This window comes from Chryseobacterium sp. 1B4 (assembly GCF_036631475.1).
Lineage (GTDB): Bacteria > Bacteroidota > Bacteroidia > Flavobacteriales > Weeksellaceae > Chryseobacterium.
This window is the reverse complement of the sequence record NZ_JAPNUF010000011.1, coordinates 115,343-173,013: the sequence shown is the minus strand read 5'-3', so window position 1 is coordinate 173,013 and position 57,671 is coordinate 115,343. Positions and strand designations below refer to the sequence as shown.

The following is a 57,671-nucleotide window of genomic DNA, read 5'->3' as shown; positions in this document are numbered from 1 at the left end:
ATTTATTCTTATTGTCATCTCTTTTGATGATGCTTTCTCCCGCAGTTGGGGGAATACACAATGTTAAGGCTTCCAGTCCGCGTACGGTTCTGTTTCCGGTAGCATAAAGATTGGTAAACATCAGAGATTTCTCTGCAAGGCTATCCAGGAAAGGAGTAATTTTCTGTGTATTTCCATAATGTTCCATAAAATCTGCAGAAAGGCTTTCGATAGAAATCAATACTACATTCTTCTTCATTTCCGGCTGTTCTGCAACAACCGCTCTGGATAGTGTATGCTGCGGATACTGGCTCAGGAAATTCTTTTCAGCCTGCTGCTGGTTAATCTGTGAATAAAACTGGAAGTAATCCAGCTCATTATGAGTGAAGGCCCAATAGAACTTAGGAAGTCCGTTCGCTTCAATTTCGTCTGCAAAAACATTGTCTGACCGGATCTGCATTAAAGAAGGTATAGCCAGTGCACTGAGGGCACAAAGCACCATGAAACTGCCGAGAAGCACCATTTTTTGTTTAAAATCAGGAAGGTCCAGAAGCTCATCTTTCGTTTTCTTATAAATAAACCATGTAATGGCAAGCGTAACGATCATAATTGCAGAAAACAATGGAATAACAGGATAGCTTTCCATGATATTTCCGATCACCTCATTCGTATAAATAAGGTAATCTACTGCAATAAAATTATAACGCACCCCAAATTCATTATAGAAGAAATATTCACTTACGCCGTTGAAAATAATCACAAGAACGTATAAGAATAACGTAATGAAATAAAGAGTATTACGGATTTTAATTCTTTGTGAAGGAAGAAAAAGCATCAATCCGAAGAAAAGAGTTTTATTCCTACGAAGGCAAGAGCGATTTCCATTACAGAACCGCCGTACTGCTTGAAAATATTGTTCGGAACAAGCCATATATAAAGGAAGAACAGAGCCAATGCTCCCAAAATAATGGAGCCGTAAGGTTTTTTATATTTCGAATTGGAAAGGAAGAGGAAATAAAGGGCGAGAATAGAGCTGGCCAATATGAAGACAAAAACGTCATTTACCAGACCTATCAGCAGAACCTTTACGACTTCGAAAAATCCAAAACCAGCTGTTGTAATAGGATGAAAAAGAATATTATTCTTATTATCAATGAAATAATAAGATAGAAAATTCCTAAATAAAGGAAGGGTTTTATTTTTTTAAAAACATGTATTGACTGTTTTTATTAGTTTTCACAAAGATAGTTTTTGTAGAGAACTTTTGACGGAAAAAAACAAAAACATCCTTTTTATTGATGAGATTTATGATTTATTAATATTCAATAAAAAAGACTATTAAAAAATAGTCCCATGATATTTTGAAAGTAAACTCCGGTTAAGAATGTCCAAAACCGATATTTCCTTTTTTATCAGATAATTTCTTTTTGAAATCAATCATTCTAAGAGCTGTTACAGCTGCTTCTACGCCTTTGTTTCCAAGATCACCACCGCTTCTTGCAATAGATTGTTCTTTGGTGTCATCTGTCAATACACAGAAAATAGTAGGAGTATCAGTCATAATATTACAATCCTTGATTCCCTGTGCTACTGCAGAACATACGTAATCAAAATGCGGCGTTTCCCCACGGATAACACATCCGATAGAGATTACTGCATCATACTTCCTTTCTTTACAAAGCTGCATACTTGCATGGCTTAATTCAAAAGCGCCCGGAACCGGAAAAAGCTTGATGTTTTCGGGTTTTACCCCTTCTTTTTCAAGAATTTCCAAAGCTGCATCACGAAGATTGTACGTTACAAAATCATTCCACTCAGAAAAAACAATGCCGATAGAAAAATCTTCGGCATTAGTTATATGAAGTGGCTTGTAATCGGAAAGATTAACTGTTGCCATTTTTTAATAATATTTAGTCATTTCAATATAAGAATCAGACATTCCGTTGTCGTAGTCCTGATATTTTTCGTCAATTGTAGCGAAGTATTTTTTAGCTTCTGCATTTTTCTTTAATCCTAATGCAACGATACCTGCTTTTCTTGTGAAATAATAGGTTGTATAAGGATCATCTGATGCTGATGCTGCCTGGTCTAGTAAAGAAAGAGCCTCGTCATTTTTATTAAGGCCTGATTTTGCATCAGCCATAGCTCCATACTTCATTGCCATCAGGGTTTTGTTTTTGGAAGAGAATTTATCCAAAAGATCGTAAGCTTCCTGGAATTTTCCTTCTTTGAATTTTAATAAACCGGCATTGTAAGCAGAAAGTTTACCGATTTCAGTAGAAGAATATTCGTTAGCTGTACCTATAAAGCCAGGATTAGCCGCAGATTTTCCGCCTAAAGCATCTTTATCTTTACCTTCTGTAAGGTTTTTCTGAGCAGCAAGGAAACTTTTTACAGCTTCAGCGTTCTTTGGCGCAATTACAAATTGCTTATAAGCAAAGAATCCTAAAACCCCTAAAAGTAATGCTCCAAATATTAATCCCAAAGGTTTTGAATATTTTTCAACAAATCTTTCAGTGTTTAATGCTTCTCTGTCAAGGTCTTTAAAGAACTCAACCGTTTCTTTACCTTCTTGCTCGTTCTGAGCACTCTTTCCCAATTTTGCCATAAGTTTTTAAAAATTGAAATGCAAATTTAATTGTTTCTGAATGATTTACAAAATACTTTCTGAGTATTATTAATGAAATTTTATGAATTGTAGCCGTGAATGAGGAATTAATTAAAAAAGATGCTTCGACAGAATCAGGATGACACTTCTAATACTACCTGTTCAAATCTCACGGTAAATTATTAGGTTTGTCATGCCGAGCATGTCGAAGCTTATGTATTAAATCTTAATATTCTAAAATATGATAGACTTCTGCACCGAATTTTTCAACTTCTCATCGCCTCCCAGTCCTTTTAAACCAATCAGAAAGCTGAATTGTGAAACAGTGGCTCCTTGTTTTTCTACCAGTTTGGCAGCCGCTTCAGTGGTTCCTCCTGTTGCTAAAAGATCGTCGTGAATCAAAACTCTTTGTCCTGGCTTTAACTGTCCTTCACGGGTTTCGATAATGGCACTTCCATATTCCAGATCATATTCTTCAGAAATGACAGGAGGGAAGTTTACCTGCTTTTCTGATCAGGATAAACGGAACTTCCAATGCGACAGCAATAGCAATTCAAAAAGATAACCACGGCTTTCTATTCCGCAGACTGCATCTATTTTTCCTTTACTGAAGGCTGCAAGATCTGCAATTACCTCTTCATAAAGTTTTGGGTTTAAAAAGATTGGTGAAATATCCTTAAACTGTATTCCCTGAATCGGAAAATCGGGGATGTTTTCAATTGTTTCTTCTAATTTGTTGATCAGTTCTGCTGAAGCCATTTATTAATTGATTTTATAGCTGGAAATTTTCCAGTCTCCGTTTACATTTTTAAGCCCGAAAGTTACTTTTAGGGAAGTAGTCTTTCCGCTTTTATCCGTTACATCATAAGTAGCATTTACGCTGGCACTGTTGGCTGTAGCACCGCTTGTCGTAATATTCTTTACGCTCACGTTTTTCACAGACCCGAAACCTGAAGTAGGGTTTGAAAAAGATTCGTAGCTTCCCCAGCTAGGATTGCTGGATGTTTCATAGGCTGCTTTTAAATTCTGAGAGCTCACACTGTTCAAAAATTTGCTTACTGTATTTTTAGGATCTGTGGTCGGCTGTTTTGGTGCAGCTGGTGCTGCAAGGAGTAGCTGCTGCAGGATCTGTAGCAGTTCCGGAAGGAGCTGTTGGGTTATTTGGATCTACCACTGCGCTTGGCTGTTCAGATACAGCTGTTGAATCTGTTTTTGGAACGGCAGGTACTTTCAGGGCTGCTGCATTCACGTCAAGCCCGATTTTTGACATTTTGAAAGTCTTAGCTGTTGTCTTTACAGAAACGGTAATGTCTATTTTATTATCCACTACTTTAGAAGCAGGGATAGAGGAGAATTTCAGGTTGAAACCTTTGAAGTTGTTATCCTGCATCAGGTTTTTGGCTGTTACCAGTCTTACACCGTTACTGAAGACTTCAAGAGTAGCTTCAAGGCCGGCTCCGGTAAATGATACCGGGTTTCCTGCAGCGTCTACAAGTCTCGGAACGATCTGAATAGCGGTTGGCGCTCCGGTTCCGTCATCACCTGTAGGTCTTGTCACAAGGCTTAATGATCCGGCTTTTACATCATTCGGATCGCTTTCTTTAGCTTTATCATCCCCGAAGATATTCATTTCTCCCAGTGATGGAGGGGCAGTACTTGCCCATTCGATTCCGTTTTTCTGTGCAACTTCATCAGCCAGAGCCATGATCTCAGGAACTTTTTTCCCGTTGATCAGTTTTCCAAGGGCTTTCAGCTCATTGATATCACCATCAGCTTCTACTCCAAATGTTTTAAGGATATAAAGAGCTTCATTAAACTTAATCTGTTTAATGGTCGGTAAACTGGAAGTCATATCGTTGATACTTGACTGCAGTGTTTTAGTATTCGTAGCATCTACATGATCTTTCTTGCATGCTGTAAAAAGCAACAGGCTGAAAACAAGTAGAAAAGAAAACTTTTTCATTTTTATTTGGTTTGTTGCAAATTTAGTAAAACCTTTATTAATACTGATTTTTATTTTCACTTTATATTTTATGGACTGTTATATTCCCGTTCACAGTAGCCATAAACTTATATTTTTACTTTTTGTTAGGTTGTTCTTTCAGATCTCCTTTGAAAAAGTTACTGAAGATAGTCTGCATATTGGGGAATGACGGATCCTGCCAATAAGGGGTTTTATAACTGCTGTTGCCTTTATCAAATTTTACTTTTTCAATATCGTTGTCATTGTTGAAGCTTAATTCTGTAGGATAGAAATTATTGTAAACTGCAATCTGATTATATTCGGGTTCACTTTTATGTTTTAGTTTAACAAAAACAAGTTCATTATATTCCAGGAAATCTTTCAGGGTCTTCTCTGAATCCTTTTCGAAGGACATGTTTAAAATGGTTCTGATATCATAAAACCGGTATCCGAAAAATGAAAATTCTTTTTCCTGCAGAATACCTCCTGTCACTTCAATCTGGTCTCTGCGATCTCCCTTCAACTCTCTGATCGTATTTTTTGAGTTTTTATATTCTTCCGGGTTCCCTACGTTTTTAAGTTTGGGGAGATTCAGTGAGTTGCCATAATCCCATGATGAAGTTTCTTTCTTTTCGTTTTTAGATTCTGCCATTCTGAATACCCTGTACTGCTCTACATTGGTACTTTTCAGTTTTTTTGTCTTGTTGTCGAAAATATAAGTTACAATTCCGTCTGCATAACTGTTCAGCTTATTATTTACCGTTACGTAGGCATTAAAATTTCCTTTGATGAAAATGTACCTGGCTGGTTTGCTGTTCTTGATAACTACTGTTTCAATTTCCTTTACCTGATCATTGATTTTTATAACGGACTGATCAAAGTCCGAATAAGATAAAGTAGCCACCGGAAAATTATTATAGACAAGCTGGAACTTCTCCTGAGAAGGCGACAATGACTGTTTGTCAATCTTACCTTCAATATCCGAATAGGCTAAAATGGTTCCGTCTTTTCCAAATACTGAAACTCTGGGAAGGGGAATATTATTTTTTTCAGAAACGAAAGTGATGGTCTGAGCCTGGATAAAGCTGGCCAGAAAAAGAAAGAGCGAATAGAGGAAAAGTTTTGTTTTCATAATAAAATTTTGTTTTTAAATGTTGATGCCAGTATAGACGCATACCTTTCAGAATGGATGGCTGCTGATTGATATGCATAAAAAAAGACTGATCGTTTTAACAATCAGTCTTTTATCATTTTATTTTGTTACAAGTCCTTAGAAAGGATACTCATAAATTTCAGATTCGTGTAAGAACGGGTTTCCTGTAGGAATCAACTTCAGTTTAGATAAAGCTGAAAGTACAGTAAACATAAATAATCCAACTACGAACAGGATTGCTCCAAGGATTAAAAGGAATACTTCAGGAGTGTTCCAGTATGGTCCTACTGTTCCTGGCATTACCATGTTGAAGTAATCTAAGATGTGTCCCAGGATCACCACTACTGCCATTGTAGTAACTACTTTGTAATTTCTCTTGATGCTGCTGCTTACCAATACCAATAGCGGTAATAAGAAGTTGATGATCAACATCGGTAAGAAAGTAGGAGAGTAGTGCTGGAATCTACCGAAGAAGTAGTTAACCTCTTCCGGAACGTTGGCATACCAGTAAAGCATGAACTGAGCAAACCATGTATATGTCCAAAGCATACTTGTAGCGAAAAGGAATACTCCTAAATCGTGTAAGTGGTTGTCATTGAACTGTGGTAAGAAACCATTTTTCTTAAGGTAAACACTTAATAAAATGATTACGGCAATACCACTTGAAAGGCAGCTAACCATTGAATACCAGATATACATTGTAGAATACCAGTGAGGGTCAATAGACATCAACCAGTCCCAAGCCCAAGCTGCAGAAGCAAATCCGAAGAATGCGATGTATCCTACTGACCATCTGTAAAGCATCTGGTACTCTACTTTAGACTTCGTTTCGTCTACTTTCTTAGACTGAGCTTTTAATTTCCATGCGAAGAAAGAAGCACCAATCACATAGATTAAAGTTCTTACTGCGTAGAAAGGAATATTTAAGAATTTTTTCTTTTCGAATAAGATCACATCAAAATGCGGAGAATCCGGGTTTGTCAATTCAGGGTCCATCCAGTGGAATAAGTGACCATTATGAGTGATGTTCAAGATCATCAGGATTACTAAGATTGCACCACCGTAAGGGATATAAGAAGCAATCGCTTCCATTACTCTTGTAATGATGATCGGCCATCCTGCGTGTGCAGCGTGCTGAATAGAATAGAAGAATAATACGCAGCAGCTAACTCCAAAGAAAAATACAGCTACAAAATGTATTGCTGCTAAAGGCTGGTTGTGTACCTGCAATGTAGCGTGCTCAAGGTGAGCTGCGTGATCCTGAGGTCCAACCATTTCACTTGAGTGTGTAGGAGCAGTATGACCTGAAGCATGAACAGCTTCCATCATTTGTTCTATTTTCTCAGTAGAAATTCCTTTGTTCAAAAAGAAACCAATACCGAAAAGAACTAAACCTACAACAAGAAGTATTATAGAAGTTGATTTTAATTTTGGTGAAAAACTATACATTTCTTTTCTTATTTTTTAGTTTCGGTAGTCGTTTCAGTTGTTGCTGGTGCCGCCGCTGTAGCTGATGCCGGTGCTGCTGCTCCTTTTTGAAAGCACTCATCACATACATTGCTACTCTCCATCTGTCTCCTGCGTTCAGTTGTCCCGCATAAGATCCCATGGCATTTCTACCGTTTGTTAATACATAATGAACAGATCCTACAGTAATTTCTCTGTCAGCATAGTTCGGTACTCCGGAGAATGCTCCACTTTGTACGATAGGTCCTTGTCCATCACCTCCTGTTCCGTGGCATGCAGCACAAGTGTGATCAAACAATATTTTACCTCTTTCAAGGTCCTTCGCTGCGTTAGCAGGATTCAAAGGAGATACGGTAAGTTTTTTAGAGGCTTCATACCCTGCGTTGTACTCGTCAACATTTTTAGGTAATAAGCTTTCTTCAAAAACGCCGTCTTTATTCTGAGGAACGGATCCTTCTACCGGAGAAAGGCCTGTAGCACCATTATTTTTAACAAAAGCAGGAATTTCATTTTCATGATCTGAATACGCATCCTGGGCTTTCATCAATGGATCATAAGCTACCGGAAAATACATGTCCGGGAAATATACCAATGGAGTATTCTCCTTTGGTCCGCAAGAGTTAAGTAAAACTGTTGTTAAACCTAAAACTGCTGTAATCTTTAATACATTCTTTTTCATTTTAAGCATCTTTAACAGTTATTTCTTCAACTCCAGTTTCAATAAGCAACTGCTTTACAGATTCTACATCTTCAGTTACAAATTCCATCATGAATTTATCGTCAGTAGTCCTAGGGTCTGGGTTCTGAGCCGGAGCTCCCGGATACATTTTGTTTCTAACCAGGAAAGTTAAAGACATCATGTGAGCCGCACAGAATACCATTAATTCGAACATTGGAACTACGAATGCAGGCATGTTGTGTCCCCAGTCAAAAGCTGGCTTACCACCGATATTCTGAGGCCAGTCGTGATTCATCACATACCAGGTAAGAGTAGCACCGATAGTTACACCATAACAAGCATAGATAAAAGCAGCATCAGAAATTCTGGTTTTCTTTAAACCTAAAGCTTTATCTAGTCCGTGAACCGGAAACGGAGTATAAACTTCGTTGATTGCGATTCCTTTATCGTTGAATGCTTTAACGCCGTTCATCAAATCGTCGTCGTCAGCATAAAGTCCGTATACAATTTTAGTGGTGCTCATCTCCTTCTTTTGCTTTATAAGTTTCACCTGAGATTTTCAAAATCGATTTTAATTCAGCCTGTGCAATTACAGGGAATGTTCTTGCATATAATAAGAATAATACAGAGAAGAATCCGATTGTTCCTAAGTATACACCCACATCAATGATCGTTGGCTTAAACATTGTCCATGATCCTGGTAAGTAGTCTCTGGAAAGGTTGATAACGATGATATCAAAACGCTCAAACCACATACCGATGTTGATGATCAATGCAACAATGAATGTCCAGATAATGTTCGTTCTTAGTCTCTTGAACCAGAAAGAAGCAGGAATAACAAGGTTACAGATGATCAATGACCAGAATGCCCACCAGTAAGGTCCTACAGCAGCACCCGGAGAAAGATATGTGAAATCTTCGAATCTTGAACCTGAGTACCATCCGATGAAATATTCAGTGGCGTAAGCTACAGTTACCATACCACCAGTTAAGATGATTACGATGTTCATAATTTCGATATGATACATTGTAATATACTCTTCTAAGTGACACACTTTTCTAGCTACCAACAATAGTGTTTGTACCATTGCAAATCCTGAGAAGATCGCACCGGCAACGAAGTAAGGAGGATAGATTGTTGAGTGCCATCCTTTAATTACTGAAGTCGCGAAGTCGAAGGATACGGTAGTGTGTACTGAGAATACAAGCGGAGTTGCCAAACCTGCAAGAACCAAAGAAAGTTCTTCGAATCTTTGCCAGTGTTTTGCTTTACCACCCCAACCGAATGCAAGGAATGTATAAATTTTCTTAGTCCAAGGAGTTTTAGCTCTATCTCTGATCATTGCAAAGTCAGGGATTAGACCCATGAACCAGAATACCGTTGATACTGAGAAATACGTGGAGATCGCAAATACGTCCCAAAGTAGAGGAGAGTTGAAGTTCCCCCAAAGAGAACCGAATTGGTTTGGTAAAGGGAATACCCAGTATCCAACCCAAACTCTACCCATGTGGATTACAGGGAAGATTGCCGCCTGTACAACCGCAAAGATCGTCATCGCCTCTGCAGATCTGTTTACAGACATTCTCCATCTCTGTCTAAATAATAATAATACTGCGGAGATTAGGGTCCCGGCGTGACCGATACCTACCCACCATACGAAGTTGGTAATATCCCAACCCCAGTTAATAGTTCTGTTAAGCCCCCATGCTCCAATACCTGTCCCGATAGTGTAAGCGATACAGCCGAATCCATAGAGGAATAGAACTAGCGCAGCATATAATGAGATCCACCATAATTTACCTGCTCTTTCTTCGATAGGTCGTGCGATATCTTCTGTAATATCGTGATAAGTTTTGTGACCAATAATTAGAGGTTCCCTTATCGGAGCTTCGTAATGTCCTGACATTTTTTACCTATTTATTATTTAAACTTTATTTTTCTACTCTGTTTCTTACTTTAGTGTGATAGAACACGTTTGGTTTTGTTCCGATCTCCTCTAGTAAATAATATCTTCTGTTAGAGGCATATACCTTTCTAATTTCAGAATCTTTATCGTTCATATCTCCAAATGTCATTGCTCCAGTAGAACAAGCTTTAGAACAGGCCGTCTGGAATTCTCCATCCTTCACTCTTCTTCCTTCTTTCTTAGCCTCAAGAATTGTATTCTGAGTCATTTGGATACACATTGAACATTTCTCCATTACCCCTCTAGTTCTTACAACTACATCAGGGTTAAGTACCATTCTTCCTAAATCATTGTTCATGTTGAAATCGAACTTGTCATTTAGGTTATAAGTAAACCAGTTGAAACGTCTTACTTTGTAAGGACAGTTGTTTGCACAATATCTTGTACCGATACATCTGTTGTAAGCCATATGGTTTTGACCTTGCTTACCGTGTGAAGTAGCCGCTACCGGACATACCGTTTCACATGGAGCGTGGTTACAGTGCTGACACATTACCGGCTGGAAGATTACATCCGGATTATCAGCAGGATGGTTCAGTGCACCTCCTTCTTTGTTGAATGCAGTACCGTATAATTCAGGTACAGCCATTCCATCTTTTAATCCTTCGTATACTTCTACCGTTTGTCTTGAAGAATAGTAACGGTCAATTCTTAACCAGTACATATCTCTTGACATTCTTACTTCTTCTTTACCTACTACAGGAACGTTGTTTTCTGCCTGACAAGCAATGATACATGCTCCACAACCCGTACAAGAGTTCAGGTCGATAGATAAGTTGAAGTGAGGTCCGTCTGTATCATCGAAAGCATCCCAAAGGTCAATTTTTCTTGCTGGAAGAGCTCCGCTGATGGTGTGGTACTCCAAAGGCTTGTTCCATCCTTTGTGCTCGTCATCGAAAGCTACGTTGATGAAATCTGCCAAAGGAACTTCTTTCGCGATCTCATAACGGCCCATCAATGTATTTTGAAGCTGGATCCCTGCAAATTCGTGGTCTTCTCCTGTTTTTTCGATTTTAACACCTGAAAGAACAAGGTTAGAACCGTCAAATAAAGGATAAGCATTTACCCCGGTATCAGCAGTTGCTCCTGAGTTTTTCTTACCATAACCAAGCGCAAGACCTACAGATCCTTCAGCTTGTCCCGGTTGTACGAATACAGGAACGTCTTTTATTGTTACTCCGTTTACAGTAAGGTTTACGATAGAACCATCCAACTGCATTCTTGCATTAAGGTCGTTATCGATTCCGAACTTTTCTGCGTCTTTTGGAGAAATTGTCAAATAGTTATCCCAAGACATTCTTGTGATTGGGTCAGGTAATTCTTGTAACCAAGGGTTGTTTGCCTGAGTACCGTCTCCCATAGAAGTCTTAGTGTATAATACTAATTCTAATTCAGAAGGTTTAAAGTTTCCTAGTTCAGCAACAGCCTGAGCAGCGTTTCCACCTGCGTAAGATAGAGTTGTTGCATTGGTAGAAGCGTTGATACCGTTATACAATGCCTTGTTGAAAGAAGTACCACCTAAAAGAGAAGCAGAGCTCGCTTTTAAATAATCGTAGTAGTTGTTTGCGGCATTGTTTTTTCCGTTCTTCCAAACCAATAGAGATTCTTCAATCTGTCTTGATTTGTAGATTTTCTGGATGGTAGGCTGCATTAATGAATATACTCCTGTCTGTGGTTCGATATCTCCCCAGGACTCTAACCAGTTAGCAACCGGAATTACAGCTTTCGTTGCTTTGTACATTTCATTCTTCTTATCTGCTACAGCAATTACGTAAGGAACTTTAGATAAAGATTTTTTGAAATCTTCTCCTTTTGGATGAGAGTAGATAGGATCCACATTGTTGGTAACTAAAACACCAACCTGTCCACCGTTTACCCATCCAAGGAATTCCTGGTATCTTGCACCGTCGAATTCTTTCAGTAAGTTGGCCTTACCTGTGAAAGCTACTGAACCTAATTTCTGGTTGATTAAGTGTGCTAAAACCTGTGCTCCTTTAGAACCGTCAGCAAAAACAACAGCTTTGCTTCCTTTTGCTTTCAATTCGTTAGCAATTTCAGTTGCAGTCTTATCAGAAGTACCACCACCTACGATTGCATTGTAAACTTCAACTAAAGTCTTGTTTACAGCACTTGGTTTTAATCTGTATCTGGAGTCAGCATTAGCACCGGTTAATGACATGTTAGACTCCACCTGGATGTGTCTTAACATGTTTGGTCCTGGCTTTCTTGCTGCTGCATAAGAAGTTTCTAAGCTTGAAGCGTTATAATCTCCTAAGAAATCAGCCTGGAAAGAAACTACCAGTTCAGAACCTCTAAGGTCATAAACAGGTAATGCTCTTTGTCCGAATACTTCCTGTGCTGCATCTAATTGTGCAGAATAAGGGAAGGCATCATAAGTTACTAATTCTGCTGTAGGATATTTAGCTTTGAATTCAGCGAATAACTTTTTGAAAGTTGGTGAAGCAAAAGAGTGTGATAAAACCACAATCTTTTTGCCTGACGCTTTAGCTTCTTCCAACCCTTTCATCACAAAACTGTCTACTTTATCGAAAGTTTCGTCTTTTCCGTCCAGTTTAGGCTGTTTTACTTTATCGTTATCATAAAGAGAAAGTACACTTGCCTGAGCTCTTGCATTAGTTTTACCTAAATCACCACCAGCCGGGTTGGGTTCAATTTTGATAGGTCTTCCTTCACGGGTTTTTACTAAAACACTAGCAAAGTCGAAACCGTCAAAATAAGTTGAAGCGTAATAGTTAGGGATTCCCGGAATAATATCATGCGGCTTTACCACATAAGGAATCGTTTTGATTACCGGAGCTTCGCAGGCAGCCAATGTAACTGCTGCTGTAGAGAATCCTAGTAATTTAAGGAAATCTCTTCTTGAAGTACTTGATCCGTTTTTCTCAGCATCTCCAAGGAAATCTTCTACCGGAATTTCTTCCTGAAACTCTTTCTGAGCCAGCTTTATTATTCAAAGCCGGATCTTTAAGTTCATGAATACTTCTGAATTGTATTTTGTTTGAAGCCATTTATACTTCTAATTTTTTAGTTATTAATAATGACATTTACCACACTCAAGACCTCCAATTGCATCTACAGTGATTTTACCTCCATCTTGTGGATATTGTTTTTTCAACTTGTCATGTAGATTCTTGAAGTACTCTTTATTATAACCGTTGTTCATATCAACTTCAGTAGTTCTGTGGCACTCGATACACCATCCCATCGTAAAGTCGTTAGCCATCTGAACAACATTCATTGTATCAATTTTACCGTGACAAGCTTTACATACAACATCAATTTTGTTGTTAGGATTCTTTTTGTTGAAAGAATTGATGATTGCCTGTTCTCCAGCAATTACGTGCTGAGAGTGGTTGAAGTAAACGAAGTCTGGCATATTGTGGATTCTTGTCCATTCAACCGGCTGTGTTTTTCCTGTGTACTGTTGTTTTGCAGGATCCCAACCTGTTGCAGCGTAGATCTTCTGGATTTCACCGTCATAGAATGCCTTGTCTTTTCCTGGTTCCATGTAGTGTTCTGCGTTGTATTCAGAAATTGTTCTGTGACAGTTCATACAAACGTTCATAGAAGGGATTTCAGATACTTTTCCGTATTTAGCACTGGAGTGACATAACTGACAGTCAATTTTCTGTTCCCCAGCGTGGATTTTGTGAGAGAAGTAGATAGGCTGTTCAGGCTTGTACCCTTTGTAAACACCGATCCACATCAGCCAGTTCCATACTCCGTAAGCAGCCAGAATAGCAAGAATTGCCAGTAAACCTTTACCAATGTAGTGGAACTTCTCGTACATTTCACCGAAAGAACGAACTCTTGTTTCGTTAAGTCCGGCTAAATCTTCAGACTGACCCAATTTTACCAGTTGTCTTAGTTTTACCAGGATCCAAACCAGTAAAGCTGCGATCGCTAAAAGTGAAATGATTACAACGTTTGTAGTAGTTTTGTCTGCAGGAGCTGCCGCAGTAGCGTCAGTTGCAGGGTTGCTTCCGGTTTTTCTCCTCCGGAGCAGGAGGGTTAGTTGTGAAAGCTAAAATGTCGTCAATATCCTTGTCTGTAAGATTCGGAAAGACCTGCATTTCAGTCTTATTAAACTTTTCAAAAATCTCATTGGCGTATTTGTCCCCAGAAGCTCTAAGAGCTTTGTTGTCTTTGATCCACTTGTGAAGCCAGTCTTTGTCTACACCACCTTCTGTCTTCACACGTTCTACAACCCCTTTTAATGGTGGTCCTACAACCTGTTTGTCCAGCGCGTGACATGCAGTACAATTCGCTTTGAAAAGTTTCTCTCCGTTTTTAGGATCGCCGTCTTGCCCGTAAAATGAAGCACTGGTTGATAGCAATAAGCCTATCGCGATCAACGTTTTTTTATAATGCTTTCTCCAACTAATCATTTAAATTATCTTATGTTAGTAAATTATTGAACATTCAATCAATTCGGCAAAAATAATATTTTTAACAGAAATTTAACGGCATATAAAAAGGGGAAAATGTCATTTAAGGTTAATTTGTATTGATTCTAAATAACCTGTTTGGTATAGTTTTTTAATTTGTATAAATTTGCGGAAACAAGTTTAAATGAGAAATCTAATCAAAATATTTTCGATATTATCATTATTTGGATTTTATAATATTGAGGCACAGCAGGTTGTTAAAAAAGATACCCTGTCAGGAACGGAGCTTGTCATGACGATGGATTCCAAAATAAATGCTGCTCTGGAGGGAGTTGAAGGGAAATGTGCTAAAGCTGTCCCAACAAATTCTACTAAAGATTTCAGCAATAATGACAGTGGAATTTCTACCGGAATAAACACAAAACCTCCTAAAATCTTTGTGCCAAGCAGAGAGCTTACCAATGCTGAAATTTGCAGGAAAAATCCTAGGATTTTAGGGTTCAAAATCCAGATTACAACAGTAAAAAGTAATGAGGAAGCTAATGAGGTAAAATCTTATTTCAGAAAAAGATTTCCTAACCTGAAAGTGGAAACGGATGCTTCTTTAAGACCTAATTATAAAATTTTAGCAGGAAGTTATTTCACAAAACAAAGTGCTGCAAGTGACCTTTCCAGAATCAGAGAATATTTTAAATCTGCAGTAGCAGTACAATATAGAATTTTCTGTGCTGAAGCAAAATAAGATTAATTTATTTTAACATAAAAAACAAAAAGCTGAGAAATTTTCTCAGCTTTTTTTATTGATAATAATTTTCCATAAACCAGAAAAATTCTGTCATTCTGAAGATATTATTGGCCAACAGATAGGTGAATAATATCACCAGCGTCCATGTTAAAAATGACATGATTTTAGGGGATGATCTGTAAGCATAAAACAGCCATCCTAAAAGTATCGGATAGACAAAAACGAAATGTCCCCCATAGATGTAGGAAGTATGAAGTCCGAACCTCATCACACAATGGATGATGATATCAACTGCAAATGAAATAGTGATGATCTGGACCCATTTATTCCTGAAATTTTTAAAATAACTCCAACTTATCAGGATCAGTAATATTGTTATAAAAAAGTAAGGCACAGCTGACGAATAAAGATCCATATAAAGCCCTTTGAAGTTGAATCCTTTCATATTGTGTTTATCAGACATAATAAATCCCGGGAAAAGAATATTCCCTCCGAAAAAGAAGGACAAAATCATATCCCACGCCGGCATTGATTCTACATTTGAGAACTTTTCATATTGCTGATTGGTTTTGAAAAGATATTCTGGTATTTAAAATCAATTCTGTTCAGGTAAAGGAGTACAAAACAGATCACAGCAACAGTTACTCTAAGTGCAGCATTCCCGAATTTTTTCCAGCTTCTGAAAGATCTTTTTCAAAAAAGAGAGGTATAAAAACCTTTACAAAATTAGTAATGGTAAGTCCTCCGATGGTAATACCTGCCAGTGATAATGCGGGTGCAGGTGTTTTTTCTTCTTTTCTTAATTTTATGGCCGCGTAATGATTGTATAGGGAAAGTAAAAATAAAGTGTATGTGAAGTTCTCCGGAGTAAAAGAGAGAACAATGTTGGTTGAAAAAACTCCAAAGAAGAGAATAATTAAGACGCTTAACCACAAAGGAAGGCGGATGATATTCTTTAAATATTTGAAAACCTGAATGATATTCAATGAGATGATCATATTGCTGAGCCATGCCAGAGTGAGCCTGAAGCTGGCATCCATTTTTCCTCCTGAAATGAATAATGAGAATTCTCTTACCCAGTTGAAAAAATAATAGGACAGGGGGTGTCTTTCAAAGCTTCCTCCGGTCATCAGGATCGATTTATTATCAAAACTGAAGTATGCGTCCCAGGAATTCTGCTGTCGAAAATGATCCTGTAATGAAGAGCAATATAAGATCCCAGAATTCCATAACAGGTAAGGAAGAACAGAAATACCGCCGCTTCTGTATAAGTGGAAGGAAAAACCAATTTAAAAAAACTGATGATTTTTGTTTTGATAAAAGACACTGTCAAATTTTTTGCAAAAGTAAATAAAAAAACCACCAAAGCTGGTGGTTGTAAAAGTTTATATAAATGGTGTTATTGTTTGATTACCTTTTCCGTTTTGGAAGTTCCGTCTGAGAAGTCTACTTTTAGTAAGTAAGTTCCTTTTGGAAGTGAAGAAATATCTAATCTCTCAGAAGTATCGGTAAGCAGAGATTTTCCGCTTGCATCAAATATTGTGGAAGATTTGATTTTCTTATCTGCTTTGATGTTTATTTCTCCTTTTGTCGGGTTAGGATAGATATTGGTAACGTCTTTTACTTTGGCATTCGTTTCCTGAGTAGATAATGTGCCATTTGCCCAAACCTCAACATCATCTATTGAAAGGCTGTCTGCATCGTTAGCTACGTAATGGAATCTGAATTTTACATTAGCTTGTCCTGCGTATTGAGCTAAACTGACTGTAATAGCCAATGTTTCGTAATCTGTATACACCCCATAGTTTTCTTCAACCCATACCTGGTTCCATGTAGTTCCCCCATCTGTGGATACTTCTACTTTTAAGTCTCCGTTAGGATTAGGGTCAACCATGTATTCATATCCTATTTTGGCCTTAAACTTTAACACCGGATTTGTTGTTCCTGCCAAACTGAAGGAAGGGCTTGTTAAATGAGCATCCTGTGCCTGGGCAATCCACCCGATACCTGCGGATTTTCCACCTGTGATATTAAAAGTAAGCTGTCCGGATGCATTGAAAATCGTTGTTGTAAAACCCCAAGGTCTTGATGCTACATTTGTTCCTGTTGTCCATCCTGTCGGAGGAAATGTCGTACCCTGAAAAGTCTCTGAGAGAATCTGCGCATTCCCCAATATAGAAGAGACTAAGAAAATGAATAGTAATTTTGTTTTCATTTGGTTTAGGTTTAAAGTTATTAGTAAATGTAATGAAAAAATGAAAATAATTACTTGTTTTTTAATATTTTATGAATATTATTAATTATGAACTACACGAAAGTGTAGAACATCCCGCAATATCATCATATCCGGATGGCCTTTTGACAGAAAATTCAGGATATAATTCCAGGTACGGATTTTCAAGGGCTTTGGTAAGTTTTTCCAGCATATCTTTTTTACCATTGCTGATCTCTTCAATGCATTCATAAAGAAGATAATTCCGCAGAATAAATTTCGGATTTGATTTTTCCATCATTGCCAAAGAGGCTTCTCTTGAAATGGAGTTCAGTGCTATTCTGGTTTCATAATTACTGATAAAATGTTCGAGTTTCGCTACCTTTTCTTCATCCAGAATAGTATAAGAGATATCTTTAAAATGTTCTGTTATATTAGTGATTTGGTTTATTTTTTCCAGTTGATTGAAAAATAAGGTGTAATCCAGCTGGAGTTCCTGCATTAATCCCTGCCAGTTGGTGAAAAACTCCTCATCATCTTTCTGAAGCTGATCAAAACCGAATTTTTTACAGAGCATCCTGTCATGAGCATTCCAGAAATAGGTGCCGAAATTATTTAAAGTATCTTCTAAAAATTTTTCATCTTTAATCAAAGGATGAAGGGCGTTGGCCAGCTGCCAAAGATTCCATTGAGCGATCTGTCCCTGTTTTCCGAATGCATATCTTCTTCCTGGAAGGTCAGTTGTATTAGGTGTGAAATTCAAATCATATTCATCCATCATGGAATAGGGTCCGTAATCAATAGTTAATCCCAGCGCTGACATATTGTCTGTATTCATAACCCCATGCACGAAACCTACCCTGAACCATTCAACCATTAAATCAGCAGTCCGGGTGCAGATCCTTTCAAAAAAGTCTTTGTATTTCTTACTGTCAGCGGATGTAATTTCCGGGTAATAATTTTCAATGGTAAAGTCAGCAAGCTCCTGAAGGCTATTGTATTCTCTTTGGGCAGACATCAGTTCAAAATGACCGAAACGTAAAAAGCTTTCAGAGGTTCTGATCACTACTGCACCTTTTTCTAATTTCGGATTTCCGTTATACATAATGTCACGCATTACATCTTCTCCGGTAAAGGCGAGACTGAGTGCTCTTGTAGTAGGAACACCAAGATGATACATGGCCTCACTCATCAGGTATTCACGAACAGAAGATCGTAATACGGCTCTTCCATCGGCATGTCTGGAGTAGGGTGTGGCTCCTGCCCCTTTCCATTGGATTTCTGTCTTTTTCCCTTTTTCATTAGTTATCTCCCCTGCCAGAATAGCTCTTCCATCACCAAGCTGCCCTGCCCAGTTTCCGAACTGATGGCCGGCATAAGCGGTAGCATAGGTTTGAACGTTTTCCGGAAGGTTATTTCCAACCAGAAAGTCCAGGTCTTTATCTTCATATTTTCCCAAACCGATTTCTTCTGATAAGGCTTCATTAAAAGCGATCAGTTCAGGCTTGTTAAAGCCGGCAGGACGAATGGTGGCAAACAAAACCTTTGGGGTATTTCTTTGCATAGGGTTGTTGGAGAAATCCCCGGGAAAACTCTCAATAAATGGCTGTCTGATACGTTCGATATTCATCTTTCAAAGGTATTAATTATAAAAGAAAAGACCTTCCAAATTATTGAAAGGTCTTATATATTTCTAAAAGAGAATTTATTTATTGAAATCTACTTCATCATTCGTATGAAGATTTTCATTGATGTTATCCTCTTTCTTCTCTGCTGGTTTTTTAGGTGTAGGATCTACCGGTCTTGGATTTTTAATCTCGTCGATAGTCTGAAGACTTCCATCGTCTCCATATCCTCCTCCAAGGCCTTTAAGGTTTGAACAGCCGTCTTTCCAGTCTGAAGGTTTAACAAACTTATCATCAGGAGTAACGCCTAAGCTCTTGTCTGCCCATACTTTCTTCATGAAAATTGCCCAGATCGGTAATGCCATCCTCGCACCCTGACCTTCTCCTGTTCCAAAGAAGTGAGTTGCTCTGTCTTCCCATCCAACCCATGCTCCGGTTGCCAGTTTTGGTGTGATCCCCATAAACCATCCATCGGAGTTGTTCTGGGTGGTTCCTGTTTTGGCAGCAATTTCCACGGCTTTTGAGATTCCTCTTCTTCCAAGCTCTCCGGAAGCGGTTCCGTATTGCGCAACACCTTTCATCAGTTCAATCATGGTGTAGGCATACATTGGGTTCATTACTTCCTTAGGTTCTACGTTTACTTCCTTGATAACTCTACCGTTGGCATCTTCAATTCTCCAGATCATTTCCGGTTTGTTGTAGTTACCATAGTTGGCAAAAGTACTGTAAGCACCTAACATTTCGTAAATCGTAATGTCTGATGAACCTAAAGCGATTGTATTGTTTCTTGGAATATCTTCCGTTACTCCCAGATCTCTTGCAGTCTGGATTACGGCGTCTACTCCTGTCATTTCAATAAGTCTTGCTGCAACAGGGTTTTGAGAGTGTGCCAATGCATCTTTTAATGTAAGCATTCCTCCTCTTCCCGGTACATGCCATCCGTTATGATCATATGTTCCGTTAGAAACAGCCGAACAAGGTGTCATTCCCAGTTTCATAATAGCAGTAGCGTATACGAAAGGTTTAAAGGTAGATCCTACCTGTCTCTTACCTTGCTTGATGTGGTCATATTGGAAGTGCTGCCAGTCTATACCCCCTACCCAGGCTTTGATCTCTCCGGTTCCCGGAACCATAGACATCAGACCTGCCTGTGCAATTTGCTTGTGATATCTGATAGAATCCCATGGAGACATTTCAACTTCTTCTTCTCCGTTCCAGGTGAATCGTGAAGTTTTAATAGGCTTCTTGAATTCCATCATGATAGAATCTTCAGGCATTCCGTCAGCTTTCAAAAGCTTATAACGGCCGGTTCTTTTCATTGCCTGAACCATTACATCATTAATCTGCTTGTCAGTAAGGTAGTAGAAAGGTCTGTTTTCTTCCTCTTTGTTCTGCGTCAAATCTCTTTTGAAGATCTGTTAAATGTTCCTTGATGGCTTCCTCAGCATACTTCTGCATTTTAGAATCAAGGGTCACATATATTTTTAAACCGTCTTTGTAAAGATTCAGTTTCTTTCCGGTTTCTTTTTCGTGAGTTTCAAGATATTTATCAATCTCTTTTCTCAGGTAAAATTTATAATAAGCAGAGTATCCGTCAGTGATGCTTTTGATCAGGTGAAAATCCACCTCAATCGGTGTATTGGCTGCCTTTTCGTAAGTTGCAGCATCAATATATCCGGTTTTCTGCATCTGGTCCAACACTACATTTCTTCTTTCTTTTGCCTTTTCAGGGTATCTGTAAGGATTGTTTTTTCTTGGGTTTTCAAGCATGGCTACAAATGTTGCCGCTTCAGGTAATGTAAGTTCAGAGGTTTTCTTGTTAAAGTAAACTCTGGAAGCCATTTCAATACCATTGGCATTGAAAAGGAAATCAAACTTATTGAAATAAAGAGTGATAATCTCTTCTTTGGTATACCTTTTTTCAAGACTTACCGCTACAACCCATTCTTTCAGTTTCTGGAATGCTCTCTGAATTTTATTCTGGGAAGCATTTCCTGTAAAAAGAAGTTTGGCAAGCTGCTGCGTAATGGTAGAACCTCCACCACGTCCACCACCATAAGCCACGGCTCTGGCAACAGAATATAAGTCGATTCCTGAATGTTCTTTGAAACGCTCATCTTCTTTAGCCTGAAGGGCATAAATAAGATAAGGAGGAAGGTCCTTATAAACAATCGGCTGGGTTTTTCCTTTTCGAATTTACCCAGGGTTACTCCGTCTGAAGAAATGATCTCAGAAGCAACAAAGATATCGGGGTTTTCAAGTTCTTTTACATCAGGCATTTCCCCAAGGAATCCTTGAGAAACTGAAAAGAAAAGCCCTGAAATTCCCAGAACTACTGCAATGAGTCCGATCCAGATAAATGAAACCCATTTTCTCCAGGAGGTATCTTTCTTTTTCTTGGGAGGCAGAGGAAATGTTTTCCCCTTATTTCCTGCATTTTTTTTGTTCTCTTCCATTTATGGTTACGGTTTAGCCGTTTCTATTTTTACACCAATGTCCTCAATTCCAGGAAGGTTGTCGTTTCTCATCGCCTGAATTAAACCGATTTCGTATTTTCCTTTTCCCGGAAATTTATAATTTAATTTATACTGAAACAAAGTTTCCTTCGTATCACCAAACCCTGTACCAAGCCATTCTCCGTTTGGTTTTGCCAGTACATAATTCAGGGTGTCTGTCTCCTTTTTTTGTTCTGAAGATTGGTGAAATTCACTATAAATCTTATATTACTGTAAGGATAACTGTTGTTATTTCTTACAACAAATATAATATTTTTAGGATTCTGCGGATCTGAAATTTCAAGATTAAATTTTTGCTCACTTTTCTTATTCCACTTGTTATCAACGGAGTTCATCATAACATCTCCTCCAGAGGAAGAGTTACAGCTAAAGAAAAGGATAAATGAAAGTAATCCTAAAATTTTACGCATTATTATCTTTTTTGGAGGGTATTTCTTTTTGAATTTCTTTTTGGGGTTATTGCTCTGCGGCTTTTTATCAGTATCAGCATTACCATTACTCACTGCTTTTTCCACAGGGGCTTTTTGCTGTGGTTGCTGCTTCTGAGGCTTAGGCTGATGGGCTGAATGAGCATTTGGGTTTTCGGTTTTTTGAGTCCTTTCCGGTCTTTCCTGTTTCTCCGGTCTGTTTCTTTTTTGTCCCTGACCCTGTTGATTGTTATTCTGCTTATTCTGGTTGTTTCTGTTCCTGTTTCCTCTGTTCTTCTTTTCAAAACGATCCACATTGTTTTCCTGGATTAGATCAATGGTATGGATAGAAGTTTCCGGCTGTTTCAGATCTTCAAGAGGAAGTGTTTTCTCTCCTCTTTTGTTTTTTGAAATCAGCTTTTTAACAAGATCAATATCGAAATCATACCATGCGATAGAGCTGTCTACATAAGCAAACCACATTTTCTTTTTGAAAACATCGATTTTAATACAGAATGCTTTTCCTTTTTCAGTTTCCAACGTTGTTGAAGAAGAAGGGAAGTTGCTGAGTGCATCCAGATAGCTGTCCAGTTCATAGTTCAGGCAGCATTTAAGCTTACCACACTGTCCTGCCAGTTTCTGGGGATTGATACTTAATTGCTGATACCTTGCCACATTGGTGTTTACAGATCTGAAATCTGTAAGCCATGTAGACAGCAAAGTTCACGCCCGCAAGATCCGATTCCGCCCACTTTGGCAGCCTCCTGTCTGAAACCGATTTGTTTCATGTCGATTTTAGTACGGAAAGCCCCGGCGTAATCTTTAATTAACTGTCTGAAATCCACCCGGTTATCTGCGGTGTAATAAAAGGTGATTTTTGAAGCATCACCCTGATATTCCACATCAGTAACTTTCATTTCAGGCCTAATCTCTGGGCAATTTTTCTTGCTTCAAGCTTTACGCCGTCTTCTTTTTCTTGCTTCCTGCCATACCTCAAGATCTTTTTGGTTGGCCTGTCTGTATATTTTAAGTGCCGATTCTTCAGAAAACTTTTTCTTTTTCATCTGAATCTTTACTAATTCTCCCGTAAGGCTTACTACGCCTACATCGTGTCCCGGACTTGATTCTACTGTAACTACACTACCGATATGTAAAGGAATATTATTTACATTCTTATAAAACGATTTTCTGTCATTTTTAAATCTAACTTCTACAAAATCACACCTGTTTGGTGCCGGATTGTTGATGTTAGAAAGCCAGTCAAAAACACTTAATTTATAACTATTCCCGCAGGTATTTACATTTTCACAGCCATTTGCGGTTTTTTTAGGGCCGCAAGAATGTGCAGAATCGCCGGATGTTTTACATCCACAACTCATATTACTATTATTTATAATCTGCAAATTTATGTATTTTTATCTTTATGCGATTCTAAAATACTCAAATAACCTGAATTCAGGTTAAAACATTTCTGTATTTTAAGTAAGAATGAATGCTGGAGGCCGAGAAAGGCTGTTATTACAGAAATAAGATACAGATGTTAAATTCATTATTTTTTTCAATTGCTGTTTAATTTAACATTTATTATCATTTTGTTCTTCCGTTCAGGTTTTTAAAGCACTGCAGTGTTAGTGTTAAACATTTGTTTAAAATTAAACAATTAAATCAAAATAGAGTTTGTATTGTATTAATGCTTTAATAATGACTGTTTTATCTTTTATTTATTTGAAGATATTATTTTAAACATAGTTTTCTTTTAGGATATTGTTTAAAATATTGGCAAATATTAACAGACGTATTCAAAATAATTTTATATTTGGATTATATAATAATAGTCTATGAAAAAAATATTAGTATCAACTGCTTTATTGGCGGGAGTTCTATCTTACGCAGGAGGCTTCAGAGTTTCCCTGCAGGGGGTAAAACAATTGGCAATGGCGCATACTAGTGCTCATGCCGAAGACGCGAGTGTGACATTCTTTAACCCGGCGGGTATGTCATTTATCCCTTCCAGACTGAGTGTAGTGGCAGGAGGGTTCGGTGCAAGTAATAAAGTTACTTTTCAAAACTTCAATACTTTGCAAAGTGCAGAAACAGACAATCCTATAGGAACTCCTATATATGCAGCGATTACTTATAAACCAATAGAGAATCTATCCGTAGGTTTCAGTTTTACAACGCCTTTTGGAAGTACAATCAAATGGCCTGAAAACTGGGAAGGTAAAGAATTGGTTCAGAAGATGGAGCTGAAGAGTTACTACTTCCAACCCATGGTTTCCGTGAAATTAGCTCCGTGGGTATCTTTTGGTGCCAGCTATATCTACGCAAGAGGAAAAGTAGATTGGGACAAAGCGGTAACCCAATTTGACGGAAAGGTTAATATTAATGATGATAACGCAACAGGTCACGGATATGGATTCGGTTTTTATTTCAGACCAGATCCGAAATTAGATGTGAGTATTGCTTACCGTTCTGCAGTAGATATGAAAGCTAAAAAGGGAACAGCTACATTCCAGTTCCCGTCACAATCTGTTTATAATCAGTTAAGGCTGAATGCAGCCGGACAAGATGGCTTCTCCGCAACACTTCCGTTGGTTGAAGAATATACCATTGGTTTAACCTATAAAGTGACACCGAAATGGCAGGTTTCTGCAGACTTTAACTATCATGGATGGGAGAGATACAGCAAGCTGATATTGGATTTTGATAATGCACCTATCGGAAATAATCCGTCAGACCCGACGATTCTTACCAATCCTAAGAATTTCAAAAACTCCAAAACATTCAGACTGGGAACTCAATATGCGTTCACAAATATGATCTACGGCCGTTTGGGAGCTTATTATGATGAAGCGCCTTATACTACGGATAACTTTATTCCGGAGACCCCTTCATATGATACTTATGTGGTTACAGGTGGGGTAGGTTTCAAACTGAAACAATTCGGAATTGATGTTGCGGGAGGATATGCAATGCCTCAGTACAGAAAGGTAAACAATGCTAATATTGGACTTAACGGGCAATCTAAAGCAACAGCTTTCTACTTTGGTCTAGGTTTATCGTATAATCCATTTTAATTTTAGAAGACTATGAAAAAAATTATAATATCGACAATTGCAGTTTCTGCACTTCTTTTTACGGTAACAAGCTGTAATACGGATTTCGATACGGATGTGAGAGATATCCCGGTAACAAAAGGAGATGCTGATTTTACAAAATACATATCACTGGGAAATTCCCTTACTTCCGGATATCGTGATGGTGCCCTTTACAGCAGCGGCCAGAATGAATCTTATCCAAGTATGATTGCTGCACAGATGAAGCTTGCGGGTGGAGGAGACTTTAAACAACCGTTGATGCCTAATGACGTAGGGGCTTCAACAATCTTCCGGGATTTGCCGGAAAACTAACCCTTCAGGTTGTTAACGGCTCCTTATCTCCGGTTCCAAGCGCTCCTGCGGCGGCATTAGATATCTTATCCGGTGGTGGTTCCTATAATAATATGGGAGTACCTGGTGCAAAGTCATTCCACTTAGTGGCTCCGGGCTATGGTAGCCAGGCAGGTCTTGCAACAGGAACAGCTAATCCTTATTTTGTGAGATTTGCTTCTTCCGCTACAACCAGTGTACTCGCTGATGCTATGGCTCAGAAAGCGACGTTCTTCTCTTTGGATAGGCAATAATGATGTACTGTCTTATGCTACCAATGGAGGTACAAATTCCCAGACCGTAGGAGGGGTTACAACTTATACCGCTGCTACAGTTCAGACAGGAAATACAAATCCTACAACGTATAAATCAAATGATATTTCTGATCCTGCACTTGTTGCCGGGTCTATTAAAGCAATCTTAGACGGTCTGAAAAGTGTGGGAACAACGAAAGGTGTTATTGCTAACATTCCTTCAGTTACTTCCGTCCCTTTTTTCACGACGGTTCCATATAACCCTTTGACGCCTGCTGCTTTAGGATCAAATCTGACAACTCTTAATACCAATCTGTACGGACCTTTGAAGCAGGCACTTACCGCTTTTGGTGCAGGGGATAGAATTAATTTACTTTCTGCAACAGGTCCGAATCCGGTTCTGATTAAAGATGTTGCGCTTACAGATTTATCGGCACAGCTTACAGTTGCGCTTACTCCTTCCTTAGGACTGCCTACAGCTACGGTTTTCGGTCAGATCTTCGGTCAGGCAAGACAAGCAACGGCGGATGATTATATTTTGCTTACAACAAGTTCTGTAATTGGAAGTACTGCGACGGGAGTTCCTGCTCCGGTAAATGTTTATGGAATTTCTTACCCGCTACAGAACCAGCATGTATTAACAAAAACAGAAGCAGGTTATGTGAAAACAGCGACAAATGCATATAATGCTTCCATAAAATCACTTGCAGATTCTTATGGACTTGCATTTGTAGATGCGAATTCCAAGATGGTGGAATTGAATGCCCAGTCAGGAATTTTATTTGACGGGGTAAGGTATACTGCGAAATTTGTAACAGGAGGAGCTTTCTCTTTAGATGGAGTTCACCTGACAGGACGTGGATACGGTATTGTTGCTAATGAATTTATTAAGTCTATCAATGCGAAATACAACTCTACACTTCCGCAGGTAGATCCAAACAAATATTCAGGAGTTAAATTCCCTTAATAATTGATAAAATAAAAACTTAGAAACCACAAGAGTAAATCTTGTGGTTTTTTTTTAAATTTGCAAAATCTTTTAAAAAGTAAAAATGGCCGATCAGTTAAGTTATCTATTTTGTACAAGAACCAGCAGGGACTTGGCAGAGAAAATTGCCCAGAATTATGGGAAAGAATTAGGAAAAATCAACTTTCAGGAGTTCAGCGACGGGGAATTTGAGCCTGTTCTGGACGAATCTGTAAGAGGAGGAAGAGTTTTCCTGATTGGATCTACATTCCCTCCTGCAGACAATCTTTTGGAGCTTCTTCTAATGATTGATGCAGCAAAAAGAGCTTCTGCAAAGAGCATTACCGTAGTAATTCCTTACTTCGGACTTGCCAGACAGGACAGAAAAGACAAACCAAGAGCGCCGATCGGTGCAAAGTTAGTTGCGAACCTTCTTACTGCAGCAGGTGCAACAAGAATCATGACAATGGATCTTCATGCAGATCAGATTCAGGGATTCTTCGAAATTCCGGTAGATCATCTGTATGCTTCCACTATTTTCGTAGATTATATCAAATCTCTGAACCTTGATAATCTTACCATTGCTTCTCCGGATATGGGAGGTGCAAAAAGAGCTAAAAACTACGCCGGTCACTTAGGTGCTGAAGTGGTAATTGCTTATAAAGAAAGAAAAAAGCAAATGTTGTAGAAGAAATGTTCCTTATCGGTGATGTTACAGGTAAAAACGTTATCCTTATTGATGACATGATTGATACTGCAGGTACACTTTGTAAGGCTGCAGATATCTTAATTGAAAAAGGAGCAAGAACGGTAAGAGCTATGGCAACACATGGTGTGCTTTCAGGAAAAGCTTATGATAATATTGAGAATTCAAAAATCCTGGAAGTTATTGTAACTGACTCAATTCCTGTTAAAGATAATATGTCATCTAAAATTAAAGTGCTATCGTGCGCTCCGTTATTTGCAGATGTGATGAAGAGCGTTCATGAGCATCAGTCAATCAGTGATAAATTTATTATTTAGATAAAAAATACTGATCGTTGGGGTTTTTATAAAATATATTTGAATTTTTTCTTTACTTGAATTAAAAGCCAGGATAGGATTAAAGATAGGATAAACACAAAAATAATACGTGGTGTGCCCTGTAAATTAAAAATATTTAAAACAGGCGATTTAAGAACATACCAATGAACTAAATAAACACCTGTAGAATATAATGCTAATGTTTTCTTGTTTGAGTAGGTATTTATATTTAAAGCTATTAAGAATAACAGCGGACAAATGAAATAAAGACTCACAAGTATATCAAAGCTTCCTTTTCCATATACATAATTCAGGGAAACCTCAACGATTAGTATAATAATACTTAATAAAAACAATATATTCCATTTCATTTTTTTCTTGAAATGAAAACCTATTAAGACTATAGCCTATAAAAATAAAAGGAAAGCAAAAGAAAAGGGAATTTCGGTACGCTGTCATGGTTATTTTTTTAAGCTATAAATATCCATATATTGAAGACAGATGCCTGAAAGGGTACATATAATGAATATTGAAAATACTATTTTATAATTCAGTCTTCTTATAGCCCAAAGCATGATAAATGCAAATAAGGATTCTATAAGGTACCATAAATGAAGAGGCCCGATTAATAACTGTTTTACAATTTTCAAAATATTGGACCCAGGTGAATGCCATAAGGGATAATATAGAAAAACCCAAATTAAGTATAGAAAAAGAAGTCTTTTTATCAAATTGAAAAATTGTTTTTTTGATTGGATTTCGAAAAAATAAAAACCATTGATCAATAAAAACATTGGAACGGCGGTACGGCCTATTCCTTCCCGGAAAAAATAAGCCAAAAGCGGATTGACATCCGCTAAAAAATTATTGCCATGCAGCCCGACAACTAAAAAAGCCATAACTATTTTCAATATATCTATTGAAACTTTTCTTTGGCCGGCTGGTTTTTCCTTTATTCCTTCTTGCATAAATTTCTATTCATAATTGTGTATAAAGCACTGAAGGCTAAAGGTAACAAAAAATAAAAACCCATTCTGATTTTTTTAAAATATTGCTTTATTTAAATAATAATACATATCTTTGCACTCTTAAATTTTTTATAAATGAAATCTATTACAATTCAAGGTACAAAAAGAGAAAGCGTGGGCAAAAAGTCTACAAAAGCTTTACGTGATGCTGAATTAGTTCCTTGTGTTGTTTATGGAGGTGGAGCTCCTTTGAACTTCTCTGCTGAAGAGAAAGCTTTCAAAGGTCTAGTATACACTCCTGAAGCACACACGGTATCTATTGAAGTTGACGGAAAAACAATTCCGGCTGTTCTTCAGGACATCCAGTTTCACCCTATTACAGACAAAATTCTTCACGCTGATTTCTATCAGTTATCTGACGATAAGCCAGTTATCATGGAAGTTCCGGTAAGAATTACAGGACGTTCTAAAGGTGTTGTTGCTGGGGGTGTTTTACGTCAGTCTTTCAGAAAACTAAAAGTAAAAGCTATCCCTGCTAACCTACCTGACGAAATCGTTGTAGATGTTACTCCATTAAGAATCGGTAACAAACTTTACATCGGTGGTATCAAAACAGAAGGATATTCTTTCATGCACCCGGACAACGCAGTAGTAGTTGCTGTTAAGATGTCTAGAAATGCAATGAAAGGAGGTGCAGCTGCAATGGATGATGAAGATGAAGAAGAAGTTGCAACTGAAGAAGGAGCAGCTCCTGAAGCAGCAGAAGCGGCAGCAGAATAAGAATTGCTTATTTAAACAATATAGAACCCGTCAGTTGTTGACGGGTTTTTTGTTTTTTGGAATCACCTTATAAAGTTCAGATTTATTACTCTTCACTATTTTCTTTAATATACTTTCTTCATTATAACTCATCGAATATTTCTATCAACTGATAACGATCAGCTGCCAACCTCATGCTTCCTTTCGGAAAAAAAGCCGTAAATTTGAAGAGTTCTAAATAAGAACGTTTTAATTTAAAAAATAAATAAATGTTTGACATTCAGGAAATAAGAAGCCAGTTTTCTATACTGGACAGAGAAGTGAACGGTAAACCGCTGGTTTATCTGGATAATGCAGCTACATCTCAAAAGCCAAATTCAGTTTTGGAAGTCTGTCACGCATATTATACAGAACTTAATGCTAATGTTCACCGGGGAATTCATACCCTGAGCCAGCTGGCTACAGAAGAAATGGAGCTTTCAAGAAGAAAAATCCAGAAATTCATCAATGCTGAACATGATTTTGAAGTAATCTTTACAAAAGGAACTACGGAAGGATTAAACCTCATCGCTTATATTTTAACACAGAAACTGCAGAAAGATGACGAGATCATCATTTCATATCTGGAGCACCATTCCAATATTGTCCCATGGCAGATGCTTTGTGAAAGGACAGGAGCAAAACTCCGGGTGATTCCTATTGATGAAAATGGAATTCTTCAGATGAATTATTTTGATCAGTTTCTAAGTGAAAAAACTAAGGTTGTTTCTGTAAATCAGGTTTCCAATGCGTTGGGAATTGTAAACCCTGTTGAGGAGATTATTGTAAAGACAAGAAAAAATACTGATGCCTATATTGTTATTGACGGGGCACAGTCTGCTCCGCATTTCAATATCGATGTCCAGAAGCTGGATTGTGATTTCTTTGTATTCTCGGGTCATAAAATGTATGCTCCTATGGGTACAGGTGCTTTATATGGAAAGCGTGAAATCCTGGAAGCTTTACCCCCATTCCATGGAGGAGGAGAGATGATTGCGACATGTTCTTTCGAAGGAACTACTTATGCCGGGCTTCCATTTAAATATGAAGCGGGAACACCTAATGTAGGTGGAAATATTGCTTTAGGAGCCGCTGTTGACTTTATAAACAGGGTGGGTCATACCAATATCCAGAATCATGAGAATGCTTTATTGGAATATGCCCAGAGACAGCTTTTGGAATTAGAGGGTATTAAGATCTATGGTGAAAAAGCAAAAAGAACCGGGGTTGTTTCCTTTAATCTTGAAGGAGTGGGGATTGCCTCTGATGTAGGGATGATCCTTGATAAAATGGGGATTGCTGTAAGAACAGGGCATCACTGTACACAGCCTATTATGGATTTCTTTAATATTGCGGGGACGGTAAGGGCCAGTTTCGCTGTTTATAATACTTTTGAAGAAATTGATATTTTAGTAGAAGGAGTTAAAAAAGCTCAGAGAATGTTGAGTTAACCAATGATTATACAAGTATAAATAAAAGCAGCTGTTACGCTGCTTTTTTTATTAGTCTATCGGCATGCAGTAACAATGCCCGTCAATAATAACCTGGTAATATCCGATGGCACACTCAAGGCAGATTTCTCCTCCTGCCATAATGCTTTTCATTTTGTCTTTGTTTAGTTTTTTCATAGGATGTGATTTAAAGTGTTAATAATCAAAGATAAATAAAATTAATTACAATAAAAAAGCCCTGTTAACGGATAACAAGGCTATTATATTTTTTAAGAGAATAATCTTATAAAGTCGGTTTCCAGTCTACTACAGCTCTGATGAATGCTTCAGCATTTTCTACAGGAACATTAGGAAGAATTCCATGACCTAAGTTCGCTATGTATCTGTCTTTTCCGAAACGGTTGATCATTTCATTCACCATCTTTTTAATGGTCTCAGGAGTCGAATGAAGTCTTGCAGGATCAAAATTCCCCTGTAAAGTCATTGTATGATTGGTCAGCGTTCTTGCGAATTCCGGTTTAATAGTCCAGTCTACACCCAGTGCAGAAGCTTTAGACATTGTCATATCTTCCAAAGCAAACCAGCATCCTTTCCCAAATACTACCACATGGGTAAGCGGGCTTAATGCTTCAACAATCTGGTTGATATACTGCCATGAAAATTCCTGATAATCCGCAGGAGAAAGCATCCCTCCCCAGGAATCGAAAACCTGTACTGCAGAAACTCCTTTTTCTACTTTTCTTTTTAAATAAGCAATCGTAGTATCGGTAATTTTTTGCAGTAATAAATGAGCTGCTTCAGGCTGCTGGAAACAGAAAGATTTTGCAATATCAAACGCTTTACTTCCTTTTCCTTCTACACAGTAGCAAAGAATGGTCCACGGAGAACCCGCAAAACCGATCAGTGGAATCTCATTGTCCAGTTTCTGAAGAGTAAGCTCAATAGCATCAAAAACGTAACCTAAAGTATCATTCACATCCGGAGTTTCAATATTCTGAACCTGTTCCATCGTTCTGATAGGAGTATCTAACCATGGTCCAACGGATTCTTTCATTTTGAAATCAATTCCCATTGCCTGTGGAACTACCAGGATATCAGAAAACAGAATCGCGGCATCCAGAGGAAATCTGCGGATAGGCTGTAAAGTGATCTCAGCTGCAAGCTCAGGGGTCTGGCATCTTGTAAAGAAATCATACTGATCTCTTAAAGCAATGAATTCCGGCAGATATCTTCCAGCCTGCCTCATCATCCAGACAGGAGGTCTTTCAACGGTTTCTCCGCGAAGTGCTTTTAAATATAGGTCGTTTTTAATCATAATCTATTTTAACTAATATTACCGGTAATATCCGGTAACGGATATTCTAAATTATACTTCCGATTTCTTTTCTGATCAATGCAAAGATGGATGTCAATGTATTTTCTTCAGAAGTAAAAATTTTTTCCTGCGTATAATTTCTCAGCTCACCGGAAGTGGTTTCTCCAATTGAAAAAGCTTCATGCCTTCCAGCGAATTTCGCTTTGCAAAACTACGAACTCCGCTCGGACTAAAAAATACCGCAGCATGATATTTTTCAGTTATTACAGGATTGATTTCCTCAGTATTGTAAATCGTAACTTTTCTGTATTTAATATTTTGTAACGGAAGCTCTTTATCCAGAACATTGATGGCAAGATTGCCGCAGAAATGAAGAAACTGTTCATGCTGGCATTTTCCGATAATAAACCTGGAAAGCGTTTCAGCATTTTTCAATACCTTAAATGTTCCAAAGCCATGTTTTCTTAACTCTCTTTTGGTCTTTTCGCCTACACAATAGATTTTGTTGTAGTTTTTTGCAGTAAAATCCTCATTAGGTCTAAACCTGTTTTTAAAAAAAGATATAACCCCATTGACGCTGGTGAAAATCAGGGAGTAATTTTTCAGATCAAAAGGACTGATCATGATAGGATTGGTCTTAATCACCTCAACACAGTCAACCAAAATATCCTCTCCTAATTCTTTGGATATAATAGATGGGTCTATATTTTTGGTAAATAAGATTTTCATGTCTGTAAAATTAAGAAGATGAAAGGAACAGGTAAGAATCTACAATCTGAAATATCAGATCTGGCTTTTGATTTCGGCCATTAATTCTTTTCCTCCGTTTTCAAGAACTACTTTTGCATACTTTTCCCCGAAATTCTCGGTTGGAGTATATACAAAGTTTTCATCTACAGCAATGCAGTTTTTCCCGTCCAGGGAGCAAAGTGCAGCTTTGAAGCGGATCTGATCGCCAATGATTTCTGCAAATGCTCCGATAGGTGCAGTGCAGCCTCCTTCTAAAGTGCTTAGGAAGTTTCTTTCAATTTCTACACAGATCTGAGTCTGCTGGTGATTGATCTGGCGTACAATTTCATTGATCTCCGGTTTGTCAGTATGTCCGGCTACGGAAATAACCCCTTGTGAAGGAGCAGAAATCATTAATGGAAGCATCTCATAATCGATCTCCATTTTCATTCTTTTAATTCCTGCAAGAGACAGAATCGTTGCGTCGAAATCTTCTTCCTCCAGTTTTTGAAGCCTGGTCTGAATATTTCCACGGATATCCGAAAATTCAGCAGTAGGATAATTTCTCAGCCAGAAAGCTCTTCTTCTCAAACTGCTGGTGGCCAGTTTAAGCTCATGGAATTCTTTATTCCTCGCAGATTCTTTTCTGATCAGAATGTCCTGAGGATAATCTCTTTCGAGGTAAGCGATCATCTCGATATTCTGAGGCAATTGGGTTGGAACGTCTTTTAAGGAATGTACGGCAATGTCAATTTCGTCATTCAGTAAGGCAATATCAAGGTCTCTTGTAAAAACCCCGGTAATTCCCAAAGAATAGAGCGGTTGATTAAGATTCTTATCGCCGGAAGAAACGATAGGAACAATTTCCGTTAAATAATTATTGTTCTGAAGGTGCCTCGCAACCTCTCTAGCCTGCCAAAGTGCAAGTGCGGAATTTCTCGTTCCGATTCTAATGCTTTTCATTGAATTCGTTGTTTGGTTGTTCAACTAATATTTCGTGCATTAATTTACTAATTTCTTCGGCTTTTAAAGGGTTATCGATGATATATTTTGCAAAACGGTTGGTGATTTTCTGGATCATTTTATCAGAAAGTTCCATATCCGTGATGTTTATGTATTTATTCTTTTTATAAAAATTATGCATTTCATTGCGTTCCATGTTCTTTAGAACGGCTTTGAAATGATGAATATTGGGTGCCAGCTTTCTCTTTTTCTCCCATTCAATGAAATCTTTCATCAGCTCCTTTATGATTTTTCAGCTTTCGGGATTTCTTTTTCACGCTGCTGAATGGTTTCCTGGATCTGTTTTGAAAGTTCATCTACATCAATCAGTGTTACGTTTTTATTTTCCGTAACATTCTTTTCAACGTTATGAGGGATGGAAAGATCTATAACAAGTGTTTCTTTTCCGTTCGGAAAATGTGACTGGTTGACAATAGGATGCTTGGCCCCTGTTGCCACAATAAGGATATCAGTATTCTTTAATTCCTGATCAAAATCAGAATAATCAACATGAGGAATATTATATTTCTGGGAAATCTTTTCAGCTTTCTCCTGAGTTCTGTTGGCAATTTTAATTTTCGGCTGATAAACATGCTTTACCAGATTCTCAACCGTATTCTGTCCTATTTCGCCTACCCCTAAAAGAAGAATGTTTTTTTCAGCTATTCTTTTCTGGCTGTTCAGAATATAATGAACTGCCGCATAAGAAACCGATGCCGCTCCATTGGAAATGCCGGTTTCGTTTTTTATTCTTTTCGAAATCTGAATAGCCGCATTGATGGCTCTCTCCAGATAAGGATTTGAATTCTGTCTCTCTTTTTTGAAACGGTTGTATGCTTTTTTAATCTGCCCGATGATTTCAAAATCTCCGATAATCTGGCTTTCAAGCCCGGCTGCTACCCTGAAAAGATGAATCAGTGCTTCCTCTTTCGTAAGAATATTGGCAAACTGAAGAAAATCTGTAAGCTGTACCCCGATGGTTTTGCAGTATTCTTCAGCAACTAAAAGATAATTGGGAGAAGTGGTATAGATTTCAGTCCTGTTACAGGTGGAAACCACAAATGCATCCCCAAGATCTTCCTGGTGGACCCTGGAAACAAAGTTTTTGATGTTCTCATCAAAGAATGCAAACTTTCCTCTTGTTTCTACATCGGCTTTCTCGTAGCTTATTGAAAGCACGGCGAAATTTGATGTTTGATGAATGTTGGAATACTGTAACATAAGCAGTGGCAAATTTACAATTTTTTTAATTAATCATTCTCTGATAGTGTATATGATAATTATCGTAAAAAACTATAAAAGGGAATGCCGCAAAAGACAAAACTGTAAAATGGCAAAATCGCATATTGTATCAAAACGGTTCCTGTTTTTAAGTTTTATTTCTGCCCGCATGATTGTGCTTTCTTAGTCTTTTTCCCCTTTTGCTATTTCGCTTTTCAGCCCTTTTAACACGCCATGAATTTTAGTTGAACTCAAACTCTGTAAACCTCTAAACTGAAAGTTAATAAAGAATTATAAATTTTAATAAAATTTTAACCAAATTAAGTTGGTGGGAAATTTCTTTAGTAGTGTTAAATTTATATCTTTGTAAACTTAAAATCAGAAGAAAAATATGAGTTTATTTGATATGTTTACGCAAGAAATTGCGATAGACCTTGGAACTGCTAATACCCTAATCATCCATAATAATAAAATTGTTATAGATCAACCTTCAATTGTTGCAATTGAACGTTCATCGGGTAAGCCGATTGCCGTCGGAGAGCAGGCTAAACATATGCAGGGTAAAACTCACGAGGATATCAAAACGATCCGTCCTTTGAAAGATGGGGTGATTGCTGATTTCCATGCTTCTGAACACATGATTAAGGAGTTTATCAAAAATTCCTGGCATCAAAGGTAAATTCATTCAACCGGCATTACGAATTGTAATCTGTATCCCTTCTGGTATTACTGAAGTTGAAAAAAGAGCGGTAAGAGACTCTGCTCAGAAAGTAAATGCAAAAGAAGTAAGGCTTATTTATGAGCCAATGGCAGCGGCAATTGGAGTAGGGATCGACGTACAAAAGCCTGAAGGAAATATGATCATCGATATAGGCGGAGGTACTACGGAAATTGCTGTAGTCGCTTTAGGAGGTATCGTATGTGATAAATCTGTGAAAATTGCAGGAGACGTATTTACCAATGATATTGCTTATTACTTAAGAACTCACCATAACCTTTATATCGGGGAAAGAACAGCTGAGAGAATCAAAATTGAAGTAGGTTCTGCAGTAGAAGATCTTGATGTAGATATCGAGGACATCCCGGTACAAGGTAGAGACCTTATCACAGGGAAGCCTAAAGAAATTATGGTTGGATACAAAGAGATTGCGCGTGCATTAGACAAATCGATCATCAGAATCGAGGATGCCGTAATGGAAACCCTTTCTCTTACACCACCGGAACTGGCAGCTGATATTTACAAAACAGGTATTTATCTTGCCGGAGGAGGAGCGTTATTAAGAGGTCTTGCGGACAGAATCCACAAAAAGACAGGTCTTCCTGTATTTGTTGCTGAAGATCCGTTGAGAGCTGTAGTTCGAGGAACAGGTATTGCGCTTAAGAATATGGATAAGTTCAATTTCTTAATTAAATAATTTTAACTTTTTACGACTTTATATCTGAATGGGATTTTTGCTGAGATTATTTTCGAAGAATACTCTTTTCGTCTTCTTTATATTCCTGCAAATTATTGCTCTGGTTTTGATATTCTCAAGAAATGCCATGCAGAGATCCTGGATTGCGGGCCAAACGGCAGCGTTCAATTCATGGGTTTCCGGATATATTGATGAAGGAGTTTCTTATCTGAAGCTAAAACAGATCAATGAAGATCTTGTGGCCCAGAATAAAGCCCTTATGACTGAACTCTACGGAAAAGACGGATCAAAGAATCCTGTTTTTAAAAGAGTTCATGATACCATTGGCGGTGGGCAGATTTATACTTTTGTTGATGGAGAAATTGTTTTCAACAGTATCAACAGAAGGAACAACTATTTTACAATCAACCGTGGCCGCAGAGACGGAGTCTTTCCTCAAATGGGGGTAATGGCGCCGAGAGGAATCGCGGGAATTGTAATCAATTCTACAGATAGCTATGCATTGGTTCAATCCGTGTTAAGTGTAAACAAGATCAGAATTAATGCCGCGCTTAAAAACTCAGGGTATTTTGGTACTTTAACATGGAACGGGGATAACTCAAGGGTAATGCACCTGGCAGATATTCCGAAATATGTTGCATTAAAGATAGGAGATACTGTTGTTACAGACGGTAAGTCTGCTATTTTCCCTAAGGGAGTAACCATTGGTACCATTGCAGGATACTCTGTGGACAACAAAACCGGCTTCTGGGACATTTCCGTGGAGCTGAGTGAAAAAATGGGAGCGTTGAATAAAGTGTATGTAGTGAAGAATCTTAAGAAAGCAGAAGTGCAGAAGATTCAGGACACTATGCAGGCTGTAATAAAAAAGAAAATGATTAGCAGAACTTTATTTACAGATATATTGATCATGATCTTTCTTGTTGCATTACAGATTTTTGTACTCAACAGGATTACACTTTTCGGGAAATATACGCCGGTGTTATATCCCGTGTTCGTTATGTTCTATCCGTTTTTCAGAAATAAATTTCAGTTCCTGGCATTGAGCTTTTTAATAGGGCTGTCTATCGACGGTTTTCTTTATTCATGGGGAATCAATGCATTTGCAACAACGTTGATTGCTTATTTCAGAACGTTGATCTTCAGGACTTCCACAGATACGTCTACAGACTTTTTCTCATTTCAGTCCCTTCAGTGGGCGCAGTTTTTGCTGTTTTTATTTTCAAGTATTTTCCTGCATCAGCTTTTAGTACAGTACATTGAATTCTTTAAGTTTAGCAGGTTTTTGAAATATTATTTAATGTGTTGGTAACAAGTGTAATTTCATTTATCTTTATAGTCATCTACGCATTAATATTTAAAATCAAACAAAAAGTTTGAACACACGTTATTTAAAAATTTTTTCCATTCTTGTTGTCATCGCCCTTATTTTTGTGGCGAGGCTTGCGTATTTGCAGCTGTTTACAGACCGTTATGCACTGAATGCTGCGAATACATCCATTAAAACAGAATATGTTATTCCACAGCGTGGCGTTATTTTTGACAGAAATGGTAAAATCATGGTAGGTAACCAGCCTGCTTATGAAATTTCGTTTACGCAGGCTTTGATGAAACCTGATTTTGATACTCTGGCATTTTGTAGTTTAATGAAAATTACAAAACAGGATTTTATCAATAAAATCAATGCTATCAAAAAGGAGAAATATTATTCTAAGCTGACGCCGATGACTTTTATTAAAGACCTCAGCAGAGAAGATATTGCAAGAGTTCAGGAAATTATTTTTAAGTATCCCGCATTTAATATCGTATCAAGACCCCAGCGTCAATATGAAGTATCCACATCCGGGAACCTTCTTGGGTATACGAGTGAGGTAAATGAAAGAGATATTAAAAAGATTCTACCTATTATTTACCGGGAGACTTCATCGGGAAAACCGGTGTTGAAAAATCCTACGAAAAAGAACTTCGTGGAGTAAAAGGAGTAAAATATATCCAGAAAGATATCAGGCTCCGGAATATTGGATCCTATAAAAATGGTGCCCTGGATAAAGATGTTATTACGGGTAAAGATATTACATTAACCATTGATTACGACCTTCAGAGAACCGCTGAAGAAATGCTGGTCAATAAGCATGGTGCAATTGTAGCCCTGGATCCTAATAACGGGGAAGTACTGGTTTCTGCAACCGGACCGGATATTGATCCGAATCTTTTTACCGGACCCAATAAATCCAAAAATTTATATGCTCTGTCCAAAGATACACTTTACGAAAACAAACCCACTTTTGACCGTGCATTACAGGCAGGATATCCTCCAGGATCCACTTTTAAACTGTTGACTGCTTTAGCGGCAATGCAGATGGGAGTAATGGATGAAAAAACCATTTTCCCTTGTGGCGGCGGATTCTTCTATAAAGGGAAAAGAATCAAAGGTCATGGTGGAGCAGATCCGCTTATTCCTTCTATTCAGGTTTCCAGTAACTGTTTCTTTACTTATGCATTTATTGCGATTATTAAAAAATACCCGGGAAATCCATCAAAAGGTGTTGATGAATGGAAAAAATCATGAGCAGTTTCGGAGTTGGAGAATTTTTAAATAATGATTTTGCTGTTGGGGCAAGAGGCAGAATCCCTTCAGGAGATTTTTACGAAAAAAGATTTAAAGCCATCATGAAAGCCAGTGGTTCCCAGAGAACTGATTTCAAAAACTGGGATGAAATGTCAACCGGTGCTATTTATAACGGGATGGGGCAGGAGACGTATTGGTAACTCCTATTCAGCTGGCCAATTATGTGGCGGCAATTGCTAACAGAGGATGGTATTACACTCCTCATATCGTAAAAGCAATTGACGGGAAGCCAAATCCTGATCCAAGGTTCAAAGTAAAACATAAAACACTCGTAGATCCAAAACATTTCGAACCGGTTCTGAAAGGAATGGAGGCTGTGGTTTTAAGAGGAACAGCCCGTGGTTTGAAATCCAATGATTTTACGCAATTAGCCAAAACAGGTACTGCACAGGTACCGCAGGGAAAAGATAACTCAATTTTTGTATTGATTGCTCCTGCAGAAAAACCTAAAATTGTTGTAGTGGCAGTAATGGAGCACGCAGGATTCGGTGCTACATGGGCAGGTCCGGCTTGTACAGTGATTGCTGAAAAATATATTACCGGTGATTTAAAAGAGAAAATCTTTACAAGAAAATGATCACCTCGAGTTTCATGCCTGAATATAAAAGGCAATGGATTGCAGACCTGAAGCGTAAAGGATTATATGTTGACCCTAAACCTGATTCTATTAAGCAAAAAAGAATTAAGGATAGCCTGGAGTTGGTAAAACAACAAAAAGCAAAGCTGCAAAAGAAAATAGAAGAAGCTAAAAAAAATAACACTGCTAAAAAAACTGTGAAGCAATGAAATGGACGGAAGGAATAGATAAACTGGGCCTTGGGCTGTATTTCCTGCTTTGCATTTTTGCGATTGCAAATATCTACAGTGTTGATCAGAAACTGGGAGAAAAGCAATTGGTTTTCTTTTGTATCTCCCTGTTTGTGGGTCTTGTCATATTCGTGGGAAGAAGCAAATTCTTTGAGAATATGGCTGGTATCATTTATATTGGTGGTGTCCTGCTTTTGATAGGGCTTTTTCCGTTTGGTAAAGAGATCCTCGGGCAGAAGAACTGGTATAAGTTCGGCAGTTTTACCATGCAGCCTGTGGAGTTTGCAAAAATCGGAACGGCATTGATGCTGGCCAATTATGTTTCAAGCCCGGATTTTAATCTTAAAAATAAAAAATCTCTCTGGATGGCCCTTGCGATTATAGGAATTCCGGCTGCGGTTGTTCTTGCCATTCCGGATGTTGGTTCCATGCTTGTGTTTATTGCATTCTTTATTGCTTTATACAGAGAAGGGCTGAGCGGCCTTTTGTTCGGGATAGGATTTATTTTTGCCGGAGTTTTTCTGATTTCACTGGCTGTTCCTCCGGTTTATGTTGCGGTGGCAGTTTTAGTCATTGCCGGTGTTCTGATTGCCATGAATTACCACAGAATGTCATGGGATGTGATTTCTATCTCCGGAATTGCAGGGTCTGTCCTTTTGCTGTGCGGTCTGGCTTTCGGGTCTCCTTATATTTTAGAAAAGCTTCCTAAACACCAGAGAGAAAGAATTGAGGTTCTTTACAAAGGAGAAAAGGCGTTCAGGGATACTTCAGGATACAACTTATTATATTCCAAGACGGCTATTGGGTCAGGAGGACTTTGGGGAAAAGGTTACCGTGAAGGTTCCGTTACCCAGGGTAAATTCGTGCCGGAGCAGGAAACCGATTATATCTTTTGTACAGTAGGAGAAGAATGGGGCTTTTTGGGAAGTGCAATTCTTATTTTATGCTACATGGTTTATATCGGCAGGATATATTACCTTGCAGAGAAGCAGAAATCTACATTTAACCGTGTTTTTGGGTATTGCTTTGCCTCGATCCTGCTGATGCACTTTTCGATTAATTTAGGGATGGTTATGGGCCTTTTCCCTACGGTTGGGATTCCTCTTCCGTATTTTAGTTATGGAGGAAGTTCTCTACTGGCTTTCTCAATGATGACTTTTATTTTCTTCAAACTTAATTATTCCGATAAAAACAGTCTGGTGTAACTGCTTTCAGGCGGTGATGTAAAACCGCAAAAAAGTATGGTAATTATCTGTTTTGTAAATCTGCAGATTGCGGAGTATATTGTCATTTTATAATCATTTAAATTGATGAAAGAAGCTTACATCCTCGATCAGGATTTCGTAAATACAGACGGCTCCCAGTTAGAAAAAGGGGAATACGAAAACTGTACTTTCAGCAACTGCAGCTTTGAATATCTGGATCTGTCTGGGTTCAGTTTTACAGATTGTGAATTTATTGAATGTAACCTCAGCATGGCAAAACTTGTTAAGACATCTTTCCATGAAGTGCTTTTCATAGAATGTAAAATGTTTGGGCTTCAGTTTAATGATTGCAATCCGTTCGGATTATCTTTCAGATTTGACGGCTGCGCTTTAAATAATTCAGTTTTTTATCAGACATCTGTCAAGAAAACAGTTTTCAAGAATTCCAAATTAATTGAAGCAGATTTCACTGAATCTGATTTATCCAATGCCGTCTTCAGTAACTGCGATTTTTCGGGCGCTGTTTTTGATGGCACAAACCTCGAAAAAGCAGATTTCAGGACTTCGGTCAATTATTCCATAGATCCGGCTTTAAACAGGCTTAAAAAGGCCAAATTTTCGCTTTCTGAAGTACATAGACTGTTATATAAGCTGGATATCGAAATTGATAAGAATAGCTGATTTCTGAAAACAGGCGGCCACTGATGGGCAATAGCTGATATAAATATGGCCATTCTATACAATTTATATTAATCCTGCTATCTTATGATTATGACTTTGTTATTCTGAATACAGACTAAAAGTCTGCGAACATGGTTCAGGAGTGAAATGAAGAATCCGGGCTTCAGATGAGATTCTTCCTTCGTCAGAAATCGATGATTCGAAGTAGCCGAATGACACTGGTGTAAAATTGTTATTCGCCTAAAATAGAATGAGCAGGTTTTAACCCGCTTTTCTTTTAAATATATATTTCAAGGCTTAGCCTAAATTATCGTAAAATATCACATATAAAAAAGCCATCAGGATTCTGATGGCTTCATTATTTAAATCAATTATTTATAAAATTAAAAATTTGCTGGTGTAGCTGGAGTAACAGCGGCAAGATTGTTATAAGCTTCTCCTTCTTCGTTGATTACTCTCTTGGCAAATCTGAATTTAGGTCCCCAATAAGAATCATTCAGTGAAGAAATCATTACTCCTTTTGATGTTGCTGCGTGGATAAATTTGATCTCCCCATCTTCAGAAACACTTTCTACAATACCTACATGAGAAATTCTTCTTCCATGAGAAAAGAAAATAAGATCTCCCTTCTGTAGCTCTCCTCTTTCTACTCTTTCTCCTTCCTGAGCCTGAGAGGCTGCTACTCTTGGTAAGCTAAGACCTGCTGCTGCCCCGAATACGGAAAGAACAAAAGCTGAACAATCTATACCGTTTCTTGTAGTTCCTCCGTATCTGTAAGGAGTCCCAAGGTATGTTTCAGCTTCTTCAAGGATACCATCAATGGTTTTATTATGTTTGACTGCTTTTGCAATCTCAGAATTCTTAATTGCTTTTTTCGCGTTGGCGATAGATGCCGCCTTTTCAGCAAGGAAAGAGTCGATAAGTTTTTGCTTATCCTGCTCCATTTTTTGTTATCTATAGAAGCTAGTTTGGCATCTGTTTTGTATTCTTTTGTGTAAGTTGCTGGTTTTGAAACCACATAATTTGTAGCACACGATTGCAATGAAACTGTAGTAACTAAAGCAACTAAATAAAACAAAACTCTTTTCTTCATATATATTTGATTATCCGTGTTAAAAAGGAATATTTATTTTCAAAAGCATTACAAAAGTAGAGATTCCGAGCAAAAGACCCCTGTTATGATAATTATCAGGATCTTATTTTAACACTATTTAACATATTATTTACATATGTTAAAGAAAAATAAACCGCAACAGCCTATTTTTGGTCAGTGTGCGGTTTTTTTATTAAGATTCTTTAACAAACTTATTTCAGTTTATCCTGAATCAGCCTATTTCTACATTTTTAAGTCTAAAAAAGCAAGTATAAATTTTGTTAATAAATATTTGGCTATAAGCCTATTTAGGGGCTTTAATTCTAATATTCTGCCCATCACGGATTTCTTCTGTTGCAGTCTTGACAATTACATCACCCGGGGATACGGGGCCTATAATTGTTGTGGTCTCACCATTGGCAATTCCTGATGTTACAGGGATCCAATGGGCAGTATTTTTTTCTACTTTAATTACAAATACTCCAAGGGTGGAATTAAGTACAGCAGAAGAAGGAACTGACAAGGATTTGCTGTTTTCGCTTAAAGGAAGAATAACATTGGCTACCATGCCCGGTAAAAGCCTTTTGTCTTTGTTATAAACATCCATTTCTACCCACTGAGAACGTAATTTACTGTCCAGCGCTCCTGCAAATCTTGATACTTTTGCGGTGAAAGTTTCTCCGGGAATAGATAGGATGGAGAACTTAATATCTCCATTTTTATTCAGCAGTCCGGTATAAGATTCAGGAACATTAACCACCAGACGTAATCTGTCCTGCTGTACAAGGCTGAACATAGGAAGGTCAGAGCCTTTCCCTGATGGTCCTACATACGCTCCGGCACTTACATTTCTTGTTGCAATATTTCCACTGAAAGGAGCCCTGATCTGCAGGTAGTTTTTAACATCTGCAACTTCCCGGTAGGATGCTTTTGCAGCCTCCAGTTGAGCCAGGTCAGATTTTTGTGCTGCTAAAGCCTGCTCCAGATCAAGAGCTGAAATGGTTCCGGGAGTTTTGCTCGTTTCTTTTAAACGGTCATATTTTGCTTTGCTGGCAATATACAGAGCTTCTTTTGATTTTAGAGCTGATGAGGCTGCACTCTGCTGGGAGCTGATCTCAGGAGCTTCTAAAGTCGCCAGTAACTGACCTGCTTTTACTTCGTTTCCAACATCTACATATAACTTTTTAACAAAACTGCTGACTTTGGCATAAACATCCACTTTCTGATAAGGCTGCAATTCTCCGGGAATTGTGGTGGATGAAGAAAAATCATCCTGTCTGGGATTAACCGTTTCGATTTCCGGAGAAGCGGGGTCTGCAGGCTTTTTAGTTTCTTTCTTTTCTGCATGACCACAGCTTTGAAGGCTGAAAATAAGTATTGCCGGAATTAAATATTTATATAATCGGTTCATATTTTATTTTTAGTAGCTTAAGGTTATTTATTTAACAATTTCAGGCATAAAGTGAATGCTTTCCTCATCTTCAGGATCAAGGGAAACACTTTGGGTAGCAGCTTTTCCCTGTCCCCATGCAAATGCCAGCGGAAGGATAAAAGGGCGGCAAATGTAGAGGCAATCAAACCACCGATAACAGCTCTGCCCAATGGTGAAACCTGATCTCCTGCCTCTCCCAGTCCTAATGCCATAGGAACCATCCCTACAACCATTGCCAAAGCAGTCATCACGATAGGTCTAAGTCTCAGGGCTGCGGCTTCTCTTGCGGAAAGTAAAGCATTTCCATTATGTTTTCTTAATTGTTCTGCGTTGGTGATTAACAGTACGGCATTTGAAATTGAAACTCCTACAGACATAATGATTCCCATATAGGATTGAAGGTTTAATGTAGATCCGCTGATGATTAATAATGCTAAAGATCCAACCAGAACCGCCGGTGCAGTTACCAATACTACCCCTGAAACTTTGAAAGACTGAAAGTTGGCCGCAAGCATTAGAAATATCACAACAATAGCAATGATCAGGCTGCTTTGTAAGCTGCTCAGGGTCTCATTTAAAGTCTGGCTTAAACCAATCAGCTGTACATTGAGTCCTCTTGGAAGCTCTCCCACGGTATCAATCACTTTTTGAACATCTTTTGAAGCAGTTCCTAAATCGGTATGATTAAGGTTGGCCGTAACAGTAAGTGTTGGCATTGCCCCCAGGTTGTCGGTTTCCCCATATGTGAAACTATTTTTAATCGTTGCTACATCACCCAGATTCGGTCTGTTTGAATTTTTCTGCAATGGAATTCCTGCAATTTCTTCTTTGCTGTTCATTTTATTTTCAGGAATCTGAACCTGTACATTATAACTGTAGCCTGCTTTTTCATCCGTCCAGATATTTTTTTCGGTAAATCTTGATGATGAGGTGGATGCTACCAATGAACGGGAAACGTCTGACATATCTATACCAAGCTGGGCCGCACGAATACGATCGACATGAATGTCAAGAGCTGGATATTTTATGGACTGGCCTATCTGAACATCTCTTAAATATGGAATTTTTTTAAGTTCACTTTCTATTTTTTGGCATACGCTTCATTCACACTTTTATCCCTTCCTGATAACCTCACTTCAATAGGAGTAGGAGATCCCTGGCTAAGAATTTTTTCTGTCAGTTCAATGGGTTCAAAAGATAATTTCATGTCAGGATTAATGCTTTTGGCTTTTTCTCTGATTTTATCTTTTAAATCATCCATATTGGTATGGTAATCTTCATTTAGTCCCACCTGTAAAACGGTTTCATGTGAGCCTGCCATCCAAAGATAAATAGGGCTTACGGAAAAAAGAGTAGGATGGGTACCTACATATGCAGATGTAATTGAAACATTGTCTTTTCCGACAATTTCTTTAATGGCATCTAATAATTTTAATGTCTGCAGCTCGGTTTTTTCAATTCTCGTTCCGTCCGGAATACGCATTCTTACCTGAAACTGACTTCCGTTTACCTGAGGTAAAACATCCCGTCCGATACTGTTTAAGAATAAGGCTACCATTATCATCATCAGGATAATATAGGCAGAAACCAATATTTTTCTGTAAGGCATGATTCTATCTAAAAACTTCAGGTAACGGAACCGGATTTTTTCAAACATACTTACTTTCCCGTCACGGTTGCTGTCTTCGTTTTGCAATAAGATTTCTTTCTGGCTCCATGTATCATTCTCATTGCTTAATCCTGCTTGCTGCAGTTCTTCAGAGTCTGTCAGAACATGGCCGTCTTTTGCTTTGTGGTGTTTCACTTTCATGATCCAGTTAGCCATTACAGGAACAAAGGTCTGTGCAAGGAAGTAAGAAACAATCATGCTGAAACCGATGGCCAATGCAAGAGGCAGGAATAATGATCCCGGAATTCCACCCATTGTAAATGCAGGAGCAAAAACAGCCAGAATACAGAATAGAATCAACAGTTTAGGAAAAGCAATTTCTTTACAGGCATCCCAGACGGCAAGAGATTTAGGTTTCCCCATATCCAGATGCTGGTGAATATTTTCTATGGTAACGGTACTTTCATCAACAAGAATTCCAATGGCAAGGGCAAGCCCGCTTAGAGTCATGATATTAATAGTCTGGCCGAAAAGGTTTAAAAATAAAACGGCTGAAATAATAGAGGTCGGAATCGTAAGAATTACAATCAGTGCACCTCTGATATCTCCAAGGAATAATATAACCATCAATCCGGTGAGAATGGCTCCGATGGTTCCTTCACTCAATAAACTCTTAACAGAATTGATGACATAGGTAGACTGGTCAAATTCAAAGCTGACCTTTACATCATCCGGAAGGTTAGACTGAATTTGTGGCAACTGTTTTTTCAGATTCTGAACCACATCCCAGGTAGAGGCATCGGCACTTTTAGCAATGCTCAGATACACCGAGCGGCGTCCGTTTACCAGAGCATAACCAGAAGTCATATCTGCCCCGTCGGTTACTGTGGCAACATCTCTTAAGTATAGATTCTGAACACTGCCTTTATAGAGAGGGATATTTTCAAAATCTTTTACATTTTTAATCATCGTATTGGTAGGGGTGATATAGTATTTATCACCTATTCTTACGTTTCCTGACGGCGCGGTCTGATTGTTCAGCCTCAGTGCTTCTACGAGCTGATCTGGCGTCATATTATGTTGACGAAGCAAGTCCGGATTGGCATTAATCACCACTGTCCGGATATTTCCCCCGAAAGGAGGTGATGAAACAATTCCCGGAATTGAAGTAAATGTGGAACGAACATAAACGTTGGCGAGATCAAGCAGTTCATTGTTTGATCTTTTATCACTGCTTAGAACAAGCTGTCCGACCGGAAGTGTGGATGCATCAAAGCGAATGATAAAAGGAGGATTTGATCCCGGAGGAAAAGCGGCCTGAATTCTGGTGGAAAATGAATTCAATTCTGCCGCCGCCTGAGCCATATCGGTTCCGGGATAGAAGTTAATTTTCATTAACGTCAGTCCCTGAATATTTTTGGTTTCAATACTTTTGATTCCGTTGACAAATAGGAAAATGTTAATATATTGTTTGGCGAAAAATGCTTCCATCTGCTGAGGAGTATATCCGCTGAAAGGGTGGGAAACATAGATTACCGGTAAATCCAGTTTTGGAAAGATATCGACTTTAATAGAGTTCACGGACCGGATTCCAAAGAAAAACAGACCGGCAACAATCACTAAAATCGTAATGGTTTTCTTAATGCAAATCTTATTAAGTTCATTGAGATACTATTGATTATAATTGATATTAAATCTTACAGTTCATTTTCAAACACAGAGAAATCTCCCATAGCCGCTGCTTTTAGCAGTAAGGCATTCCATACATTGCTGATGGCGATATCCCTGTCGGTTTCTGCTCTTGCCAGAGCGTAAATAGCCTGGGACAAATCCACAAGATCTGTCAGTCCGTTTTTATATAAAACGGACCTTTGGATATAGGCATCATTGGCTGACTTGAGCTGAACCGGAACCTGATCATAAATCCGGATGGCGTTTTTCCACTTGTTATCAGATAAATCCAGCTGGGCTTTTAACTGTTGCTCTGCGAGGTCGTACTCATGTTTTAATCCCTGGCTTACATAATCCTGAGCGCTTATTTCCTTTGAGAGCCTGTAGGTTTGTGTGAAATTCCAGGAAACGCCAATCCCAAAGAGGTAGTTGCTTCTTGTAGGATGAACCCCGTCCCAGTAGGAGGAGGAATAGTCATTCTGATTTTGTGCATAGTTGCTTCCGAATCCTGAACCTCTTGTCTGAAAGATACCTACCATAGAGAATGATGGATAATACTGTGTCCTGAGGAGCTGTTTTTCCTCCTCGCTTACATCAATTCTGCTTTTGTATAAAGCCAATAAAGGATGGCTGTCTAAAGAAGAACTCGTTTCTGTAGGGAAATCCGCCGGAATTCTTTTCAGTAAAGTACTGTCCAGTACAAATTCCTGAGCCGGAATTCCCAATAGCTGGGCAAGTTTATTTTCCTGCTCCTGTTCGTTGTCTTTTGCTTTGGTGTAAGTGATCATTGCATTGGCGTAATCTGCTTTTGCAAGTGATAAATCTACGCCGGGAACGAGGCCGTTTTTTTCTTTAACCTCAACAATTCTTCTGATGGTATCAGTCCTTCCCAGATTCCGGGCGTATGAAAGTTTTAATTTTTTTGCAGCTAAAACATTCAGGTAAGCGGCGGTTACTTTTATTTTGTGCTGAAAGATTTCATCAGATAAATCTTTGGCATCCCTCTGGTTTTTAGTTTCGGCAACTTTCACTCTTTGTCTGGCTTTTCCAAAAGCGAAAAATTCCCAGTTGACATTAGCCAGGTACAAGGCTCCGAAAGAAGCATTCCAGTTTTGATCAGGGAGGGGAAGTCCGGATGAAGCTACTCCGTAGCCTCCAAATCCATACAGCGGACCGTTTTGTCCGTTGACGGTTCCATAGTCCTGCTGTAGGCTGATATTCAGGTTAGGCAGGTATTGCCGTTTTGCCAGTTCTATCGATTCCTGCGATGATAGCCGGTAAGATTCTTTGGCTTTAATGGTTCCGTAATTATGAACAGCAGTTTCCAGTGCAGATTGCAGCGTGAGGACCTTCTGTGCTTTTGCTGTGTTGAACAAAAAAACGGATGATAAGGCGAGAATAAAAATTCTTGAAAGCATCTAACGTATTTTCTTTTTTCAAAGTAAAAAATACATTTTGAAGCAAATTTGAAGTTGAAAAATTAATGTTGATGGTAATTATTTAGCAAAATTTACCATCTGTTCTACGGGTTCAAATGCGATGGGATTTTCAGCCGGTATTTTTTCAGAAATTGAAGTTCCGTGCAGTTTGTTACCGTCAAAATATACCGTTATGCTGTGCCATCCGTCTGCAAAATCATAATGAACAGCAAAATCATTTACCTCACAGATCTGCTTGACAATAGAAAGTCCCAGACCAATGCTTTCCTGTGACTGATTACTTTTCTTGAACCTTTTAAACAGTTCCTGTGTGGGAACATGAGGAGGGAGACCGGTATTATTGATCTGAAAGTAATTTTGGGTCAAATTTATTTCAATTTTTCCCCCTTCAAGATTATGGCGAATGGCATTTGAAAGAAGATTGCTTAATAGAATTTCTGCTAAAGTAGGATGGATCTTAATAAAAACATTCTTTTCGCAATTTCTGTGTAAGGTAATATTTTTTAAGGCTAAATGATCGGAATACATGCATAGTGCTTCTCTTTCCACACGACAGAACTTCAATTCCTCGTTGGTGAGAAATTCATTGTTATTCAGTTTGGTAAGAAGAATTAATGAGCGGTTTATTCTGCTTAATTTATCGATGGAGTTTTGAATGTCCGTTAATAAAACCGCTTGATCTTCATTGATCTCTGTTTCTGCCAGCAGCTCAATTTTACTTTGAATGATGGCTAAAGGAGTCTGAACTTCATGTGAGGCATTTTCTGAAAATTCTTTGACAGAAGCATAATCCTCCAGGGCTTTGTCTGTCATTGTTTTCAGAAATTCATTTAATTTTTAAACTCTTTGGTGCTTGTGGGTAAAAGGTCAAGCCTTTCTTTTTTCTGAATGCTGAATTTCTGAAGTCTGTCAATTGCATGGTGAAAGGGCTTTAATATAAATTTAGACAGAACCCGTGCTGTAATAAAAACAACGGCTGTGATTAATAAAAGTTTCCAGAAAAGGGCAATCAGCATTCCGCCCATTATTTCCTTTGTAGCTGTGATGTAAGCGTATGAAGAAATTTTATAAATCCTGCTGTTGATGTCTGCAAAAGAATTGATCTGGATTTTACATTCATTTCTGGAAACGCCCTGATCTTCAAGACAGGTGTGTATGACTTGTGGTTCTACAGGAATATTTTTACCCTGGAATAAACTTACGGTAATAGGCAGCCCCTGTGAGGTTTTTGCCGGGGCTTCTCCTTTCCGGAGCTGATTGATAACATAATTGTTGACGGTTTTCAACCTTTCTATCTCAACGTTATCCAGTCTTTTTTGATACCGGTATAGGATATATACATGCTTACGGGGGTAACCAGCAATACAATGGCGATAAACCAGACTGATATCTTATTCAATAAACTCATGAATCGCTATATTTTAAAGCATTAAACTTGTAGCCTAATCCGTAGATCGTTTCAATGTAATCTTTTCCCTCTGCAGCACCAATCTTTTTTCTGAGATTTTTAACGTGCTGATAAACAAAATCAAAATTGGCTAAATTATCTGTATAATCACCCCAAAGATGATTGGCAATAGACTGTTTTGATAATACACGGTTTTTGTTGACAAGAAAATACAGCAAGAGTTCAAATTCTTTCTGGGTAACTTCCAATCTTGTCCCGTTAATAATAACTTCGTAAGTGTCAGTATTTAAAATGATCTCATTGAATTTGACTTCACTGTAGCCATCCATTTTTTCTCCGGTAAACGGCTCTTAATCTGGCGTGCAATTCCGGTAAATGGAAAGGTTTTGTGATATAATCATCAGCACCCCGTTCCAGTCCGTTGATCTTATCATCTAATGCATTTTTTGCAGAAATAATGAGAATTCCGCTGCTGATTTTTTCGGTTTTAATGTAATTCAAAATGTTTAATCCGTTTCCGTCAGGCAGCATTATATCCAGCAAAATGCAATCGTACGAATTGAAGCTGAGTTTTTCCAGGGCTTCATTGTAGTGATGGGAGCACTCACAGATATAGTTCTCGCCTTCAAGATAATATTTCATACTTTGGGCAAGTTCGTGGTTGTCTTCTATGATCAGGATTTTCATAACGAAAACAAAGGTAAAGTTAAATTCTGTATCAAATTTGAAGTTATAGAAGTCTTTGTCTATGAGTGTTTTAGGTTAAATAAAAAATTCCCCGGAAAACGGGGAATTTAAACTAATATGGAACTTTACAGGTGTTATTTTGTAAACAACATTTCTCTGTATTTTGTCATCGGCCAAAGCTCATCGTCAACCATCATTTCCAATGCATCAGAAGCTTCTCTGATAGTATCAAATAACGGTTTTACTTTATTACAATAGCTTTCTGCCTGTTTTTGGCTGTCTGATATGCTTTTTGCTGCTTCTCTGGCTTTGATAAGATCTTCAACACCAAGCTTAATTTTAGAAACATTTTCAGAAATGCTTGTAATTAAACTCATCTGTTCTTTTGCCAGCGACTTGAATTCTTTATCTCCAAAGATTTCTTTAAGACCTTTTACGTTTTCAATTAATCTGTTCTGATAATTTAATGCAGAAGGAATGATGTGATTTCTTGCAATATCACTTAATACTCTTGCTTCGATATCAATAACTGTAGAATATTTTTCTAACTTGATTTCGTTTCTTGCCTCAACTTCTCTGTGGGTGAAAATACCCATCTCTTCATAAAGGTCAAGGAATTTCTTATCCATTTCCTGCTTTAAAGCTTCAGGAGTTGTCTTAAGGTTGTTCAATCCTCTTTTCTTGGCTTCTTTTGCCCAGTCGTCAGAATATCCGTCACCCTCAAACATGATGTTTTTACACTGCTTGATGTATTCTCTCAATACATTAAAGATGGCTTCGTCTTTCTTAAGCCCGGTTTCAATTAAAGCATCAACTTCTTTCTTGAAATCGTTCAATTGCTTTGCTGCAATGGTATTCATTACGGTCATAGACTCTGCGCAGTTTGCAGAAGAACCTACCGCTCTGATCTCAAATTTATTTCCTGTAAATGCAAATGGAGACGTTCTGTTTCTATCAGTATTGTCTAATAAAATTTCAGGAATCTTTCCTACTACATTTAATTTTAATTCTGTTTTTTCTTCCGGAGATAATTTTCCGTTGGTTACTTTTTCAAGTTCTTCCAAAACGCTGAACAGCTGGCTTCCGATGAATACGGAGATAATTGCCGGTGGAGCTTCGTTAGCACCTAATCTGTGGTCGTTGCTTGCAGATGCGATACTTGCTCTTAAAAGATCAGCATACTCATGAACTGCTTTGATCGTGTTAACAAAGAAAGTTAGGAACTGTAAGTTTTTCTTAGGGTTTTTTCCCGGGCTTAATAAGTTTTCGCCTGTATCTGTAGCTAAAGACCAGTTATTGTGCTTTCCGCTTCCGTTTACTCCTGCAAATGGTTTTTCGTGGAATAAAATATGGAAGTGGTGTCTGTGAGCAATTCTTGCCATGATATCCATCAACAAAGAGTTGTGGTCTACAGCAACGTTTACTTCCTCAAACATTGGAGCCAGCTCAAATTGGTTTGGAGCTACCTCATTATGTCTTGTGGTTACAGGAATACCCAATTTCATACATTCGATCTCCAGCTCCTTCATGAAGTTCATTACTCTTGTAGGAATTGAACCGAAATAATGGTCATCAAGCTGCTGTCCTTTGGCAGGAGAGTGTCCTAGCAAAGTTTTACCTGTTAATACAAGGTCCGGACGGGATTGGTATAATGCTGAATCTACCAGGAAGTATTCCTGCTCCCAACCTAAAGTAGGAGTTACTTTTGTTACATTTTTATCGAAATACTGCATTACGCTGGTTGCAGCTTCGTCTACAGCATTCAAAGCTCTTAAAAGAGGTGCTTTATAATCTAAAGTTTCTCCCGTATAAGAGATGAAGATGGATGGGATACACAATGTGGTTCCCATGATGAAAGCCGGAGAAGTAGGGTCCCATGCGGTATAACCTCTGGCCTCGAATGTGTTTCTGATTCCTCCGTTCGGGAAAGAAGACGCATCCGGTTCCTGCTGAATCAATAAATTTCCGCTGAATCTTTCAATAGCTCTTCCTCCTTCGATAGGGGTGAAGAAAGAATCGTGTTTTTCTGCGGTTGTCCCTGTCAAAGGCTGAAACCAGTGAGTATAGTGAGTTACTCCTTTGCTCATTGCCCAGTCTTTCATTGCTACAGCTACCTGGTCTGCAATGTGTCTCTGGATTTTAGTCCCTTTTTTACTGCATCCATAATAGACTGGAATGCTTCTTTCGTTAAATATTCTCTCATTGTTTCCTCTGAGAAAACATTCTGGCAGAATAATTCTGATAATTTCACAGGCACTTCAATAGAGTTATCTCTTCTGAAATCCTTAAATGGTAGGGTTTCTAACGCTTTGAATCTTAAGGTTGACATAAATGGGTTGATTTTTTACAGGGCAAATTTACAAAAAAAATGAATTGAAAATATTTCCACCCTAAAAATTTAAGGGGTATTTTGAAAATTTATATAATTTAAACAAATGTTTGGTGTTTTTTAACAGGGGTGTTTGGTGATTTAATGTTTAAAATGTGAGATTTTCAGCCTGTTTATAGAATATAGAGTAAATATACTACATATTGTACAATTAACAATAATACTGAAGGATTAAAATACTTATTAAAAGACAGTTAAAATAAAGTGGGTAAAGATTTCGTATATTTGTGTGAAATTTATTTTATGACAAATTCTAGAGCAAGAGAAACAACGGAGGCTATTGAAAGATTATACATCTCTATGAGACACCTGTTTTATAGAGGATTTTTCAAGCCGGGAGGAGTTTCAGGAGAGAGTATCAGAAGTTTGTTGAAAACCATCAATCCGGAAATTTACGGAACCATGAATATTCCTAGCAAATTGGAATTGGATGGTTTGATGTATGTTTTAGACAGGCTTCCGGAAGGAATTGAAGAATGTGCTTTTATTCATCTTACATCTGATGAAGGGTTTGATAAAGGAAGTTTCGAGCCTATTGTTCCAAAGAAGAGAAGAAGAAACTGTTATAGAATAGACGAACACCAGATGAATATTGAGGTTCTTTTGGGCCGTTCCGAAATTTATGACATTCTTACCCACCTGACATTCCTGTTTATAGAAGCTGATAAAATCCGTAACCTGGCATTCATCCAGGATGAAAACTGGAAACCGACACGTGCTTTCAAAATTATTGAAGAAGTGGTGAAGGGGAAAAGAAATTCAGCAGAAAAGAAAAAGAAGTGGCGCTTATTCATCTTTCTTCTTTAATAGGAAGATCTTTTGATGAAACTTTAAGAGCTTACAATACTTTTGGTGATGATCATAATCCTGACCGTCTTTTCAAAATTATTTACAACTTAGGAAAGGTAAGTCTTGAGGATGCAAAAGGAAGCAGAGAAAGAGAAATTTATTTCAGCTCTATTTTAAAAGAGAGAGTGGGACACCATTATTTTGGTGAAAAATGGGCTAACAAGGTGAAAGAGGTTTTATTTGAAAATAACCTTCACATGCGTCCCCTGCATATTATTTCTGCCAATATGCATTCGGTGAAAAATATGCTGTATGCCAATCATGCACTTAAGAAGAAACAGCATCATGAAGTTGATTATAAACTGTATGAAGAGATTTCAAACAAGAAAGAACTTCGTGATAAAGTTTTAAAATATGCTTTGGAGGAAGGGATGATTCATATTGCGGACAAGAGTGGAAGTAATATTGATGTCCAGATCATAGACCTCAGCAAAACAGATCTGAAGAATACTCCGTTTGCAGACATTAAGTTCTCAGGAGATGATGTTGTAATGGTTTTTGATTATGCTTTCGGGGAACAGGCTTTCGAGGTGATGGATGAATTGCTGAGACCTTTTGAACATAAAGGAGAAGTGTACATGATGCATGTAAAATCCGTTTCCATCATGGGGAAAGCAGGTATTCTTACCGGAGCGAAAGGAGATATCATGATTCCTACTTCTCATATTTTTGAAGGAACTGCAGATAACTATCCTTTTGAAAATGCTTTAAAACTGGAAGATTTCATCGATGATGAGCTGAGAGCTTTCGAAGGTCCAATGATTACCGTTCTGGGAACCTCTCTTCAGAACAAGGACATTCTTTCTTACTTTATGAATACTTCATGGAAAGCTATTGGGCTTGAAATGGAAGGGGCACATTATCAGAAAGCCATTCAGGTAGCTTCCAAGATCAGACATCATATTTCACCGGATCTGTTTGTATGCTATGCTTATTATGCATCGGATAATCCGCTGGAGACAGGAAGTACACTTTCTTCAGGCGGTCTTGGACTTACAGGAGTGAAGCCAACATACCTGATTACTTTAAGAATCCTTGAAAAGATCTTAAGAAGCGGAAAGAAAGAAGCTTCGACTAAAAAATAATTACATTTTTAAGATGACTTTTCTTTATAAATTAAGAAATAATTTCATGAGCGTATCTTTTATGCTCATGATTTTTTTGTATCAAGTTGTAATGTAAAAGAAGAACAAAATTTTCCTTTTTACCAGCAAACGAATGAAAATAATTGTGGCCCGGCTTGCTTAAAAATGATTTTTGAGTATTATGGAAAAATCTATTCGGAAAAGTACTTAGGTGAAATGACTCATGTCAATAGTAATGGAACAACTATGCTTGAATTATCTGATGCCTCAGAAACGCTGGGATTTAAACCTGTAGGACTAAAGGTTGATTTTCTGAATCTGAGTAAAAATGTAAATTTACCATGTATTGCTTATTGGAAATCTAAGCACTTCGTAGTCGTTTATAGGATAGAAAATTCAAAAGTTTATGTAGCAGATCCGGGAGACACCTTAAAGGTTTATGATAAGGATGAGTTTTGTAATTTGTGGGAGGATCCTCAATATATTGGTGAAAAAAATGGTTATATTTTAGAAATTAATAAATAAAATTATGAGCCCAATCTTACAATTATCAAAAAGATTCCGAGAAGTTTTGCTGGATGGTCTCTGGATCGCCAATACCAATTTTAAAGATCAGCTTTCGGATGTGACCTGGGAACAGGCTGTGACAAAGATTGGTTCTTTAAACACGATTGCAATGCTCACTTTTCACATCGATTATTATATTGCAGGGATTGTGCATGTCTTTGAGGGCGGAGATCTGGAGATAAAGGATAAATTCAGTTTTAATCTTCCACCCATAGAATCACAGAAGCAATGGGAAGACTTGCTGGGTAAGCTTTGGGAAGATTCTGAAAAGTTTGCAGCATTGCTGGAACAGATGCCCGATTCTAAGCTTGATGAGGTTTTTGTGGATGAAAAATACGGAACCTACCAAAGAAATATCGACGGAATGATAGAGCACAGCTATTATCACCTGGGACAGATTACTTTAATCAAAAAACTCTTGAAAAGCCGATAAAATATCCTTGTCAAGGTTTTAACCCTTGTCAAGGATCACAAATAAGGCTTAAAAGAATTTAACAACCCGAATTAAAATTCATCTAAAACCATATTAAACAGAATAAAATCTCAAAATAACTCCTATTTGAGGTTCTTATTTAAATTACCTACCTTTAGAAAAAATAAAATTTTAAATGAGAAAATCGGCTGCAATCATTTTTGCGTTTATCATTTCACAATTTCAGGCTCAGCAAGGAGCTTACTATCAGCAGGCTGCGAAGTACAAGATGGATATAGATGTCAATGCTGAAAAATTTACCTACCAGGGAAAACAAACGATAGAATACACCAACAATTCACCGGATGAGCTGAATGTGGTTTATTTTCATTTATACTGGAATGCTTTCAAACCTAATTCCATGATGGATCAGAGAGTGGCTTCCCAGGGAAAAACGGAGACTCAAGACTGCAGAAAGATGGCATTTCAAGACTTGCTTCCATTCCGAAAGATCAGGAAGGTGCTCAGAATATTCACTGGATTAAGCAGAATGGGAAAGATCTGAAATTTGAAGTTCAGGAAACCATTATGAAAGTGTATCTGGCTGAACCTATCAAACCGAATTCTACCACTACCTTTACAATGGATTGGGATTCCGTGATTCCTCAGCAGATCAGAAGAAGCGGAAGAAATAACAAAGAAGGAGTTGACATGACAATGACGCAATGGTATCCGAAAATTGCAGAATACGATTATGACGGCTGGGCAACTTTTGATTATCTGGGAAGAGAATTTCATGCGCCGTTCTCCGATTTTGATGTTACCATTAAAATCAATAAAGATTATGTAGTAGGAGCGGGAGGCATTCTTGAGAATCCGGCGGAAGTAAAAGGATATGATTCCAATGCTAAAGTAAAAACTGAAAAAGATAAAAAAGCAACCTGGAAATGGACCGCAAAAAACATCCTTGATTTTGCATGGAGTGCAGACAGAGATTATGCTGTAGAAAGCTTCAATGTTCCGGAAGGCCCGAAAGTATATCTGGTATATCAGAAAAATGATAAAACAAAAGCATGGGGTGAAGCACAGCCTTATATCACCAAGTATTTTCAGATCATGAATTCCCATTTCGGAAAATATGTATATCCTACCTATGCATTTATCCAGGGAGGAGATGGCGGAATGGAGTATGGGATGTGTACCATGATTTTAGGGGAAGCCAAAAGCATTAAAGATTTAATGGGCTTAATGGCTCACGAAGGATCCCACTCCTGGTATCAGCAGATGCTTGCCACCAATGAGTCGGTACGCCCATGGATGGATGAGGGGTTCACAAGCTATGCGGAAGGTTATACGATGTATCAGCTATTCCCTGAAGATCTGCCGAATCCTTTTGTTGAAAGATTA

General features: G+C 38.1%; 35 protein-coding genes and 20 pseudogenes (2 of these 55 running past the window's edge). 20 read left to right on the top strand and 35 right to left on the bottom strand.

Annotated features, from left to right (window positions below):
- From OWR28_RS22795 to OWR28_RS22740, 13 genes and pseudogenes are all read right to left on the bottom strand, one after another.
- Window positions 1–1,196 (bottom strand): annotated as a pseudogene (locus OWR28_RS22795) (LTA synthase family protein); it reaches 883 nt to the left of the window's first position.
- 161 nt (window positions 1,197–1,357) lie between these two features.
- Window positions 1,358–1,876, bottom strand: coding sequence for a 6,7-dimethyl-8-ribityllumazine synthase (ribH, locus tag OWR28_RS22790; protein ID WP_332388640.1), 519 nt, complete (start codon window positions 1,874–1,876; stop codon window positions 1,358–1,360).
- Window positions 1,877–1,879: 3 nt separating this feature from the next.
- The gene (locus tag OWR28_RS22785) at window positions 1,880–2,587 is read right to left on the bottom strand and encodes a YfgM family protein (RefSeq protein WP_002982387.1); all 708 of its coding nucleotides are present in this window, start codon (window positions 2,585–2,587) and stop codon (window positions 1,880–1,882) included.
- A 226-nt stretch (window positions 2,588–2,813) separates the two neighbouring features.
- Window positions 2,814–3,346 (bottom strand): annotated as a pseudogene (locus tag OWR28_RS22780) (adenine phosphoribosyltransferase).
- Window positions 3,347–3,349: 3 nt separating this feature from the next.
- Window positions 3,350–3,625: a hypothetical protein gene (locus OWR28_RS27320; protein WP_494168517.1), complete on the bottom strand. Its 276-nt coding sequence runs from the start codon at window positions 3,623–3,625 to the stop codon at window positions 3,350–3,352.
- 28 nt (window positions 3,626–3,653) lie between these two features.
- The gene (locus tag OWR28_RS22775; protein ID WP_494168516.1) at window positions 3,654–4,550 is read right to left on the bottom strand and encodes a hypothetical protein; all 897 of its coding nucleotides are present in this window, start codon (window positions 4,548–4,550) and stop codon (window positions 3,654–3,656) included.
- Between the two features lie 115 nt (window positions 4,551–4,665).
- Complete coding sequence (locus OWR28_RS22770; RefSeq protein WP_332388639.1) at window positions 4,666–5,682, bottom strand: hypothetical protein; 1,017 nt, start codon at window positions 5,680–5,682, stop codon at window positions 4,666–4,668.
- Between the two features lie 138 nt (window positions 5,683–5,820).
- Window positions 5,821–7,152, bottom strand: a complete 1,332-nt coding sequence (locus tag OWR28_RS22765) for a hypothetical protein (protein ID WP_002982396.1) — start codon at window positions 7,150–7,152, stop codon at window positions 5,821–5,823.
- An 8-nt stretch (window positions 7,153–7,160) separates the two neighbouring features.
- Window positions 7,161–7,858: pseudogene (locus OWR28_RS22760) on the bottom strand (c-type cytochrome).
- Entirely contained in the window at window positions 7,851–8,372 is a 522-nt protein-coding gene (locus OWR28_RS22755) for a DUF3341 domain-containing protein (RefSeq protein WP_027371993.1), read from the bottom strand. Before OWR28_RS22755 ends, OWR28_RS22760 begins: the two are co-directional and overlap by 8 nt.
- Complete coding sequence (nrfD, locus tag OWR28_RS22750) at window positions 8,359–9,756, bottom strand: NrfD/PsrC family molybdoenzyme membrane anchor subunit (RefSeq protein WP_034691792.1); 1,398 nt, start codon at window positions 9,754–9,756, stop codon at window positions 8,359–8,361. The genes OWR28_RS22755 and nrfD overlap by 14 nt, the downstream gene beginning before the upstream one ends.
- 25 nt (window positions 9,757–9,781) lie before the next feature.
- Window positions 9,782–12,845: pseudogene (locus OWR28_RS22745) on the bottom strand (TAT-variant-translocated molybdopterin oxidoreductase).
- A gap of 23 nt (window positions 12,846–12,868) precedes the next feature.
- Window positions 12,869–14,225: pseudogene (locus tag OWR28_RS22740) on the bottom strand (c-type cytochrome).
- A gap of 184 nt (window positions 14,226–14,409) precedes the next feature.
- On the opposite strand from OWR28_RS22740, the gene OWR28_RS22735 reads away from it, so the two are divergent.
- On the top strand, window positions 14,410–14,967 hold the full coding sequence (locus tag OWR28_RS22735; protein ID WP_002982407.1) for a hypothetical protein: 558 nt from the start codon (window positions 14,410–14,412) through the stop codon (window positions 14,965–14,967).
- A gap of 55 nt (window positions 14,968–15,022) precedes the next feature.
- On the opposite strand, the gene OWR28_RS22730 is transcribed toward OWR28_RS22735, so the two are convergent.
- The 7 genes and pseudogenes from OWR28_RS22730 to OWR28_RS27310 form a co-directional block, all read right to left on the bottom strand.
- Window positions 15,023–15,499 (bottom strand): DUF6080 domain-containing protein, encoded by a 477-nt coding sequence (locus OWR28_RS22730; RefSeq protein ID WP_332388638.1) that lies wholly within the window; start codon window positions 15,497–15,499, stop codon window positions 15,023–15,025.
- Between the two features lie 112 nt (window positions 15,500–15,611).
- Complete coding sequence (locus OWR28_RS22725; protein WP_332388997.1) at window positions 15,612–16,187, bottom strand: DUF6080 domain-containing protein; 576 nt, start codon at window positions 16,185–16,187, stop codon at window positions 15,612–15,614.
- Between the two features lie 182 nt (window positions 16,188–16,369).
- Window positions 16,370–17,185, bottom strand: a complete 816-nt coding sequence (locus OWR28_RS22720) for a T9SS type A sorting domain-containing protein (protein WP_332388637.1) — start codon at window positions 17,183–17,185, stop codon at window positions 16,370–16,372.
- A gap of 85 nt (window positions 17,186–17,270) precedes the next feature.
- Entirely contained in the window at window positions 17,271–18,812 is a 1,542-nt protein-coding gene (locus OWR28_RS22715; RefSeq protein ID WP_332388636.1) for a protein adenylyltransferase SelO family protein, read from the bottom strand.
- A gap of 75 nt (window positions 18,813–18,887) precedes the next feature.
- Window positions 18,888–21,263, bottom strand: a pseudogene (locus OWR28_RS22710) (transglycosylase domain-containing protein).
- Window positions 21,264–21,269: 6 nt separating this feature from the next.
- Window positions 21,270–21,733: pseudogene (locus OWR28_RS27315) on the bottom strand (gliding motility lipoprotein GldH).
- Window positions 21,734–21,990: 257 nt separating this feature from the next.
- Window positions 21,991–23,109, bottom strand: a pseudogene (locus tag OWR28_RS27310) (PSP1 domain-containing protein); the annotation flags it as partial.
- A gap of 459 nt (window positions 23,110–23,568) precedes the next feature.
- On the opposite strand from OWR28_RS27310, the gene OWR28_RS22685 reads away from it, so the two are divergent.
- The 3 genes and pseudogenes from OWR28_RS22685 (at window position 23,569) to OWR28_RS22675 (ending at window position 27,402) form a co-directional block, all read left to right on the top strand.
- Window positions 23,569–24,807 (top strand): outer membrane protein transport protein, encoded by a 1,239-nt coding sequence (locus OWR28_RS22685; protein ID WP_332388634.1) that lies wholly within the window; start codon window positions 23,569–23,571, stop codon window positions 24,805–24,807.
- A 12-nt stretch (window positions 24,808–24,819) separates the two neighbouring features.
- Window positions 24,820–26,379: pseudogene (locus OWR28_RS22680) on the top strand (G-D-S-L family lipolytic protein).
- An 85-nt stretch (window positions 26,380–26,464) separates the two neighbouring features.
- A pseudogene (locus OWR28_RS22675) lies at window positions 26,465–27,402 on the top strand (ribose-phosphate pyrophosphokinase).
- 461 nt (window positions 27,403–27,863) lie between these two features.
- Here the strand turns inward: OWR28_RS22675 and OWR28_RS27305 are convergent.
- The gene (locus OWR28_RS27305; protein WP_494168515.1) at window positions 27,864–28,370 is read right to left on the bottom strand and encodes an acyltransferase family protein; all 507 of its coding nucleotides are present in this window, start codon (window positions 28,368–28,370) and stop codon (window positions 27,864–27,866) included.
- 135 nt (window positions 28,371–28,505) lie between these two features.
- Here OWR28_RS27305 and OWR28_RS22670 point away from each other — a divergent pair, with 135 nt between their 5' ends.
- Window positions 28,506–29,150, top strand: coding sequence for a 50S ribosomal protein L25/general stress protein Ctc (locus tag OWR28_RS22670; RefSeq protein WP_131437093.1), 645 nt, complete (start codon window positions 28,506–28,508; stop codon window positions 29,148–29,150).
- A 248-nt stretch (window positions 29,151–29,398) separates the two neighbouring features.
- Complete coding sequence (locus tag OWR28_RS22665) at window positions 29,399–30,619, top strand: cysteine desulfurase (RefSeq protein WP_332388633.1); 1,221 nt, start codon at window positions 29,399–29,401, stop codon at window positions 30,617–30,619.
- A gap of 51 nt (window positions 30,620–30,670) precedes the next feature.
- On the opposite strand, the gene OWR28_RS22660 is transcribed toward OWR28_RS22665, so the two are convergent.
- The 5 genes and pseudogenes from OWR28_RS22660 to hemA all read right to left on the bottom strand — a co-directional run bounded on the left by OWR28_RS22660 (window position 30,671) and on the right by hemA (window position 34,886).
- Window positions 30,671–30,796: a GNAT family acetyltransferase gene (locus tag OWR28_RS22660; RefSeq protein ID WP_332388632.1), complete on the bottom strand. Its 126-nt coding sequence runs from the start codon at window positions 30,794–30,796 to the stop codon at window positions 30,671–30,673.
- A 106-nt stretch (window positions 30,797–30,902) separates the two neighbouring features.
- Window positions 30,903–31,934 carry a uroporphyrinogen decarboxylase gene (gene hemE, locus OWR28_RS22655; RefSeq protein WP_332388631.1) on the bottom strand — a complete coding sequence of 344 codons (1,032 nt, stop codon included), beginning with the start codon at window positions 31,932–31,934 and terminating at the stop codon, window positions 30,903–30,905.
- A 141-nt stretch (window positions 31,935–32,075) separates the two neighbouring features.
- Window positions 32,076–32,663, bottom strand: a complete 588-nt coding sequence (locus tag OWR28_RS22650; RefSeq protein ID WP_332388630.1) for a uroporphyrinogen-III synthase — start codon at window positions 32,661–32,663, stop codon at window positions 32,076–32,078.
- Window positions 32,664–32,717: 54 nt separating this feature from the next.
- Complete coding sequence (hemC, locus tag OWR28_RS22645) at window positions 32,718–33,626, bottom strand: hydroxymethylbilane synthase (RefSeq protein WP_332388629.1); 909 nt, start codon at window positions 33,624–33,626, stop codon at window positions 32,718–32,720.
- Window positions 33,613–34,886 (bottom strand): annotated as a pseudogene (gene hemA, locus OWR28_RS22640) (glutamyl-tRNA reductase). Before hemA ends, hemC begins: the two are co-directional and overlap by 14 nt.
- 391 nt (window positions 34,887–35,277) lie before the next feature.
- On the opposite strand from hemA, the pseudogene OWR28_RS22635 reads away from it, so the two are divergent.
- The 10 genes and pseudogenes from OWR28_RS22635 (at window position 35,278) to OWR28_RS22610 (ending at window position 41,623) form a co-directional block, all read left to right on the top strand.
- Window positions 35,278–36,301, top strand: a pseudogene (locus tag OWR28_RS22635) (rod shape-determining protein).
- 28 nt (window positions 36,302–36,329) lie between these two features.
- A pseudogene (gene mreC, locus OWR28_RS22630) lies at window positions 36,330–37,172 on the top strand (rod shape-determining protein MreC); the annotation flags it as partial.
- A 3-nt stretch (window positions 37,173–37,175) separates the two neighbouring features.
- Window positions 37,176–37,681 (top strand): annotated as a pseudogene (locus tag OWR28_RS22625) (rod shape-determining protein MreD).
- 179 nt (window positions 37,682–37,860) lie between these two features.
- Window positions 37,861–38,321 (top strand): annotated as a pseudogene (locus OWR28_RS27300) (peptidoglycan glycosyltransferase); the annotation flags it as partial.
- A gap of 96 nt (window positions 38,322–38,417) precedes the next feature.
- Window positions 38,418–38,870 carry a penicillin-binding transpeptidase domain-containing protein gene (locus OWR28_RS27295; protein WP_494168531.1) on the top strand — a complete coding sequence of 151 codons (453 nt, stop codon included), beginning with the start codon at window positions 38,418–38,420 and terminating at the stop codon, window positions 38,868–38,870.
- Window positions 38,867–39,070: a hypothetical protein gene (locus OWR28_RS27290; RefSeq protein WP_494168514.1), complete on the top strand. Its 204-nt coding sequence runs from the start codon at window positions 38,867–38,869 to the stop codon at window positions 39,068–39,070. Before OWR28_RS27295 ends, OWR28_RS27290 begins: the two co-directional genes overlap by 4 nt.
- Complete coding sequence (locus tag OWR28_RS27285; RefSeq protein WP_494168513.1) at window positions 39,064–39,507, top strand: penicillin-binding transpeptidase domain-containing protein; 444 nt, start codon at window positions 39,064–39,066, stop codon at window positions 39,505–39,507. Before OWR28_RS27290 ends, OWR28_RS27285 begins: the two co-directional genes overlap by 7 nt.
- A gap of 14 nt (window positions 39,508–39,521) precedes the next feature.
- Window positions 39,522–39,716 carry a hypothetical protein gene (locus OWR28_RS27280; RefSeq protein ID WP_494168512.1) on the top strand — a complete coding sequence of 65 codons (195 nt, stop codon included), beginning with the start codon at window positions 39,522–39,524 and terminating at the stop codon, window positions 39,714–39,716.
- Window positions 39,713–40,942 carry a rod shape-determining protein RodA gene (gene rodA, locus OWR28_RS22615; RefSeq protein WP_332388628.1) on the top strand — a complete coding sequence of 410 codons (1,230 nt, stop codon included), beginning with the start codon at window positions 39,713–39,715 and terminating at the stop codon, window positions 40,940–40,942. The genes OWR28_RS27280 and rodA overlap by 4 nt, the downstream gene beginning before the upstream one ends.
- A gap of 105 nt (window positions 40,943–41,047) precedes the next feature.
- The gene (locus OWR28_RS22610) at window positions 41,048–41,623 is read left to right on the top strand and encodes a pentapeptide repeat-containing protein (RefSeq protein ID WP_332388627.1); all 576 of its coding nucleotides are present in this window, start codon (window positions 41,048–41,050) and stop codon (window positions 41,621–41,623) included.
- A gap of 383 nt (window positions 41,624–42,006) precedes the next feature.
- On the opposite strand, the pseudogene OWR28_RS22605 reads toward OWR28_RS22610, so the two are convergent.
- The 9 genes and pseudogenes from OWR28_RS22605 to OWR28_RS22565 form a co-directional block, all read right to left on the bottom strand.
- Window positions 42,007–42,716 (bottom strand): annotated as a pseudogene (locus OWR28_RS22605) (C40 family peptidase).
- A gap of 304 nt (window positions 42,717–43,020) precedes the next feature.
- The gene (locus OWR28_RS22600) at window positions 43,021–44,127 is read right to left on the bottom strand and encodes an efflux RND transporter periplasmic adaptor subunit (protein WP_332388625.1); all 1,107 of its coding nucleotides are present in this window, start codon (window positions 44,125–44,127) and stop codon (window positions 43,021–43,023) included.
- A 27-nt stretch (window positions 44,128–44,154) separates the two neighbouring features.
- Window positions 44,155–47,421 (bottom strand): annotated as a pseudogene (locus OWR28_RS22595) (efflux RND transporter permease subunit).
- Between the two features lie 33 nt (window positions 47,422–47,454).
- Window positions 47,455–48,846, bottom strand: a complete 1,392-nt coding sequence (locus OWR28_RS22590) for a TolC family protein (protein ID WP_332388624.1) — start codon at window positions 48,844–48,846, stop codon at window positions 47,455–47,457.
- Between the two features lie 78 nt (window positions 48,847–48,924).
- Complete coding sequence (locus OWR28_RS22585) at window positions 48,925–49,680, bottom strand: HAMP domain-containing sensor histidine kinase (RefSeq protein ID WP_332388623.1); 756 nt, start codon at window positions 49,678–49,680, stop codon at window positions 48,925–48,927.
- Between the two features lie 17 nt (window positions 49,681–49,697).
- Complete coding sequence (locus OWR28_RS22580; RefSeq protein ID WP_332388622.1) at window positions 49,698–50,153, bottom strand: hypothetical protein; 456 nt, start codon at window positions 50,151–50,153, stop codon at window positions 49,698–49,700.
- A 118-nt stretch (window positions 50,154–50,271) separates the two neighbouring features.
- The gene (locus tag OWR28_RS22575; protein WP_332388621.1) at window positions 50,272–50,604 is read right to left on the bottom strand and encodes a winged helix-turn-helix domain-containing protein; all 333 of its coding nucleotides are present in this window, start codon (window positions 50,602–50,604) and stop codon (window positions 50,272–50,274) included.
- Window positions 50,588–50,962: a response regulator gene (locus tag OWR28_RS22570; protein ID WP_332388620.1), complete on the bottom strand. Its 375-nt coding sequence runs from the start codon at window positions 50,960–50,962 to the stop codon at window positions 50,588–50,590. Before OWR28_RS22570 ends, OWR28_RS22575 begins: the two co-directional genes overlap by 17 nt.
- A 134-nt stretch (window positions 50,963–51,096) precedes the next feature.
- Window positions 51,097–53,291: pseudogene (locus tag OWR28_RS22565) on the bottom strand (glutamine synthetase III family protein).
- Between the two features lie 303 nt (window positions 53,292–53,594).
- Between OWR28_RS22565 and OWR28_RS22560 the strand changes: the two are divergent.
- The 4 genes and pseudogenes from OWR28_RS22560 to OWR28_RS22545 all read left to right on the top strand — a co-directional run.
- Window positions 53,595–55,285: pseudogene (locus OWR28_RS22560) on the top strand (DUF6909 family protein).
- Between the two features lie 54 nt (window positions 55,286–55,339).
- Window positions 55,340–55,810 (top strand): cysteine peptidase family C39 domain-containing protein, encoded by a 471-nt coding sequence (locus OWR28_RS22555; RefSeq protein WP_332388994.1) that lies wholly within the window; start codon window positions 55,340–55,342, stop codon window positions 55,808–55,810.
- A gap of 4 nt (window positions 55,811–55,814) precedes the next feature.
- Window positions 55,815–56,285, top strand: coding sequence for a DUF1572 domain-containing protein (locus OWR28_RS22550; protein ID WP_332388619.1), 471 nt, complete (start codon window positions 55,815–55,817; stop codon window positions 56,283–56,285).
- A gap of 175 nt (window positions 56,286–56,460) precedes the next feature.
- Window positions 56,461–57,671, top strand: a pseudogene (locus tag OWR28_RS22545) (M1 family metallopeptidase) (it continues 627 nt past the right edge of the window).

Excerpts from the sequence above, each read along its gene's own strand:
- OWR28_RS27295 (WP_494168531.1), top strand. The coding sequence starts at position 38,418 with ATGCTGGTCAATAAGCATGGTGCAATTGTAGCCCTGGATCCTAATAAC.
- OWR28_RS22685 (WP_332388634.1), top strand. The coding sequence starts at position 23,569 with ATGAAAAAAATATTAGTATCAACTGCTTTATTGGCGGGAGTTCTATCT.
- OWR28_RS22755 (WP_027371993.1), bottom strand. The coding sequence starts at position 8,372 with ATGAGCACCACTAAAATTGTATACGGACTTTATGCTGACGACGACGAT.
- OWR28_RS22670 (WP_131437093.1), top strand. The coding sequence starts at position 28,506 with ATGAAATCTATTACAATTCAAGGTACAAAAAGAGAAAGCGTGGGCAAA.
- OWR28_RS22775 (WP_494168516.1), bottom strand. The coding sequence starts at position 4,550 with ATGAAAAAGTTTTCTTTTCTACTTGTTTTCAGCCTGTTGCTTTTTACA.
- OWR28_RS22660 (WP_332388632.1), bottom strand. The coding sequence starts at position 30,796 with ATGAAAAAACTAAACAAAGACAAAATGAAAAGCATTATGGCAGGAGGA.
- OWR28_RS22765 (WP_002982396.1), bottom strand. The coding sequence starts at position 7,152 with ATGTATAGTTTTTCACCAAAATTAAAATCAACTTCTATAATACTTCTT.
- OWR28_RS22730 (WP_332388638.1), bottom strand. The coding sequence starts at position 15,499 with ATGCCGGCGTGGGATATGATTTTGTCCTTCTTTTTCGGAGGGAATATT.
- OWR28_RS22570 (WP_332388620.1), bottom strand. The coding sequence starts at position 50,962 with ATGAAAATCCTGATCATAGAAGACAACCACGAACTTGCCCAAAGTATG.
- OWR28_RS22590 (WP_332388624.1), bottom strand. The coding sequence starts at position 48,846 with ATGCTTTCAAGAATTTTTATTCTCGCCTTATCATCCGTTTTTTTGTTC.
- OWR28_RS27290 (WP_494168514.1), top strand. The coding sequence starts at position 38,867 with ATGAGCAGTTTCGGAGTTGGAGAATTTTTAAATAATGATTTTGCTGTT.
- OWR28_RS22770 (WP_332388639.1), bottom strand. The coding sequence starts at position 5,682 with ATGAAAACAAAACTTTTCCTCTATTCGCTCTTTCTTTTTCTGGCCAGC.
- OWR28_RS22665 (WP_332388633.1), top strand. The coding sequence starts at position 29,399 with ATGTTTGACATTCAGGAAATAAGAAGCCAGTTTTCTATACTGGACAGA.
- nrfD (WP_034691792.1), bottom strand. The coding sequence starts at position 9,756 with ATGTCAGGACATTACGAAGCTCCGATAAGGGAACCTCTAATTATTGGT.
- OWR28_RS22735 (WP_002982407.1), top strand. The coding sequence starts at position 14,410 with ATGAGAAATCTAATCAAAATATTTTCGATATTATCATTATTTGGATTT.
- OWR28_RS22785 (WP_002982387.1), bottom strand. The coding sequence starts at position 2,587 with ATGGCAAAATTGGGAAAGAGTGCTCAGAACGAGCAAGAAGGTAAAGAA.
- ribH (WP_332388640.1), bottom strand. The coding sequence starts at position 1,876 with ATGGCAACAGTTAATCTTTCCGATTACAAGCCACTTCATATAACTAAT.
- OWR28_RS22600 (WP_332388625.1), bottom strand. The coding sequence starts at position 44,127 with ATGAACCGATTATATAAATATTTAATTCCGGCAATACTTATTTTCAGC.
- OWR28_RS27280 (WP_494168512.1), top strand. The coding sequence starts at position 39,522 with ATGCCTGAATATAAAAGGCAATGGATTGCAGACCTGAAGCGTAAAGGA.
- OWR28_RS22720 (WP_332388637.1), bottom strand. The coding sequence starts at position 17,185 with ATGAAAACAAAATTACTATTCATTTTCTTAGTCTCTTCTATATTGGGG.
- hemE (WP_332388631.1), bottom strand. The coding sequence starts at position 31,934 with ATGATTAAAAACGACCTATATTTAAAAGCACTTCGCGGAGAAACCGTT.
- rodA (WP_332388628.1), top strand. The coding sequence starts at position 39,713 with ATGAAATGGACGGAAGGAATAGATAAACTGGGCCTTGGGCTGTATTTC.
- OWR28_RS22610 (WP_332388627.1), top strand. The coding sequence starts at position 41,048 with ATGAAAGAAGCTTACATCCTCGATCAGGATTTCGTAAATACAGACGGC.
- OWR28_RS22585 (WP_332388623.1), bottom strand. The coding sequence starts at position 49,680 with ATGACAGACAAAGCCCTGGAGGATTATGCTTCTGTCAAAGAATTTTCA.
- OWR28_RS22715 (WP_332388636.1), bottom strand. The coding sequence starts at position 18,812 with ATGAATATCGAACGTATCAGACAGCCATTTATTGAGAGTTTTCCCGGG.
- OWR28_RS22550 (WP_332388619.1), top strand. The coding sequence starts at position 55,815 with ATGAGCCCAATCTTACAATTATCAAAAAGATTCCGAGAAGTTTTGCTG.
- OWR28_RS22650 (WP_332388630.1), bottom strand. The coding sequence starts at position 32,663 with ATGAAAATCTTATTTACCAAAAATATAGACCCATCTATTATATCCAAA.
- OWR28_RS27305 (WP_494168515.1), bottom strand. The coding sequence starts at position 28,370 with ATGCAAGAAGGAATAAAGGAAAAACCAGCCGGCCAAAGAAAAGTTTCA.
- hemC (WP_332388629.1), bottom strand. The coding sequence starts at position 33,626 with ATGAAAAGCATTAGAATCGGAACGAGAAATTCCGCACTTGCACTTTGG.
- OWR28_RS22575 (WP_332388621.1), bottom strand. The coding sequence starts at position 50,604 with ATGGATGGCTACAGTGAAGTCAAATTCAATGAGATCATTTTAAATACT.